This window comes from Pseudomonas sp. 5Vm1k, from assembly GCF_056161485.1.
Window position 1 is genome coordinate 1 of sequence record NZ_JBSPCZ010000010.1, and the last position, 56,680, is coordinate 56,680.

At 60.7% G+C, this 56,680-nt stretch carries 51 protein-coding genes and 1 pseudogene (1 of these 52 cut by a window edge); 31 read left to right on the forward strand and 21 right to left on the reverse strand.

Annotated features, from left to right (window positions below; all coding sequences use genetic code 11):
- Positions 1-83: 83 nt before the first annotated feature.
- Positions 84-1,025, reverse strand: a complete 942-nt coding sequence (locus ACWIKB_RS19760) for a class I SAM-dependent methyltransferase (RefSeq protein ID WP_475268947.1) — start codon at positions 1,023-1,025, stop codon at positions 84-86.
- 157 nt (positions 1,026-1,182) lie between these two features.
- Between ACWIKB_RS19760 and ACWIKB_RS19765 the strand changes: the two genes are divergently transcribed.
- The 7 genes from ACWIKB_RS19765 (at position 1,183) to ACWIKB_RS19795 (ending at position 7,890) form a co-directional block, all read left to right on the forward strand.
- Positions 1,183-1,800 carry a cytochrome b/b6 domain-containing protein gene (locus ACWIKB_RS19765; RefSeq protein WP_475268948.1) on the forward strand — a complete coding sequence of 206 codons (618 nt, stop codon included), beginning with the start codon at positions 1,183-1,185 and terminating at the stop codon, positions 1,798-1,800.
- Complete coding sequence (locus ACWIKB_RS19770) at positions 1,797-2,576, forward strand: molybdopterin-dependent oxidoreductase (protein WP_403016861.1); 780 nt, start codon at positions 1,797-1,799, stop codon at positions 2,574-2,576. The genes ACWIKB_RS19765 and ACWIKB_RS19770 overlap by 4 nt, the downstream gene beginning before the upstream one ends.
- Positions 2,577-2,630: 54 nt before the next feature.
- Entirely contained in the window at positions 2,631-2,927 is a 297-nt protein-coding gene (locus tag ACWIKB_RS19775; RefSeq protein ID WP_475268949.1) for a pentapeptide MXKDX repeat protein, read from the forward strand.
- A gap of 379 nt (positions 2,928-3,306) precedes the next feature.
- Positions 3,307-3,819 (forward strand): formaldehyde-activating enzyme, encoded by a 513-nt coding sequence (gene fae / locus ACWIKB_RS19780; protein WP_054615233.1) that lies wholly within the window; start codon positions 3,307-3,309, stop codon positions 3,817-3,819.
- A 10-nt stretch (positions 3,820-3,829) separates the two neighbouring features.
- Positions 3,830-4,864, forward strand: a complete 1,035-nt coding sequence (locus tag ACWIKB_RS19785) for an aldo/keto reductase (protein ID WP_475268950.1) — start codon at positions 3,830-3,832, stop codon at positions 4,862-4,864.
- Positions 4,861-6,294 (forward strand): NAD-dependent succinate-semialdehyde dehydrogenase, encoded by a 1,434-nt coding sequence (locus ACWIKB_RS19790; RefSeq protein WP_475268951.1) that lies wholly within the window; start codon positions 4,861-4,863, stop codon positions 6,292-6,294. Before ACWIKB_RS19785 ends, ACWIKB_RS19790 begins: the two co-directional genes overlap by 4 nt.
- Before the next feature lie 231 nt (positions 6,295-6,525).
- Positions 6,526-7,890: an MFS transporter gene (locus tag ACWIKB_RS19795; RefSeq protein ID WP_475268952.1), complete on the forward strand. Its 1,365-nt coding sequence runs from the start codon at positions 6,526-6,528 to the stop codon at positions 7,888-7,890.
- 207 nt (positions 7,891-8,097) lie between these two features.
- On the opposite strand, the gene ACWIKB_RS19800 is transcribed toward ACWIKB_RS19795, so the two are convergent.
- The 6 genes from ACWIKB_RS19800 to ACWIKB_RS19825 all read right to left on the reverse strand — a co-directional run bounded on the left by ACWIKB_RS19800 (position 8,098) and on the right by ACWIKB_RS19825 (position 15,613).
- Positions 8,098-8,973, reverse strand: coding sequence for a LysR substrate-binding domain-containing protein (locus tag ACWIKB_RS19800; protein ID WP_475268953.1), 876 nt, complete (start codon positions 8,971-8,973; stop codon positions 8,098-8,100).
- A 204-nt stretch (positions 8,974-9,177) separates the two neighbouring features.
- The gene (locus tag ACWIKB_RS19805) at positions 9,178-10,284 is read right to left on the reverse strand and encodes a hypothetical protein (RefSeq protein WP_475269168.1); all 1,107 of its coding nucleotides are present in this window, start codon (positions 10,282-10,284) and stop codon (positions 9,178-9,180) included.
- A 161-nt stretch (positions 10,285-10,445) separates the two neighbouring features.
- Positions 10,446-12,104 carry a dipeptide ABC transporter ATP-binding protein gene (locus tag ACWIKB_RS19810; protein WP_475268954.1) on the reverse strand — a complete coding sequence of 553 codons (1,659 nt, stop codon included), beginning with the start codon at positions 12,102-12,104 and terminating at the stop codon, positions 10,446-10,448.
- 2 nt (positions 12,105-12,106) lie between these two features.
- Entirely contained in the window at positions 12,107-12,943 is an 837-nt protein-coding gene (locus ACWIKB_RS19815; protein WP_475268955.1) for an ABC transporter permease, read from the reverse strand.
- Positions 12,940-13,893: an ABC transporter permease gene (locus ACWIKB_RS19820; protein ID WP_123511860.1), complete on the reverse strand. Its 954-nt coding sequence runs from the start codon at positions 13,891-13,893 to the stop codon at positions 12,940-12,942. Before ACWIKB_RS19820 ends, ACWIKB_RS19815 begins: the two co-directional genes overlap by 4 nt.
- A gap of 76 nt (positions 13,894-13,969) precedes the next feature.
- The gene (locus ACWIKB_RS19825) at positions 13,970-15,613 is read right to left on the reverse strand and encodes an ABC transporter substrate-binding protein (protein WP_475268956.1); all 1,644 of its coding nucleotides are present in this window, start codon (positions 15,611-15,613) and stop codon (positions 13,970-13,972) included.
- Positions 15,614-15,993: 380 nt separating this feature from the next.
- Between ACWIKB_RS19825 and ACWIKB_RS19830 the strand changes: the two genes are divergently transcribed.
- The 7 genes from ACWIKB_RS19830 to ACWIKB_RS19860 all read left to right on the forward strand — a co-directional run bounded on the left by ACWIKB_RS19830 (position 15,994) and on the right by ACWIKB_RS19860 (position 24,412).
- Entirely contained in the window at positions 15,994-16,926 is a 933-nt protein-coding gene (locus tag ACWIKB_RS19830) for a LysR substrate-binding domain-containing protein (RefSeq protein WP_475268957.1), read from the forward strand.
- 235 nt (positions 16,927-17,161) lie between these two features.
- Positions 17,162-18,586 (forward strand): aldehyde dehydrogenase, encoded by a 1,425-nt coding sequence (gene aldA, locus ACWIKB_RS19835; RefSeq protein WP_475269169.1) that lies wholly within the window; start codon positions 17,162-17,164, stop codon positions 18,584-18,586.
- A 192-nt stretch (positions 18,587-18,778) separates the two neighbouring features.
- Complete coding sequence (locus tag ACWIKB_RS19840) at positions 18,779-20,098, forward strand: MFS transporter (protein WP_475268958.1); 1,320 nt, start codon at positions 18,779-18,781, stop codon at positions 20,096-20,098.
- A 1-nt stretch (position 20,099) separates the two neighbouring features.
- The gene (locus ACWIKB_RS19845) at positions 20,100-21,317 is read left to right on the forward strand and encodes a mandelate racemase/muconate lactonizing enzyme family protein (RefSeq protein ID WP_054052747.1); all 1,218 of its coding nucleotides are present in this window, start codon (positions 20,100-20,102) and stop codon (positions 21,315-21,317) included.
- A gap of 134 nt (positions 21,318-21,451) precedes the next feature.
- Positions 21,452-23,059, forward strand: coding sequence for a GMC family oxidoreductase (locus ACWIKB_RS19850; RefSeq protein WP_475268959.1), 1,608 nt, complete (start codon positions 21,452-21,454; stop codon positions 23,057-23,059).
- 112 nt (positions 23,060-23,171) lie between these two features.
- Positions 23,172-23,579 (forward strand): response regulator, encoded by a 408-nt coding sequence (locus ACWIKB_RS19855; protein ID WP_475268960.1) that lies wholly within the window; start codon positions 23,172-23,174, stop codon positions 23,577-23,579.
- Positions 23,580-23,743: 164 nt separating this feature from the next.
- Entirely contained in the window at positions 23,744-24,412 is a 669-nt protein-coding gene (locus tag ACWIKB_RS19860; protein WP_475268961.1) for an HAD-IA family hydrolase, read from the forward strand.
- A gap of 122 nt (positions 24,413-24,534) precedes the next feature.
- Here the strand turns inward: ACWIKB_RS19860 and ACWIKB_RS19865 are convergent, their stop codons facing one another.
- On the reverse strand, positions 24,535-25,194 hold the full coding sequence (locus ACWIKB_RS19865) for a methyltransferase family protein (protein ID WP_475268962.1): 660 nt from the start codon (positions 25,192-25,194) through the stop codon (positions 24,535-24,537).
- A gap of 200 nt (positions 25,195-25,394) precedes the next feature.
- A complete protein-coding gene (locus tag ACWIKB_RS19870) occupies positions 25,395-26,333 on the reverse strand; it encodes a GlxA family transcriptional regulator (protein WP_475268963.1) in 939 nt (312 codons plus the stop codon).
- 124 nt (positions 26,334-26,457) lie between these two features.
- On the opposite strand from ACWIKB_RS19870, the gene ACWIKB_RS19875 reads away from it, so the two are divergent.
- Both ACWIKB_RS19875 and ACWIKB_RS19880 read left to right on the forward strand, forming a co-directional pair.
- Positions 26,458-27,249 (forward strand): SDR family NAD(P)-dependent oxidoreductase, encoded by a 792-nt coding sequence (locus ACWIKB_RS19875; RefSeq protein WP_475268964.1) that lies wholly within the window; start codon positions 26,458-26,460, stop codon positions 27,247-27,249.
- A 113-nt stretch (positions 27,250-27,362) separates the two neighbouring features.
- Complete coding sequence (locus ACWIKB_RS19880) at positions 27,363-28,277, forward strand: pyridoxal-phosphate dependent enzyme (protein WP_475268965.1); 915 nt, start codon at positions 27,363-27,365, stop codon at positions 28,275-28,277.
- Between the two features lie 11 nt (positions 28,278-28,288).
- Here ACWIKB_RS19880 and ACWIKB_RS19885 read toward each other — a convergent pair whose 3' ends face one another.
- From ACWIKB_RS19885 to ACWIKB_RS19905, 5 genes are all read right to left on the reverse strand, one after another.
- Positions 28,289-29,059 carry a hypothetical protein gene (locus ACWIKB_RS19885; protein ID WP_475268966.1) on the reverse strand — a complete coding sequence of 257 codons (771 nt, stop codon included), beginning with the start codon at positions 29,057-29,059 and terminating at the stop codon, positions 28,289-28,291.
- A 36-nt stretch (positions 29,060-29,095) separates the two neighbouring features.
- Positions 29,096-29,449, reverse strand: coding sequence for a DUF2493 domain-containing protein (locus tag ACWIKB_RS19890; protein ID WP_475268967.1), 354 nt, complete (start codon positions 29,447-29,449; stop codon positions 29,096-29,098).
- Positions 29,437-31,086, reverse strand: coding sequence for a Na/Pi cotransporter family protein (locus ACWIKB_RS19895; RefSeq protein WP_475268968.1), 1,650 nt, complete (start codon positions 31,084-31,086; stop codon positions 29,437-29,439). The genes ACWIKB_RS19890 and ACWIKB_RS19895 overlap by 13 nt, the downstream gene beginning before the upstream one ends.
- Positions 31,087-31,308: 222 nt before the next feature.
- A complete protein-coding gene (gene mgtA / locus ACWIKB_RS19900; RefSeq protein WP_475268969.1) occupies positions 31,309-34,029 on the reverse strand; it encodes a magnesium-translocating P-type ATPase in 2,721 nt (906 codons plus the stop codon).
- Between the two features lie 273 nt (positions 34,030-34,302).
- The gene (locus ACWIKB_RS19905) at positions 34,303-34,599 is read right to left on the reverse strand and encodes a hypothetical protein (RefSeq protein WP_475268970.1); all 297 of its coding nucleotides are present in this window, start codon (positions 34,597-34,599) and stop codon (positions 34,303-34,305) included.
- 555 nt (positions 34,600-35,154) lie between these two features.
- Between ACWIKB_RS19905 and ACWIKB_RS19910 the strand changes: the two genes are divergently transcribed.
- The 3 genes from ACWIKB_RS19910 (at position 35,155) to ACWIKB_RS19920 (ending at position 38,849) form a co-directional block, all read left to right on the forward strand.
- Entirely contained in the window at positions 35,155-36,093 is a 939-nt protein-coding gene (locus ACWIKB_RS19910) for a cyclase family protein (protein WP_475268971.1), read from the forward strand.
- Between the two features lie 168 nt (positions 36,094-36,261).
- Complete coding sequence (locus ACWIKB_RS19915; RefSeq protein WP_475268972.1) at positions 36,262-37,845, forward strand: aldehyde dehydrogenase (NADP(+)); 1,584 nt, start codon at positions 36,262-36,264, stop codon at positions 37,843-37,845.
- 74 nt (positions 37,846-37,919) lie between these two features.
- Positions 37,920-38,849: a LysR family transcriptional regulator gene (locus tag ACWIKB_RS19920; protein WP_475268973.1), complete on the forward strand. Its 930-nt coding sequence runs from the start codon at positions 37,920-37,922 to the stop codon at positions 38,847-38,849.
- On the opposite strand, the gene ACWIKB_RS19925 is transcribed toward ACWIKB_RS19920, so the two are convergent.
- The 3 genes from ACWIKB_RS19925 to ACWIKB_RS19935 all read right to left on the reverse strand — a co-directional run bounded on the left by ACWIKB_RS19925 (position 38,842) and on the right by ACWIKB_RS19935 (position 41,451).
- Positions 38,842-39,825, reverse strand: coding sequence for a cyclase family protein (locus ACWIKB_RS19925; protein ID WP_475268974.1), 984 nt, complete (start codon positions 39,823-39,825; stop codon positions 38,842-38,844). The two genes, ACWIKB_RS19920 and ACWIKB_RS19925, sit on opposite strands and share 8 nt — an antisense overlap.
- Before the next feature lie 131 nt (positions 39,826-39,956).
- Positions 39,957-40,271: an NIPSNAP family protein gene (locus ACWIKB_RS19930; protein ID WP_475268975.1), complete on the reverse strand. Its 315-nt coding sequence runs from the start codon at positions 40,269-40,271 to the stop codon at positions 39,957-39,959.
- A gap of 13 nt (positions 40,272-40,284) precedes the next feature.
- The gene (locus ACWIKB_RS19935) at positions 40,285-41,451 is read right to left on the reverse strand and encodes an iron-containing alcohol dehydrogenase (protein WP_475268976.1); all 1,167 of its coding nucleotides are present in this window, start codon (positions 41,449-41,451) and stop codon (positions 40,285-40,287) included.
- A 154-nt stretch (positions 41,452-41,605) separates the two neighbouring features.
- Between ACWIKB_RS19935 and ACWIKB_RS19940 the strand changes: the two genes are divergently transcribed.
- The 3 genes and pseudogenes from ACWIKB_RS19940 (at position 41,606) to ACWIKB_RS19950 (ending at position 45,092) form a co-directional block, all read left to right on the forward strand.
- Positions 41,606-42,388 carry an SDR family oxidoreductase gene (locus ACWIKB_RS19940; protein ID WP_475268977.1) on the forward strand — a complete coding sequence of 261 codons (783 nt, stop codon included), beginning with the start codon at positions 41,606-41,608 and terminating at the stop codon, positions 42,386-42,388.
- 271 nt (positions 42,389-42,659) lie between these two features.
- Positions 42,660-43,972, forward strand: a pseudogene (locus tag ACWIKB_RS19945) (MFS transporter).
- Between the two features lie 16 nt (positions 43,973-43,988).
- The gene (locus ACWIKB_RS19950) at positions 43,989-45,092 is read left to right on the forward strand and encodes an NAD(P)/FAD-dependent oxidoreductase (RefSeq protein WP_475268978.1); all 1,104 of its coding nucleotides are present in this window, start codon (positions 43,989-43,991) and stop codon (positions 45,090-45,092) included.
- 53 nt (positions 45,093-45,145) lie between these two features.
- Here ACWIKB_RS19950 and ACWIKB_RS19955 read toward each other — a convergent pair whose 3' ends face one another.
- Positions 45,146-46,108 (reverse strand): LysR substrate-binding domain-containing protein, encoded by a 963-nt coding sequence (locus ACWIKB_RS19955; protein ID WP_475268979.1) that lies wholly within the window; start codon positions 46,106-46,108, stop codon positions 45,146-45,148.
- A 117-nt stretch (positions 46,109-46,225) separates the two neighbouring features.
- Between ACWIKB_RS19955 and ACWIKB_RS19960 the strand changes: the two genes are divergently transcribed.
- From ACWIKB_RS19960 to ACWIKB_RS19970, 3 genes are read left to right on the forward strand one after another with little or no spacing between them, the layout of a single operon-like run.
- Positions 46,226-47,242 (forward strand): aldo/keto reductase, encoded by a 1,017-nt coding sequence (locus ACWIKB_RS19960; RefSeq protein ID WP_475268980.1) that lies wholly within the window; start codon positions 46,226-46,228, stop codon positions 47,240-47,242.
- 2 nt (positions 47,243-47,244) lie between these two features.
- Positions 47,245-48,042 carry an SDR family NAD(P)-dependent oxidoreductase gene (locus tag ACWIKB_RS19965; protein ID WP_475268981.1) on the forward strand — a complete coding sequence of 266 codons (798 nt, stop codon included), beginning with the start codon at positions 47,245-47,247 and terminating at the stop codon, positions 48,040-48,042.
- Between the two features lie 27 nt (positions 48,043-48,069).
- Positions 48,070-48,480, forward strand: a complete 411-nt coding sequence (locus tag ACWIKB_RS19970; protein ID WP_475268982.1) for an SRPBCC family protein — start codon at positions 48,070-48,072, stop codon at positions 48,478-48,480.
- 128 nt (positions 48,481-48,608) lie between these two features.
- Here ACWIKB_RS19970 and ACWIKB_RS19975 read toward each other — a convergent pair whose 3' ends face one another.
- Positions 48,609-50,003 carry a sensor histidine kinase gene (locus ACWIKB_RS19975; protein ID WP_475268983.1) on the reverse strand — a complete coding sequence of 465 codons (1,395 nt, stop codon included), beginning with the start codon at positions 50,001-50,003 and terminating at the stop codon, positions 48,609-48,611.
- Entirely contained in the window at positions 49,981-50,664 is a 684-nt protein-coding gene (locus ACWIKB_RS19980) for a response regulator transcription factor (protein WP_475268984.1), read from the reverse strand. The genes ACWIKB_RS19975 and ACWIKB_RS19980 overlap by 23 nt, the downstream gene beginning before the upstream one ends.
- 198 nt (positions 50,665-50,862) lie before the next feature.
- On the opposite strand from ACWIKB_RS19980, the gene ACWIKB_RS19985 reads away from it, so the two are divergent.
- From ACWIKB_RS19985 to hcnC, 6 genes are all read left to right on the forward strand, one after another.
- Positions 50,863-51,165, forward strand: a complete 303-nt coding sequence (locus tag ACWIKB_RS19985; RefSeq protein ID WP_475268985.1) for a YdcA family protein — start codon at positions 50,863-50,865, stop codon at positions 51,163-51,165.
- A gap of 199 nt (positions 51,166-51,364) precedes the next feature.
- The gene (locus ACWIKB_RS19990) at positions 51,365-52,306 is read left to right on the forward strand and encodes a hypothetical protein (RefSeq protein ID WP_475268986.1); all 942 of its coding nucleotides are present in this window, start codon (positions 51,365-51,367) and stop codon (positions 52,304-52,306) included.
- 301 nt (positions 52,307-52,607) lie between these two features.
- A complete protein-coding gene (locus tag ACWIKB_RS19995) occupies positions 52,608-53,147 on the forward strand; it encodes a hypothetical protein (RefSeq protein WP_475268987.1) in 540 nt (179 codons plus the stop codon).
- Positions 53,148-53,386: 239 nt separating this feature from the next.
- The gene (gene hcnA / locus ACWIKB_RS20000) at positions 53,387-53,701 is read left to right on the forward strand and encodes a cyanide-forming glycine dehydrogenase subunit HcnA (RefSeq protein ID WP_054054462.1); all 315 of its coding nucleotides are present in this window, start codon (positions 53,387-53,389) and stop codon (positions 53,699-53,701) included.
- Positions 53,698-55,107 carry a cyanide-forming glycine dehydrogenase subunit HcnB gene (hcnB, locus tag ACWIKB_RS20005; protein WP_475268988.1) on the forward strand — a complete coding sequence of 470 codons (1,410 nt, stop codon included), beginning with the start codon at positions 53,698-53,700 and terminating at the stop codon, positions 55,105-55,107. The genes hcnA and hcnB overlap by 4 nt, the downstream gene beginning before the upstream one ends.
- The gene (gene hcnC / locus ACWIKB_RS20010; RefSeq protein WP_475268989.1) at positions 55,100-56,359 is read left to right on the forward strand and encodes a cyanide-forming glycine dehydrogenase subunit HcnC; all 1,260 of its coding nucleotides are present in this window, start codon (positions 55,100-55,102) and stop codon (positions 56,357-56,359) included. The genes hcnB and hcnC overlap by 8 nt, the downstream gene beginning before the upstream one ends.
- A 187-nt stretch (positions 56,360-56,546) precedes the next feature.
- Here the strand turns inward: hcnC and ACWIKB_RS20015 are convergent, their stop codons facing one another.
- A protein-coding gene (locus ACWIKB_RS20015) for a monovalent cation:proton antiporter-2 (CPA2) family protein (protein WP_475268990.1) crosses the window boundary here: on the reverse strand, positions 56,547-56,680 show its final stretch. 1,678 nt of this gene lie beyond the right edge of the window; only the last 134 of its 1,812 coding nucleotides appear in the window; its start codon lies off the right edge, out of view; its stop codon occupies positions 56,547-56,549.

The following is a 56,680-nucleotide window of genomic DNA, read 5'->3' on the forward strand; positions in this document are numbered from 1 at the left end:
CGGGCTTGCTCGCGAAAGCGGTGGGTCAGTCAATAGAGATGTCGCCTGACACAACGCCTTCGCGAGCAAGCCCGCTCCCACACTCAATCCCCCTGCCGAAACACCAACGCCTTCAGTCCGCATTCCATATCCGCATCCGGAAACTCCGGCGGATTCTCCAGCCGCTCCACGAAGCGCAAACTCGGCGCCTCACGGGTAACACCATCAATCAGGAAGTCCGAACCAAACGCCGGGTCGTTCATGCAGGCCAGCACCGTGCCCTGTTCGGTGAGCAATTCCGGCAACCGACGCAGCACCCGCTGGTAATCCTTGGTCAGCAAAAAACTGCCTTTCTGAAACGACGGCGGATCGATGATCACCAGGTCATACGGCCCCTTGCCGATCACCTTGCCCCAGGACTTGAACAGGTCGTGGCCGAGGAATGTCACCTTGCTCAAGTCGTGGCCATTGAGCCGATGATTGTCGCGGCCACGGCTCAGGGCCGAGCTGGACATGTCCAGGTTGACCACATGCGCCGCGCCACCCTCGATGGCCGTCACGGAAAACCCGCAGGTATAGGCGAACAGGTTCAACACCCGCTTGCCGTCGGCATTGGCCCGCACCCAATCGCGGCCATAGCGCATATCGAGGAACAGCCCGGCATTCTGCTTGCGGCCCAGGTCCACCCGATACTTCAGGCCGCCCTCGGTGATGGTCATCTCATCGAGCGCATCCCCCAGCAGCCATTCGGTGGTGCTTTGCAGCAGGTAGCGGTGTTGCAGAAGCAGCGTGTGAGCGCCGGACTGTCGCCATTCGGGCGACTGGGTAACGCCCATCAGCAACTGCTTCAAGTCTTCCAGCTGCTGCGGTTCCGGTTCCTTGAACAACGACACCAGCACCACACCCTGCAACCAGTCCACGGTCAGTTGCTCCAGGCCCGGCCAGCAACGCCCGCGCCCGTGAAACAAACGACGGGTTTCGTCCGGAGCGGCGGCGAGGGCGGTCAGCAAGTGGGTGTTCAGCGTGGCGAGGGCGTCAGGGTTCATCAGGCAACGTCGGCAATGTGAGTGGGCGGCATTTTAACCACAAATGCGCCCCGGCCACTCCCGGATAGTTATCACGTTTAATTTAACTTTACGTGAGGATTTGGCGATCTTCCGGCTCCCATACTTGGCCCCAACGAACAACAACCGGGAGCCGGACATGTCGCAGCCAACTGCCTCACCCAAGGCCAGCCACCCACGCTGGCTGCGCCTGACCCACTGGCTCAACGCCCTGGCCGTCGTAGTCATGATCACCAGCGGCTGGCGCATCTATAACGCCTCGCCGCTCTACGACTTCAGCTTTCCGGCCTCGCTCACCCTCGGCGGCTGGCTCGGCGGCGCGTTGCAGTGGCACTTCGCGGCGATGTGGTTCCTCGCGGTCAACGGCCTCATCTACCTGATCATCAACATTGCCAGCGGTCGCCTGTTTCGACGGTTTTTCCCGGTATCGCCCAAAGGAATCCTGCATGACTTGTGGGCGGCATTGAGAGGGCGACTGGGGCATGCCGACCTCAGTCATTACAACCAGGTTCAGCGCTTTGCCTACCTGTTCGTGATGCTCGACATCACGCTGATGGTGATCTCCGGGCTGGTGCTGTGGAAGTCCGTGCAGTTCCCGCTGTTGCGTGAATTGCTGGGCGGATACGAAGGGGCGCGGCAGGTGCATTTCATTGCGATGTCGCTGCTGGTGGCGTTCATCGTGGTGCACCTGGTGATGGTGCTGCTGGTGCCAAAAACGTTGTGGTACATGATCGTTGGTCGCAAGGAGTCCGTATGAAAAAGCGCATCGAAGGACTCGACGAGTCGTCCATCCTGAGCGAAGCCAGGAAGGTATTGGCGCCACAAATCGAAGACCGCTCCCGGCGCTCGTTCCTGCTGCGCGGCCTGACCCTCGGCGGCGTGGCCATGTTGTCGGGTTGCAACATCACCGACAACGACAGCGTCGAAACCGCGTTGTCCTCGATGTCCCGCTTCAACGATCGGGTCCAGGGCTGGCTGTTCAATCCCAACGCCATGGCGCCGACCTATCCCGAGTCGATGATCACCCGGCCGTTCCCCTTCAATGCCTTTTACGGCATCGACGAGGCACCCACCGTCGAAGAAGAAAGCTATCGACTGGAAGTCACCGGCATGGTTGCCGACAAGCGCAGCTGGAAGCTCGAAGAATTGCGTGCGATGGCGCAAACCGACCAGATCACCCGACACATCTGCGTCGAAGGCTGGAGCGCTATCGGCCGCTGGGGCGGCGTGCGGTTCAGCGATTTTCTCAAACGGGTGGGCGCCGATACCGATGCCAAGTATGTCGGCTTCAAATGCGCCGACGACTACTACACCAGTATCGACATGGCCACCGCGCTGCATGCGCAAACCCTGCTGACGCTGACCTACGACGGCGCCGTGCTGCCCCGTGAATACGGCTTCCCGATGAAGCTGCGCATGCCGACCAAGCTCGGCTACAAGAATCCGAAACACATCCAGGCGATTTTCGTCACCAACACCTACCCGGGCGGCTACTGGGAAGACCAGGGCTACAACTGGTTCGGCGGTAGCTGACAAACACCCAGACACTTCACCGCAAGCACACTCAACTCTACAAGGAATACCACCATGAAAAAGCTCGCCACCGCCGCACTGTCCCTGTTCCTGGCCATGGGCGTCGCCAGCGTCTACGCCGCCGACACCATGAGCAACGACAGCATGAGCAAGGACTCGATGTCCAAGGACGCCATGTCCAAAGACGCAATGAAAAAAGACACGATGAAAAAGGACAACATGTCCAAGGACACCATGAAAAAAGACAACATGTCCAAGGACGCCATGAGCAAGGACACGATGAAGAAAGACAACATGTCCAAAGACAGCATGAGCAAAGATGCGATGAAAAAAGACGCCATGTCGCAATAACCCAACACAACCCCCAATCCCCTGTGGGAGCGGGCTTGCTCGCGAAAGCGTCAGTTCAGTCAACACAATGGTTGCCTGACACGACGCCTTCGCGAGCAAGCCCGCTCCCACAGTTTTTTGTGCAGGTCACATAGGGTATTACCTGAACTCATACCCCCATGACTTTTAATGGTTACAGCCCCGCCAACCCCCAGTGTTAAAAAATCGCAAACACAGCTCATCAACAACAAAAAGAGCGTTTGCAACCATGAGTAATCCTCACTGCCGCGTCCCCGCCAGTTCCATGCTGCGCTCTTCGAACCCCGACATTTGCCCCGCGATCTTCACGATCCGCGTGCGCTTCTGAACACCCCCAAAAATCCAAAAAGAGTATTGCCCCATGAAAGAACTCGACCTGTACATCGGTGAAGGTTTCGAAGGCCCAGGCGTGAATGCCGCGCACATCAACATCCTGATCGGGCCGCGCAACGGTCCGGCGGGGCAGGCGTTTGCCAATAGCCTGGCGTCGCCAAGCCAGGGCCATTGCCCGTTCATGGTGATCGCGCAGCCGAATATCCCGGTCAAGCCGATGACCCTTTATGTGAACAAAGCCGCGATCAGCAGCGACCTGCACGGCAATGCTACCTGGGGCGCATCCCAGGCCGGGATTGCCAAGGCTGTGTTGGAAGCGCTGCTGGACGGCACCTTGCCACCGGAAGCCGAGGACGAGTGGGCGATTGTGACGGCCAACTGGGTCAACCCGGCCTGCGATGACCTCGATGCGGTGTACCTGAATAACTACAACGCCTGCCGCACCGCGATCCGCGCCGCCCTGACCGGCAAGCCGGAAACCGCGCAACTGGCGGATGTGGTCGATCACATCAGCAACCCTTTCTACACGCCAAAAGCCTGAGGTCCGCGCCATGCAATACATTCGTTTGGGCAACTCCGGCCTGCAAGTCTCCCGCCTGTGCCTGGGCACCATGAACATGGGCACCCCGGACTGGAAACCGTGGATTTTCGATGAAAAGCAAAGCGAGCCGATCGTCGCTCACGCCCTTGATAACGGGGTGAATTTCATCGACCTGGCGGACTTCTATTCCGCTGGCGTCGGCGAGGAAGTAGTGGGGCGCATCGTCAAGCGCCTGGCCCGTCGCGAAGACTTGGTGATCACCACCAAGGTCGGCTACGGCACCCGCAACGGCATCAATGCCAGCGGCCATTCGCGCAAGCACATCATGGACAGCATCGACGCCTCGCTGAAGCGTCTGGATATGGATTACGTCGATGTGTTCATGCTGCATTACTTCGACGTTAACACCCCGGTTGAAGAGACCATGAGCGCGATGAACGACATCGTGCGTTCCGGCAAGGCCCGTTACATTGGCGTGTCGACCATGCTCGCCGGGCAACTGGCGAAGATCCTCATGGCCTGCGAGCGCAATGGTTGGGTCAAGCCGATCAACATGCAGCTGCAACTGAACTGCGCCTATCGCGAAGAAGAGCGCGAGATGATCCCGTTCTGTCGCGATCAAGGCCTCGGCGTCTCGGTATTCAGTCCGCTGGCTCGTGGGCTGTTGACCGGCGACGTGCAATCGACCCGCAACCAGACCGACTTTTTCACCCAGCAGATGTACAGCGACGAAGCCTCGTTCGAGATCGCCCACTCAGTACAACGCGTGGCCCGTGCCCGTGGCGTGTCGAACGCGCAGATCGCCCAAGCATGGGTCGCCAACCATCCGGGCGTCGATTGCATGTTGGTCGGCGCCGACACCACTGCGCAGTTCGACAGTGCCTTGGCAGCCTTGGAAACCAGGCTCGACGCCGAAGAGCTGCATGAACTGGAGCGCAACTACACCCCGTGCGACGTGATCAACGATTACACCGCCGGCAAACGCATCCTGCGCTCGGCCCGTCCGGCGCTGGAACGCTTCACTCTGACCGAGGCCGTGGCATGAGCGCGCTGATCCGTAACGGCAACTTCATCGATGGCCAATGGTCCAGCGGTGGTCTGACGTACCCGGTGTTGAACCCGGCCAATGGCGAAGTTATCGCCGAAGTGCAAAAGGCTGGTGCCGAAGAAACCAACCTCGCCATCGCCGCCGCCAACCGCGCCTTGCCAGCCTGGCGCAAACTGACCGCCAAGGAACGCAGCCAAAAGCTCAAGCGCTGGAGCGAGCTGATGCTGAGCAATCAGAAGGACTTGGCCACGTTGCTCAGCCGTGAGCAGGGCAAACCGTTGGCCGAAGCCATGGGCGAAGTGGTCTACGCCGCGAGTTTCCTGGAGTGGTTCGCCGAAGAAGCCAAGCGCGCTTACGGCGATGTGATTCCAAGCCACAAGGCTGATGCGCGAATCATCGTGGTCAAGGAAGCCATCGGTGTGGTCGCGGCGATCACGCCGTGGAACTTCCCGTTGGCGATGGTCACCCGCAAGGTCGGCCCAGCGCTGGCGGCGGGTTGCACGATGATTCTTAAACCGTCGGAAGAAACCCCGCTGTCCGCCTTCGCCCTGGCGGTACTGGCCGAGCAGGCAGGCATTCCAGCTGGCGTGTTCAACATTGTTTCGGGTGACGCAGTGGCGATTGGCGGGGCGCTGCAAGCCTCCAGTATCGTGCGCAAACTGTCGTTCACCGGCTCAACCCGCACCGGCAAACTGCTGATGCGCCAGGCCTCGGAAACCCTGAAAAAAGTCTCGCTGGAACTGGGCGGCAACGCGCCGTTCATTGTGTTCGACGACGCCGACCTGGACGCCGCCGTCAAAGGCGCCATGGCCTCGAAATTCCGCAACACCGGGCAGACTTGCGTCTGCGTGAACCGCTTCTTTATTCAGGACGGCGTGTACGAAGCCTTCACCGGCAAACTCGCCGAAGCGGTCGCGGCGATGCGTGTCGGCAGCGCCCTGGACGGTGAAACCGAACAAGGCCCACTGATCAACGCCGCCGCGTTGGCCAAGGTTGAGCTGCACGTCGGCGATGCCTTGGAGAAGGGCGCCACACTGTTGTGCGGCGGTCGTCGTCACGCACTGGGCGGCACGTTCTATGAGCCGACCATCTTCACCGAAGCCAACAGCGACATGCTGATCGCCCAGGACGAAACCTTCGGCCCGGTGGCCGCGTGCTTCCGCTTCAAGGACGAAGCCGAAGTGCTGCAACGGGCCAATGACACGCCATACGGGCTGTCGGCGTACTTCTACAGCCGCGACATCGGCCGCGTCTGGCGCATGGCCGAAGGCCTGGAAGCCGGCATGGTCGGGATCAACGAAGGGATCATCTCCACGGAAGTCGCGCCGTTTGGCGGCATCAAGGAATCGGGCCTCGGTCGCGAGGGCTCCAAATACGGTCTGGAAGACTACCTGGAAATCAAATACCTGTTGATGGGCGGGCTCTGACACCCCACCCCTGTAGGAGCGAGGCTTGTGTGGCGAGGGGGCTTGCCCCCGTTGGGTCGCGAAGCGGCCCCAAAACCTGCAATCGCCGTGTATCAGGTACACCGCGTGCAATGTTTACGACTGCTACGCAGCCGAACGGGGGCAAGCCCCCTCGCCACACAAGCCTCGCTCCTACAAGGGATAGCGCCATCGGTTTCATTTCTCCGTCAATAACAACAACTGGAGACGAACATGTCCGCTCAATCGATAAAAATCGACGACCTGCCCATCGGGCGCTTCCATATCAAAATCGCCGGTCTCACCTTCGGCGCACATTTCACCGACGGCTACATCCTCGGCCTGATCGGTATCGCCTTTACTCTGCTCAGTCCACAAATGCACCTCGATGCCTTCTGGCAGGGCCTGATCGGTGCCTCGGCGTTGATCGGCCTGTTTCTCGGCAGCCTGTTTTTTGGCTGGATCTCCGACAAGGTTGGCCGGCAGAAAATCTTCCTGGTCAGTTTTGTGTTGATCACCATTGCCTCGGTCATGCAGTTCTACGCCGAAACGGCCATGCAACTGTTCCTCTGCCGGGTGCTGATCGGCATTGGCCTGGGCGGTGACTTCAGCGTCGGCCACGCCATGCTGGCCGAGTTTTCGCCGAAGAAACACCGGGGCGTGTTACTCGGTTCGTTCAGTGTGATCTGGACCTTCGGCTACGTCGCCGCGACCTTCGTCGGCACGGCCATGCTCAACCTCGGCGACGACGCCTGGCGCTGGATGCTGGCCTCGTCGGCGATCCCGGCAGCGTTGATCCTGATCGCCCGCATTGGCACGCCCGAGTCGCCACGCTGGCTGGTCAATCAAGGCCGCATCGCTGAAGCCCGGGCCATCGTCAAAAAACACCTGGGCGATAACGTCGAACTCGACGAAACCCGCTCCACCGAAACCCGTTCCGGCTACGCGGTGCTGTTCAGCCGTGAATACCGCAAGCGCACGGCATTCAATTGCCTGTTCTTTGTGTGCATCGTGATGCCGTACTTTGCGATCTATACCTTCTTGCCGTCGATCCTGCAGAAGATGGGCTTGGCGGAGGGTTTTGGCACCGAGCTGATGCTGAACATGCTGCTGATCCTCGGCGCGTTGATCGGGATCTGGTGCACGGTGAAGTTTTCTCGCCGAGGCTTCTTGATCAACTCGTTCATCATTCTTGCCGTGGCGCTGTTCCTGTTGGCAGCGTTGCCGGGCAGTGCGGCGTTCCTGATGGTGCTGGTGTTCGGCGTGTTCACCCTGGTGTTGTCGGCGGTGAGCAACCTGGTCGGCGTGTTCCCGGCCGAGAGCTTCCCGACCGAAGTGCGGGCCAGCGGGATTGGCCTGGCCACAGCCGTGAGCCGCTTGGGCTCGGCGGTGAGTACCTTCCTGCTGCCGGTGAGTGTGGCGGGGATTGGCCTGAGCCCGACCATGGGCATTCTCGCGGCGATCCTGGCGTTGGGCGCGATGATTTCCTGGGCCTGGGCGCCGGAGACCAAATCCTTGACGCTGAGCCAGGCGTGCAAGGCGCAGAGTCCGGTGGAGAGTGGGGCGCCGGTGGCCGTGAAAGTCGCAGCACCGGTTTAATAGACAGGCAGTTGGATATTGGGTGTTCTTGAGATCCAACCCCTCACCCCAACCCTCTCCCCAAAGGGGAGAGGGGGAAAGGGAGCCGATCTTCATGCTTTTCAAAACCAGAGTTCGACTCAGGACTTTCAGGTCGATGTAGCTCCAAGAACACCTCGGTCGGCTCCCTCTCCCCTCTGTGGAGAGGGCTGGGGTGAGGGCTGGCCTTCAAGGATTGCTCACCAACCCCAACCACTCCGTAAACAACCGCACCTTCGACAACCCCAGCTTGTCATTCGCCACGTCCAGCCAATACCCATACGGCCCGACTACTTCCACTGGGGTGATCGGCAACAAACTGCCATTGGTCAGTTCCTTCTCGATCATCTGCCGGTCAATTACCGCCAATCCACCACCGGCCAATGCCGTGTGAATCACTTGGTCGAGGGTGCTGAATTCCAGCCCTTGCCCCGCATCGATATCGTCACGCCCCATCGCCGCCAGCCAGTTCTCCCACACCTTCAAGCGCTTGCCGTCGTGCAGGATGTGCAGCAATGGAAACTGCCGTAGGTCAGGCGGCTGACCATTGATAAACAACTCCGGGCTGGCCACTGCCATGTGCCGTTCCATCACCAGCAACTGGCTGCTGCAATGGCTGTCGGCTTCGAGGCCGAAGCGAATGTGGCAGTCGGTTTCCGCAAGGCTGTCGTGGCCGGTCTGGTGGGTCACGCTCAGGCTGATGTCCGGGTAGCGTTGGCAGAATGCACGCAAGTGCGCCGACAACCAGCGCGTGGCCCAGGTCGGTGGCGCGACGATGCGCAGGCGTTGGCGCAGGTTGGGCACGCGCACGGCTTGCAGGGCGCGTTCGATGTGGTCGAAGGCGTCGCTTAAATGCGGGGAGAGGGCGAGTCCGGTTTCGGTCAGCGCCAGGCCTTGCGGCGTGCGAATGAACAGGGCCACGCCGAGGTAGTCTTCGAGCTGCTTGATCTGACGGCTGACCGCGCCTTGGGTGACGTTCAGACCCAGCGCCGCCTGGCTGAAGCTGCGATGCCGTGCGACTTCTTCGAAGACCCGCAGCATGTTGAGCGAGGGCAGTTGACGCATGGACGGGTGACTCCATACCTGATGCCAATGTGGGGCAGGTTTATTGTTTTTTTGGGTGGTGGCCTATCTGACTATGTGTGGATGGGCTGATGCAAGTGGTGTTTGGGCGATTCGCGAGCAAGCCCGCTCCCACAGGTCATGCGCTAAACCTGTGGGAGCGAGCTTGCTCGCGAAGGCGCCCTCAATAACGCCAAAAAATCCGGATCAGAAGTAATACCCAATGTTCATGTACAACTGATTCTCCCAGTGATCGGTCCCACCCGCAGCCAGACTCTGGGTGTAGCTGCTACCGCCGATATACGGGTCATTCTTGCCATACAACCACTCCGTCGCGATCCACAGTTTGCTGAAGGAAAACGAGGTACCGAGGATCATCCGCTGCGAGGTCTTGAACTCATCGGCGGATTTGTCGAAGGCGCTGTAGTTGGCATACAGCTTCACCCCGCTTATCTGGTCGAACAGGTACTTGCCGCCAACGTCGTAGCTCAGGTCCGCCACGTACAGATTGCCGCGACTGGCGACGTTGTAGGTGCCGTCGTAACCGCCCAGGGTCACCACTTCATCGGTGCCGGCGTTGCGCGGCGACATCTGCTGCCGCGCCGCTTGCAGTTGCACGCCCCACGGGCCGTTCTTGCCCAGGTAGTGCACGGCCACGGCATTGCGCCGGCCGTCGTTGTCGGTGTCTTTGTTCTCCAGGGTCGAGGTCAGGCCGGAGATCCCGACTTCGGATTTCCACGGCCCCAGGTCCAGGGCCTTGGCCACCCGCAGCACCACGGTGTTGCGTTCCTGGTTGTCGCTGCCGTCGCCCACGTAGCTGTCGGCCCCGGATACCACGCTGGAATAGGTCACGCCTTTGCTGGTGCCTTTGCCTTGCCACGCCGGGCGCAGGTAGTAGCCGGCCTGGATGTTCCAGTCGCCGCTTTGCTGGATGTACTTGGCGCCGACCTGTTGCACATCTTCCAGGCCGATGACGTTGCCCAGGGTTTCGTAGAAGGTGCTGCCAAAATACGGCTGCAAGCCGAATGGCACTGTGTTCAGGCCCACTTGCACTTGCTGGTCGGGGTTGAACTTGTAGCCGGCCCAGGCGAACTTGGCGAACTGGATATCGCCATAGTTCTTGGTGTACTGGTAAGGGTAGGAGCGGCCGTAGAAACGGTACTGCGCCTCTCCGATCCAGGAGTCGGAGTTGTACTTGGCGCTGAGAAACACCGTGTCGAGGCCGAACTTCTGAATATCGCGATCCGGGTCGTAGTCCCAACGGGCCCGAATGGCACCGCCGAGGTCGAGGTTGTCGGTGACCTGCACCGCCATGGCCGGGGCCGCGAAGGCGCCGAGCAGCGGAATGAGAACGATGGAACGGACCGCAATTGGGGAGGTTGTGCGCACAGTTATACTCCTGATTTTTTAGTTATCGTTGGCAACAGCAACCCATGCCGCAGCGAACGCTGCGACCTGGGGAAAGGGTTATGGGGTCAGTTGGCCTGAGGTCGGATCAGCCTCAGCGGTGGTTCAGCGACGGGCACCACCGGTATCGCCGAAGCGCCGGGCGCCGCCGCCAGCAGGGTCTGGGTGTATGTGTTTTGCGGTCGCAAAAGCACCTGCTGCGCGGTGCCGTATTCCACCACTTCGCCCTGGCGCATCACCGCGATATAGTCGCTGATCTGCGCCGCCACCCGCAGGTCGTGGGTGATGAACAAAATGCTCAGGTTGAGGCGCTGTTGCAGTTCGGCGAGCAGCTCCAGGACTTGTTTTTGTACCGAGACGTCCAGTGCCGAGACGCTTTCATCGGCGATCAGCACTTCCGGGCGCATCGCCAAGGCCCGGGCGATGCCGATGCGCTGGCGCTGGCCACCGGAGAATTGCCGGGGCTTGCGCTTGAGGGCGTCACGCTTGAGCCCGACCTGTTCCAGCAAATCGCCGGCCTCGGTCCAGGCATCCTTGGCCGATAACCCGCGCAATTGCGCGGCGCGGGCGATGATGTCGCCAACCCGATGCCGTGGATTCAGCGAGCCGTAAGGGTCCTGGAAAATCATCTGGATGCGCCGCCTATTCGCCGCCAACGCCGAACCACGCAAGGCCAGGAAATCCGTATCACCGACCCAGACGTGACCGCTGTCGCTTTCCACCAGCCGAATCGCCGCTTTCACCAAGGTGCTCTTGCCCGAGCCGGACTCGCCGACAATCGCTAACGTTTTGCCCCGTGGCAACTGCAGCGAGACATCCTTGAGCGCCGGCACCAAGCGGCCGCCGACGTTGTAGGTCTTGGTCAGGTGTTCGATGCGCAACGCCAACTCACCGTCGGCGCACGGCGCGTGCAACTCGGGGTGCAGCGCCGGCACGGCGGCAATCAGCTTGCGGGTGTAGGGATGCTTCGGTGCGTTGAGCACTTGATCGCGCTCGCCGATTTCCACCAACACACCGCCCTCCATCACGGCGATGCGATCGGCGATTTCCGCCACCACGCCAAAGTCGTGGGTGATGAACAAAATGCCGTGTTGACCGCGATTGCGCAGGTCACGTACCAGTTTCAACACTTGGGCCTGAGTGGTCACGTCCAGCGCCGTGGTCGGTTCGTCGGCGATCAACAAATCCGGGTTCATCGCCAACGCCATGGCAATCACCACCCGTTGGCATTGGCCGCCGGAGAGCTGATGGGGAAAGCTGTTGGCGATCCGTGGCGGGTCGGGCAATTGGGTGGAGTCGAGCAGGGCGAGCATGCGTTCGCGACGCTCGGCGACGGGCATGCTCGGGGCATGAATATCGAAGATTTCCTCGACCTGCTGGCCGATGCGAATCGCCGGGTTCAGCGCCGCCATCGGCTCCTGGAAAATCATCGCGATGCGGTTGCCGCGCAAGCGGCGCAACGAATGTTCATCCATGCGGCAGATGTCGTCGCCGAGAAAGTCGATCACTCCTTCGCTGTGGCGCAAGCCCTTGGCGTAGTCGCCCATGATTGCCGCCGAGAGCACCGATTTTCCGGAGCCGGACTCGCCGATCACACAAAGGATTTCGCCTTTGCGCACGTCGAGGCTGATGCCTTTGACCGCGTGACTACGGTCCGCGCCGGCAGGCAGTTCGATGGAGAGGTTTTCAACCCTCAGCACCTGTTGCATGTTCTGTTGTTGGCTCATGCTCAACTCCTTGTGCCTTTCTGGGCGTGTTCGTCCAGACCGTCCGCCAACAGGCTCAGGCCCAGCATCAGGGTGGAGATGGCAATGCACGGGAAGATCACCAGGTGCGGGAAGGCGATGGCCATGCTGCGGCCTTCGTTGATCATGCCGCCCCAGTCCGGGGTGGGCGGCGGCAGGCCGAGGCCGAGGAAGCCGAGGGCGCCGATCATGATCGCGGTGTAGCCGATGCGCAGGCAGAAATCGACGATCAACGGTCCGCCACAGTTCGGCAGGATTTCCACCAGCATGATCCGCAGCGAGCCTTCGCCCTGGGTGATGGCGCTGAGCACGTAGTCCCGGGAGCGGATGTCGATGGTCAGCGCGCGCATGATCCGGAAGATCGCCGGGGCACTGGTGAAGGTCACCGCAATCAGAATGTTCAGGGCCGAGGCGCCGAGGGCGATGATGATCACGATGTACAACACCAGCACCGGGAACGACAGCACGGTGTCGGCGACATAGGACAGCAGCGAATCGACCCAGCCGTTGAAGTAACCGGCGCACAGGCCCATGGCGATGCCCACGGCGAACGCGGTCAGGGTCGCGAGGATCGACCAGAACAACACGGTGCGAGTGCCCCAAATCAGCCGCGAAAGAATGTCCCGGCCGATCATGTCAGTGCCCAGCAGAAAGCTCATGCCGTTGCCATCCGGGGTCATCGGCGTCAGCAGCGGGGTGAAGCTTTCCAGGGGATCGTGGGGCGCCAGCCATGGCGCAAACAGCGCCATCAACACCCAGCCGCCGACCAACAGCAAACCGAGTAACGCCAAGGGATGTTTGAACGCGTTGAGGAAGTTCATTGGCCACCTCCGCCAAGACTGCGCAAGGTGATGCGCGGGTTGAGCCAGGTGTAGGCCAGGTCCGAGAAGATTTTGGTCGCGCCGACCACGATGCCACTGATCATTGCGCAGGCTTCGATCAGGTACACGTCATGGTTCAGCGACGCGGTGTAGAGCAGTGAACCGAAGCCTTTGTAGGCGAAGAACACCTCAACCACGATCACGTTCGACAGCAACCACGGGATGTACAACATGATCACCGTGATCGGTGCGATCAGTACGTTGCGCAATGCATGGCGCAGCACGATACGCGACGTCGACGCGCCTTTGAGGCGGGCGGTGCGGATGTACGGCGCCTGCATCACCTCAACCATCGAGGCCCGGGTGATCCGCGCCAGATAGCCGATGCCGAACAGGCACAGCACCATCAGTGGCAGTGCCAGTTCCACGGCGTTGAAGCCGTCGCTCATGCTGCTCACGCCCGGCAGCCAGTTGAGCCAGAAGACGAAGATCGCCGAAACGAATACCGCACTGGCAAAGTCCGGAATCGAGGTAGTGACAATCGACAGGAATGACACCAGCCGATCCACCGCCGAGCCTTGGCGAATCCCGGCCAGAATGCCGAGGGTCAGCGCCACCGGCACCATCACCGCCAGGGCCAGCCCGGCGAGAATCAGGGTTTGCCACAGGTTGGGTAGCAGCAGGTCGATCACCGGCTCACGAAAGTGCACCGAGGTACCCCAGTCGCCGTGGACGAAGTCTTTCAACCAAACCAGATAGCGCCAGACGAAGGGTTGGTTGTAACCGTGCTCCACCAGCCACGCGGCACGCTGGTCGGCGGCGGAGTAGGGGCCGAGGACGTTGATCGCGACGTCTTCGATGTTCAGTTCCAGGGCCAGGAACACGATCACTGACACCGACAACAGGGTAGCCGCCAGCGCCAATAACTTGCGCAATAGAAATTCAGCCATGTTCGCACGCTCCGGCTAATCAAGGGATGGCGGCCCGCCGTACCGAAGTTGGCGAGCCGCGTGAGGGGCGCTTGAATCAGGCGCTCAACCAGACTTCATCCATTGGGTAGAAGTCCGACGGGTGAACCTGGAATCCCTGGACTTTCTTGCTGGCGGCGGTGAATTTGTCGCCCCAGAACGGCTGCACCATGACGCAGGCGTCCTGCAGGATTTGCTCGACGTTTTGCATGGCGGCTGCGCGCTGTTTCGGGTCGATGATGCCCATGGCTTTATCGAGTGCAGCGTCGAACGCCGGGTCGCTGTAGTGGCTTTCGTTCCAGGCCGCGCCGCTGCGATAGGCCAGTTCCAGCGACATCACACCCAGTGGGCGATGCGCCCAGTAGGTGAGGCTGAACGCGGCTTTGTCCCAGATCGGCCAGTACTGGGTGGCCGGGATCACTTTCAGGTTGATGCGGATGCCGGCCTCGGCGCAGTTCTGTTGCAGGATCTGCGCGCAATCCTGTTCGTAGCGGCCCTGGGTGTTGCCGACGATCAGGTCGATGTCGATGCCGTTCGGGTGACCAGCCTCGGCGAGAAGTTTCTTCGCGCCCGCCACGTCACGGGCACGTTTAGGCAGCGCAAAGTATTCCGGGTGGGAAGGGGCGACGTGATGGTCTTCACCCAACGTGCCCATGCCGCGATAAGCGATCTTGAGCATTTGCGCGTTGTCGGCGCAGAGCACCACCGCTTTGCGAATCCGCACATCGTCGAACGGTTTCTGGTCGCAGGCCATGCGCATGACGATGGTTTGCGCCGATTTACAGCTCAGCAATTGCGCGCCCGGCAAGCGTTTGGCCAGGTCCAGCTCGGCCACGGTCACCCGGTACAGCACGTCCACTTGCCCGGCCTGTAATGCCGCGAGATGGGTGGAGATGTCGGTGCCCATGTCGACGTAACGCAACTCGTCGAGGTTGGCCGGTTTGCGCCAGTAGTCGGCACGCTTGGCGAAGGTCGCCTGCTTGTTGACCGCGAACGACACCAGTTTGAACGGCCCGGTGCCCAGCGGGTTTTTCGCCCAGTCATCGCCTGCCTTGAAGCTGCGGTGGACGATGGCGCAGGTGAAGGCGTTGAGCATTTCCGGGATCGCCAGCATCGGTCGCTTGAGCACCAGGCGGAACTGGAAGTCGCTGACTTTTTCGAAGGCGCTGATGTCCTGGAACGCGGTGCGGTTGACCGACTTGGAGTCGGCGGCAATCCAGCGTTCGATGTTGTGCTGCACGTCCTCGACGTTGAAGGTGTCGCCGTTGCTCCACTTCACGTCCTGGCGCAGGTTGAAGGTCCAGGTCTTGAGGTCTTCGGACGGGCTCCAGCTCTCGGCGAGATACGGGTGGGTGATGTTGTCGGCGTCGACCCAGGTCAGGTATTCCAGGGAATTGCGCAGCAGGTTCGAGGCTTCGATCCAGGTGATCAGCATCGGATCCTGGATTTCCTGGATGGCGCAGGCAAACCGTAGCGTGCCGCCCTGACGCGGTGGCAATGCATCAGCGGCGCGGGCCGAATTACCCAGCAGGGCGGAACCGAGGAAGGTGCTGGCGCTGGCGGCGGTGATGCCCAGCAGCGCGGCGGTGCGCAGGAATTGCCGGCGGTTGATCTCGCCACTTTTGACTTGAATGCACAGGTCGTTGACTGCTGGATGCGGCAGGGCGCCGTCCAGAGTTGTTAGCTCGTCGAGATGGGGCATGGGGCAGCTCTCATGTTGTTTTTATTTGAGATGGCCGCAGTTTTGTCATCGGCGCAAAGATCGACAAACGATAAATTCAACCGGCAAACGTTCGATAAATGCATGTTACTGAGTGCAGGGATCGCGGGTGCTTGAACTAGACGGCCCGCCATCAGCCAATGAGGTCAATTGTGGGAGCGGGCTTGCTCGCGAAAGCGTCATGTCAGGCAGCATTTTTGTTAAATGACCCACCGCTTTCGCGAGCAAGCCCGCTCCCACACAAAGCAGATCTTCTTCTGACTCAAATAGTCCCGCACAACACAAAAATGCATGTTACTCAGGAAATTTCCCCCAAGCCGTGGGATGCTTGGCGCTCGTCAGCCCTTGCGCGAGTCCTTTTCATGAAACGCAAAATGCCCGCGCTCAATGCGCTCAAAGCCTTCGAAGTGGCCGGCAGCACCGGCAGCTTTACCCGGGCGGCGGAGTTGCTCAATGTCACCCAAAGTGCGGTCAGCCGGCAGGTGCGCCAGCTCGAAGAGCAACTGGGCGAGAACCTGCTGGAGCGTCGGCATCATCACCTGGAACTGACCAGCGCCGGCCGGGTGTTGCTGCGGGCGCTGCACCAGTCCTTCGACAAGATCGAGCTGACGGTGCGCAGCATCCAGCAGAAATCCCACGCCAATCGCCTGCACATCAACGCACCGCCGACCTTCACCAGCCGCTGGCTGATGCCACGCCTGGGACGCCTGCGCGAGAAGCACCCGGAACTGGAGTTGAGTATCACCACGCGTCTGCAGGACAGCCTGGCGGAAACCAGCACCCTGGACTGCGCGATCCGTTTTGGCGATGGCGAATGGGATGGGCTGGACAGCTCGTTGTTGATTCAGGAACGGCACATCGCGGTGTGCGCGCCATCCCTGTATGCGCGAGAGTGGAGCGAGGGCGGCATCGACCTTAATCGCCTGACGTTGCTGCATGTGCTGGCCCGGGAAGACCAGCGCTACCTGACCTGGAAACATTGGCTGGACGCGGCGAAAATCAGCGGCGTCGACACCCAGGGCGGTTATGAATTCGACCTGCTGGACCTGGCGATCCGCGCGGCCACCGATGGCCTGGGCATCACCATCGCCGACTGGCACATGGTCGCCCCGGAACTGGCCAGCGGGCAATTGACCCAAGTGCTGAACGTGCATGTGGAAGGGCATCAATCCTACTGGCTGGTGACCCGCCCGGAGCAGACCCTGATGCCGCAATTGCAGGTGTTCAGCCAGTGGTTGCAGGAGGAGATCTGGTTGGCGCAACGCCAGCTCGAACCGTCCACCGCCGCCACCTGAACACACCGCAGGCCCCCTGTGGGAGCGGGCTTGCTCGCGAATGCGGTGGGTCAGCCAATATCAAAGGCGACTGACACGACGCCTTCGCGAGCAAGCCCGCTCCCACAAGGGATCGCATCGTCAAGGGAGCAACATTCATTTTTCGAATGTTCCCCCGCTCAATAAATCGTTTGTTCAACCCGCCCAGGATGCCAAGACTGCGTGAACTGGATAAAAACAACGATGGGCGATGCACATGCGACTCGAGCGAAACTTTGTAAACGGTCACTTCATTGAGCCTGCCAGCGAAGCGCTGATTGCAGTCTACAACCCGGCGACCGAAGCCTTGGTCGGCCACGTCTCGGCGGCCACAGGCGCTGAAGCCACGGCCGCCGTCGACGCCGCAGCCGCTGCCCAGAAGCTCTGGGGCAAGCTCACCAGCATCGAACGCGCCGAACACTTGCGTTCATTCGCCGACGCCCTCGAAGCCTGCGCCGACAATATCGGTGTAGCCCTGGCCGCCGAATCCGGCAAAAGTGTCAGTGATGCGAGCAACGAAGCCCGTTACGCCGCACAGATCACCCGTTACCACGCCGAGTGGGCACGGCGGATCGAAGGCGAGATCATTCCCAGCGACACCCCTAACGAAAACCTGTTTCTGCACCGTGAGCCGATTGGCGTGGTCGCGTGCCTGATTCCGTTCAACTACCCGGTCTATACGCTGCTGCGCAAAATCGCCCCGGCGCTGATTGCCGGCAACACCGTAGTGGTGCGCCCGAGCAACAACACCCCGACCTCGGCGTTTGAAATTGCCAAGGCTGTGCAGCAATCCGGTTTGCCGGCCGGCGTAGTGAATATCCTGACCATGGACCACGCCACCGCCGCCGCCGTGTGCACCCACAAAGCCGTTGGCTTGATCACCCTGACCGGCAGCGTCAACGCCGGGCGCATTGTGCTCGATTACTGCAAGGCCAATATCGCCAAGCCGTCGCTGGAACTGGGCGGGAAGACCCCGGCGATCATCGAAGCCGACGCCGACCTTGAAGCCGCCGCCAGCGCCATCGTGGCTTCCAAGACCACCCACTGCGGCCAGTTGTGCACGGCGGTGGAGCGGGTCTACGTGCAGGAAAGCGTCTACGAACAATTCCTCGCGTTGCTCAAAGCCAAAATCAGCGCCGTGAAGTTCGGCGACCGCGCCACCGACGCCAGCCTGATGGGCCCATTGGTCAACGCCAGTTCGCAGCAGAACATCCACGCCATGGTCGAGCGCGCCGTCGCCGACGGTGCTGTACTGGAAACAGGTGGTTTTATCCCGCAAGGCAACGGTCATTTCTACCCGCCGACGCTGCTGAGCAACTGCCGTCAGGACATGGAAATCATCCAGGAAGAAATCTTCGGCCCGGTGCTGCCGGTGCTCAAGTACCGCGACATCGACGAAGCGCTGGCCATGGCTAACGATCACCAGTTCGGCCTGTCCTCGGTGCTGTACACCGAGAACTACCGCACCACCATGAAAGTCGCCAACGCCATCGAGGCTGGCGAGTTGTACATCAATCGGACCCCGGCCGACCCGTACCAGGGCTTCCACGCTGGCTGGAAACGCTCCGGGCTGGGCGGCGATGACGGCAAGCACGGCATGCTTGAGTTCACCCAGACCCGACTGGTCGTCATGAAGTATTGATCCACGTGCAGCACCTCTCTCGCTTATGTGGGAGCGGGCTTGCTCGCGAAAGCGGTGTGTCAGTAGATGCATCAATAGCCTGATCCACCGCTTTCGCGAGCAAGCCCGCTCCCACAAAGGCCTGAGTACACCTGAGATATATAAAAACAATTATCAGAGCGCCCAGACCACTGGGCGCCAGAGGTCTACTCGATGTCCAAGCCTGCAACCACTGTTGCCGCTGTTCAGGGTTCGAACGCGGGTTCAAAAAGCCACAGTGACAAGGGAAGTCGCTACATCCAATTGATGCTGTTGGTGCTGGCCGCCGGTGCGATCTACCCGATCCTTTACCTGCGCCAGGTTTACCAGACCACCATGCTCGAAGTGTTCCAGATCAACCACAGCGAGCTGGGTTATCTGTACTCGATGCTGGGGACGATTTTCCTGCTCAGCTACTTGCCGAGCGGTTGGCTGGCGGACCGCATCGCCCCGCGTTTCCTGATCTTTTTCTCGCTGGTGGCCACCGGAGTCCTGGGGCTTTGGTACTCCACCGCGCCGTCGATGACCGGTTTGATGATCATCTTCGGTTGCTGGGGCCTGACCACGGGCCTGACGTTCTGGGCCTCGGTGCTCAAGCGCGTGAAGATGATTGCCCATCACACTGAACAAGGTCGGTTTTTCGGCATCCTCGATGGTGGCCGCGGTTTGGTTGAAGCCTTGCTGGCAACCGTCGCCTTGGGGCTGTTCGCCTTCGCCACCGAAACCCGTGGCGAGTCCGCCGCTGAAGGTTTCAAGCACGTGGTCTACCTGTACGCCTTCACCTGTATTGCCATCGGTTGTGTGCTGGTGCTGATCAAGGACCCGAAGTCGATGCAAGACACCGCGGCGGTGGAGAAGGGCAAGTACAACCTGCTCAGCGACCTGGCGACGTTGGTGAAAATCCCTGAGTTGTGGCTGGTCACCGCCATCGTGTTCTGCGGTTACCACATCTTCTGGGCCACCTACAGTTTCTCCGATTACTTGCAGGGCGGCGGCATGACTGCGGTCATGGCCGGCACCATCACCACCATCAAGCTGTGGATGCGCCCGATTGGCGGCATGGGCGGCGGTTGGCTCGGTGACAAGTTCTCGAATATTTCGGTGCTGATCGTGGCGTTGCTGCTCGCGTCGTTGGCGATGGTCGGCCTGATCGTGTTCCCGGCGCTCAACAGCATGGGCCTGCTGATCGGCACGGTGATCTTCATCGGCCTGATGACCTACGCCATTCGCGGTCTGTACTGGGCGATCCTCGACACCTGCAACATCCCGCTGCGCATCACCGGCCTGGCCATTGGCATTGTCTCGGTGGTCGGTTACCTGCCGGACGCCTTTATTCCCTTGATCAACGGCTACCTCACTGAGCATTTCCCCGGTGCCTTTGGTTACAAGCTGTATTTCGGCTACATCGCTTTCGTCGGCCTGCTCGGGACCCTCGCGGCCCTGACCTTACGCGCGCGTATCAATCGTCAATCTTTGAATAAAACAGGTGCCTGAGATGAAAATCGTCGCCCTTGAAACCCACATTGTTGCCGTACCACCACCGCACATCGGCGGCATGTACTGGCTGTTCGTCAAGCTCAAGACCGATTGCGGCATCGAAGGCGTGGGTGAGATCTACGCCGCGACCTTCGGCCCCAAAGCCATGCTGCCGATCATCGAAGACGTGTTCGAACGCTACCTGCTCAACCACGACCCGCACCACATCGAGCGCTTTTTCCGCCAGGCCTATTCGAGTGGTTTCACCCAGCGTCCGGACCTGACCATGATGGGCGTGGTCAGCGGCCTGGAGATGGCGTGCTGGGACATCATCGGCAAAGCGGCGAACAAACCGGTCTACGAATTGCTCGGCGGCAAGGTCAACGAACGCCTGCGTTCCTACACCTACCTGTACCCGGTCAACAGCAAGGGCGAGTACGACTACGACGATCCGGACCTGGCCGCCGAATGCGCCATCGAGAACATGAACAAAGGCTTCACCGCCGTGAAGTTCGACCCGGCCGGACCGTACACCGCGTACTCCGGGCACCAGATTTCCCTGGAAGTGCTGGAGCGCTGCGAAACCTTCTGCCGCAAGATTCGCGAGGCGGTGGGCGACAAGTGCGACTTGCTGTTTGGCACCCACGGACAAATGGTGCCGTCATCGGCGATTCGCCTGGCCAAGCGCCTGGAGAAATACGACCCGCTGTGGTTCGAAGAACCGGTGCCACCGGGTCAGGAAGAGGCGATGGCGCAGGTTGCGGCCAAGACCACGATCCCGATTGCCACCGGCGAACGTCTGACCACCAAGTACGAATTCTTCAAACTGTTGCAGGCCGGCGGCGCGTCGATTTTGCAGATGAACGTCGCCCGTTGTGGCGGTCTGCTGGAAGCCAAGAAAATCGCGAGCATGGCCGAGGCCTATTACGCGCAGATTGCGCCGCACCTCTACAACGGGCCGATTGGCGCGGCGGCGAGTTTCCAGTTGGCGACCTGCACGCCGAACTTCCTGATCCAGGAAAGCATCATGACCTGGGGCGGTTTCCACGCCGAAGTGCTGACCAAGCCGCTGCAATGGGAGGACGGCTACATCATCCCGTCCACCGAGCCCGGTCTTGGTGTGGAGCTGAACATGGACGTGGTGCGCCGGCATTCGCCGTACACCGGCGAGCGTTTGCACCTGCAAATGGCGCCGACCCCGGCTGACGTCAAAGACACATCGCCAGCCAGGGGCTGACACCTGTGGGAGCGGGCTTGCTCGCGAAGAGGCCGGCACATTCAACATCTATGGTGCCTGGCACACCGCTTTCGCGAGCAAGCCCGCTCCCACAGGGGTTTTGCGCCTGACGGTTTATTTGGACAACGACTTACATGACATACGACTACATCATCGCTGGCGCAGGCGCCGCCGGCTGCATCCTCGCCAATCGCCTCACGGCTTCGGGCAAGTACACGGTGCTGCTGCTGGAAGCGGGCGGCAAAGACAGTTCCTTGTGGTTCAAGATCCCGGTCGGCTTCGCGAAAATGTATTACAACCCGACCTTCAACTGGATGTACTACAGCCAGCCGCAAAAGCAGCTGAACAATCGGGAAATCTATGCCCCGCGCGGCAAAGTGCAGGGTGGCTCGGGCTCAATCAACGCGATGGTCTACGTCCGTGGCCAGGCCCATGACTTCGACGACTGGGCGGCCAACGGCAACGACGGTTGGGGCTTCAAGGACGTGCTGCCGTACTTCCGCAAACTGGAAAACCACCCGCTGGGCGACAGCGAATACCACGGCGGCAGCGGCCCGATCAGCATCACCCCGATGAAGGGCCAGACCCACCCGATCTGTGATGTGTTCCTCAAGGGCTGCGACGAACTCGGCTACCCGCACAGTGACGACTTCAACGGCCCGAAATTCGAAGGCTCGGGCATCTACGACGTCAACACCAAGGACGGCCAGCGTTGCTCCAGCAGTTTCGCGCATTTGCACCCGGCGCTGAGTCGGCCAAACCTGACGGTGGAGCATTACGCCCTGGTGGATCGCGTGCTGTTCGATAACGAGCGGGCGACCGGCATTTCCGTGACCCAGCACGGCGTGGTCCGCACCTTCACGGCGCGCAAGGAAGTGATCCTCTGCGCCGGTGCCGTGGACACGCCGAAAATCCTGCAATTGTCCGGCGTCGCCGATCAAGCGCTGCTGGCCAAGCACCAGATCCCGCTGGTCAAACACCTGCCGGCGGTGGGGCAGAACCTGCAGGATCACCTGTGCGCCAGCTATTACTACAAGGCCAACATCCCGACCCTCAACGATCAGCTCAGTTCGTTGTTCGGTCAGTTCAAGCTCGGCCTCAAATACCTGCTGACCCGCAAAGGCGCGCTGGCGATGAGCGTCAACCAGGCGGGCGGCTTCTTTCGTGGCAATGAAGCGCAGACCAATCCAAACCTGCAGCTGTACTTCAACCCGCTGTCGTACCAGATCCCGAAAAACAACAAAGCCAGCCTCAAGCCCGAACCGTATTCAGGTTTCCTGCTGTGCTTCAACCCGTGCCGCCCCACCAGTCGCGGGCATATCGAGATTGCCTCGAAAAACCCTCGGGACGCGGCGCTGATCGACCCCAACTACCTGAGCACGCAAAAGGACATCGACGAGGTGATCCAGGGCAGTCGGCTGATGCGCAAAATCATGCAGGCGCCGGCGCTCAAGGGCATCACTGTCGCCGAGGTGTTGCCGGGGCCGGTGGTCGAAAGTGACGAGCAGATGTTGCAGTACTTTCGCGAGAACAGCGGTTCGATCTACCACCTGTGCGGTTCCTGCGCGATGGGCGCGGACGACCAACGGTCGGTGGTCGACAAGCGGTTGAAGGTTCACGGAATTGACGGATTGCGCATCGTCGATGCGTCGATTTTTCCCAACGTGACCAGCGGCAATACCCACGCCGCCGTGCTGATGGTGGCGGAGAAGGGCGCTGATCTGATTCTGCAGGACGCCTGATTTCGACTCGGGTTGTATCAAAAATGAATTTCCGCTGGCTGCGCCGCTCATACCTGATAGGTGGCGGATTTGAGCCATGAAATCGTTGATGCAATCAGGGAGTGGTCAGGTCATGAATCCAATAACAATGGCGGGCGAGTCGTTACCTGACGGCTTGATACTGGTGGTGGAGGACGACCCGCTGATTCTGGAGTTTCTCTGCGAAATCCTTCAGGAAGAAGGCTTTGTCGTTGAGCCGCACATCAGCGCCGATGCGGCCTCCCTGTACCTGGAAGAACACGCGGGCAAGGTCAGACTGTTGTTGACGGACATCACCATGCCCGGCAAACGCAATGGCGCAGACCTGGCCAATGAGTTCGGTGATCGCTGGCCGGAAAAGCCGATCATGATCATGTCCGGCTTCGAAACCCCGGAGAGCGCCGGGGTGAGGCATGCGGTTTCCTTCATCAAGAAGCCCTGGGCTTTGGGGCAGTTGCTTGATTGCGTCGAAGGGGCCCTGAAGTCACACCGTCCCCTGTAGGCGCTGTCGAAGGCTGCGATCTTTTGATCTTCGGCGTTTTCACAGCTGCCTGAAAGCAAGATCAAAAGATCGCAGCCTTCGGCAGCTCCTACGTCGATTGTGATCGTTTGTCGGTGGTACATTGCCCCACACCTGCCTGGCCCCTTGCGATAGGAAGCTGTCTTTTGCCTGCTCAACAATCTGTCTTCAATACCCCATACCGCGCCTTTCTGTTCGACATGGACGGTACCGTCCTTAACTCCATCGCCGCCGCCGAGCGAATCTGGACAGCATGGGCCTTGCGCCATGGCATCGATGTCGCGACCTTTCTGCCAACCATTCACGGCGCTCGCGCCATCGATACCATCAATCGCCAGGCCTTGCCGGGGGTGGATGCCGAGGCTGAAGCCGCGTTTATTACCGAGGCGGAAATCGAGGACGTGGAAGGGATTGTCGAGGTGGCTGGCGCGGCTGCGTTTCTGAAGATGCTTCCTGCCAGGCAGTGGGCGATTGTCACGTCGGCGCCGAGGGCCTTGGCGTTGCGCCGGATGGCGGCGGCGGGGATTCCCGAGCCCTCGGTGATGGTCACGGCCGAAGATGTCAAAGCGGGCAAGCCTGATCCGGCCGGTTATCGATTGGCGGCGCAGCGGTTGGGGGTTGAGGTGACGGAGTGTTTGATTTTTGAAGACGCCACCGTGGGGATTCAGGCGGCGGAAGCGGCGAAGGCTGATTTGCTGGTGATTACGTCGACGCATGATCATCCGATACAGACGCCGCATGCCACGATGGCTGATTACGATGCGGTCGAGGTCCGGGTAGATCCCGACCACCGGATCCGCCTGCATTCATCCTGACCAACCCCAATCCCCTGTGGGAGCGGGCTTGCTCGCGAAGGCGTCGTGTCAGTCGATATTGATATTGGCTGACCCACCGCATTCGCGAGCAAGCCCGCTCCCACAATGTTGATCGGGGTGTGTCAGTAGATGCCGGGGATAAGCCGCCACGTCCTGCCGCAATAATCCTCATATTCACGACCGAACTGCGCCCGCAGCAGCGCTTCTTCGGAGTGAATCCGGGCGATCAGCGGGATCAGAGTCAGTGCCGCCAGAATCAGGCCGACCACCGAGCGAAACGCCAGCGCCCAACCGATGCCAATGACCATCAGCCCCAGGTAACTGGGGTTGCGCAAGGTGCGGTAGATCCCGTCGGTGACCAGCGTGTGTCCCGGCTGAATCGCCACCAACCCGCTGAAACGCTTGCCCAGTACAAACACCGGCCACAAGCGCAATGCACCGCCGACAATAAACAGCAGCGCACCCAGCCAACGCACGCCCTCGCCACCAAAGGTCCAGAAGTCGATGCGGTCGGTGTAGGCCGGCAGGTAGCCGCTGAGCAACCCGATGATCCCGAACACCGGCAGCACCCAGCGATTGGCCCGGTCTTCCCGTTCGCCGGAACTCAGGTTGACCTCGGTAAACAACGAGGCTACCGCCATCGCCACGGTCGCCAATGCCACCACCACCAGCGAGCCATGGGAAAAGAACGCCGCAAACCCGCCCAACCCCCACACCGCGAGGCCGAGGTAGGCGAGGGTAGATACAACGGCGAAAAATGCCAGTTTGGGCGAGATGTTCATGGCGAGCTCCACAGGCTACATAAGACAAGTGTAGATAGTGTCTGGAGCGGGGGATTGTTGAGCGGCTCTTGTGGCGAGGGAGCTTGCTCCCGCTTGAGTGCGTAGCGCTCACAAGATTTTCAGGGCCGCTGCGCAACCCAGCGGGAGCAAGCTCCCTCGCCACAGGTTTGGTGTCGGGCTTCTGATCACCAGCAGCAGGGTCATGCGGATCTGGCATTGCGCCGAATCACTTGCGGCGGCTGCCCGAATGCCCTGAGGAATGCTTCGCGCATCCTTCGCCGATCACTGAAACCGCTTTCCTCGGCAATCTGATCCAGCGTCAACCGCCCCCGTTCCAGCAGCTGCCGCGCGGCTTCCAGGCGCAGGTTCTCGATGGCCTTGGCTGGCGATTGCCCGGTTTCGGCGCGAAACGCCCGGCTGAACTGCCGTGGACTGAGTCGCGCGACCTCTGCCAATTGCTCCACCGACAGCGCCGACGCCAAGTGCTCCCGGGCGTAGCCGAGCACGGTCTGGATGCGGTCGGATTTCGGCTCCAGTTCCAGCAACGCCGAATGCTGCGACTGACCGCCCGCACGGCGGTGGTACATCACCAGTTTCTGCGCCACGGCCCGGGCCAGTTCGGCGCCGTGGTCCTTTTCGACCATGGCCAGCGCCAGGTCGATACCGGCGGTCATGCCGGCAGAAGTCCAGATCGAGCCGTCGATCACGAATATCCGGTCTTCCTCGACCTTGATCGTCGGGAACCGTGCCTGCAGCTCCCGGGCATACGCCCAATGGGTGGTGGCGCGGCGTCCTTCAAGCAATCCGGCCTGGGCCAGGACAAACGCCCCGGAACAAATCGATGCCGTGCGTCGCGCGGTTTTCATGCTGTCGCGCAGATAGGTCAGCACCGCGTTGGGAGCGACCTCGATGATGGAATCACCACCCACTACGATCACCGTATCGAACACCCGCTCATCGAAGGCCTCGGTGCCCACGCTCAAACCGCCCGAGGCGCGCAATGTGCGGCCATCTTCGGACAACACGCTCACTTCATACAGCGCTTCGCCGGCACTGAAGTTGGCGTACTCGAACACCGGCATGGCCGCCAGCGCCATGGACTGGAAACCGTCGAACACCACAAACGCCACGGAAGTCATCAATGTGTCCTCAAAAGGTAATGTCCTGAAAACGTACTTTAAACGTCATTTGAGACGGGTGTGAAGCCCTTTATAACTGTTCACACCCGGCGAGCATCTCGCCTTACTGTGAAGGAAACTCGACATGGCACTTTCATCCAAAGGCACCGCGCTGATCACTGGCGCTTCTTCGGGCATTGGCGCGGTCTACGCCGACCGTCTCGCCCGGCAAGGCTACGACCTGATTCTGGTCGCCCGCAGCCAAAGTAAATTGAACACCCTGGCCAACCACTTGAGCAATGAAACCGGGCGCGCCGTAGAAGTGGTCGCCGCTGACCTGAAAGATAAGGCCGACCTGTTGCGGGTGGAAAACATCCTGCGCACCGACGCCAGCATCACCTTGCTGGTCAACAACGCCGGGGTCGGCGCGGTCATGCCGCTGCTCGGCAGTCCGGTGGATGAGATGGAGGAGATGATCACCCTCAACGTCACCGCGCTGATGCGGTTGGCCTACGCCGTGGTGCCGGGCTTCGTCGCCCGTGGCGCCGGGACGGTGATCAACATCTCTTCGATTGTCGCCATTGGCCCGGAAATCCTTAACGGCGTATACGGCGGGACCAAAGCCTTTGTACTTGGCTTGAGCCAGTCCATGCAGCATGAGCTGGCCGATAAGGGCATCCGCATCCAGGCCGTGCTGCCCGGCGCCACCGCCACCGACTTCTGGAACGAGGCTGGTAACCCGGTGGAAAACCTGCCGCAAGAGATCGTGATGTCGGCCCAGGACATGGTCGATGCTGCGCTCGCCGGGCTGGCGAACGGTGAAGTGGTGACCATTCCGAGCCTGCACCAGGGCGACAAGTGGGACGCTTACGAGGCTCAACGCTTGGCGCTGTCCGGGCTGTTCGGCCACTCCATGGCGGCATCGCGTTATCGCTGAAACCGCCGGTGCGGGGCGGGGGTGAACTAAGCTTGGATAAGGCCCATTCACCTTTTCATCCCAGGCTCGTTGAAGGATTTCGACGGGCCCGGGGGTGTTACCAGGAGCCCCCGATGCTGCACATCCGTACACCGCTGATTCTGCACCCGACCCTGTCCACGCCAACCCGGCGCATCTGGCTCAAGCTGGAAAACCTGCAACCCTGCGGCTCGTTCAAACTGCGTGGCATGGGGCTTTTGTGCAGTCAGGCCGCCGCGCAAGGCAAACGCAAAGTGGTGTGTCCGTCCGGTGGTAACGCCGGGTTTGCCACCGCCGTCGCTGCCGCCCGCCTGGGCCTGAAAGCCTGCATCGTCGTGCCCAACACCACCCCTGAAAGCACTCGTGCCCGGATCAGCAAAACCGGAGCCGAGGTGCTCGTACACGGCAAAATCTGGGACGAAGCCAATCAACGGGCCAAGGAACTTGCACGGGGCGCGCACACTGAATACGTGCCAGCCTTCGATCATCCGTTTCTGTGGGAAGGGCACAGCACGATGATCGATGAGATTCTCGAAGATTGCCCCGAAGTCGATGTCGTGGTGGCGTCGGTGGGCGGCGGCGGGTTGCTGGCAGGAATTCTCACCGGATTGATCCGCCACAACCGCATGGACTGCCGGATCGTCGCCTGTGAAACCGAAGGTGCAGCCTCGTTTGCCGCCGCAGTCGAAGCCGGGCATCCGGTGCGGCTGGCGCGGATCAGCACGGTGGCCACGTCCCTCGGTGCGATTCAAGTGGCGGCGTGGCCGGTCGAACACATTCGCGACTTTACCCACGAATGCGTGGTGCTCAGCGATGACGAGGCAATCATGGGCGTGGTCCGCTACGCCAGCGACTTGCGCCAGTTGGTCGAGCCGGCGTGCGGCGTTTCACTGGCGGTGGCGTACCTCGATCACCCGGCGATTGCCGAAGCTCATGACGTGGTGATCATCGTCTGTGGCGGGGTGAGTATCACGGCGCAATTGGTGGCCGGGTGGGCGCGGCACCATTAGCCGAATCGCCTTCAAAACCGCAACGTCGTCCCTGTGGTCAGCCACTGGTCACGTTCACCCGTCAGGCTTCGCCCCAGCACCAGATCCACATCAATCCGCTCGCCAATGTGCAGCCGTGGCCCGGCTTGCCACGCCTGTTCGCCACCTTGCTGGCCGTAGCGTTCGGCGATCAATGTCAGGGAGCGGGCGAGGTCGTATTCCACGCCCGTGCCCCAAGTCCAGCGATGGTTCTGTTCGCCATCGTCATAGGCGTGAGACCAACCGGTATTGAAATTAAGGCGCAGGGTCTCCAGCGGTTGGTAGGTCAGCGGCAGGTTCAGGTCGCCGCCATCGAAGGCATGCGCACGATTGACGGCAACATGGGCCGAGCCGGCCAGTGCCAATTCAAGCCCGAGTTCGTTCCAGGAAAATAACTGCGCCTTGAACTGCGGGCTCAGTTGCGTTTCCCCGCTGCCATCCTCACGGCTGTATTGCACGGCAGCACCGAGTTGCACGTTGGGCAGGCCTTTGAATGTGCAGTCTTGTGACACCACGCTATTGCTGGATGAAGTGTGCCGGCCGTTCTGATACCAGGCGTCGATGTTGCATTCGCTGGGAGCGTTGATGCCGGCGTCATCCACGGTGTACGAACCACCCGCGGCACGAGCGTTGGACAGGGTGGTCAACAGCGCAATCACGCCCAAGGTCAGGCTGACAAACAGCAGATTGCGGCGCAGCGTCCGGCCCTGAGAGGGCGGCAGGCTGCGCGTGAAAGACGTGAACACGCGCGTTGGTTTTTGCATGAGGATTTCCTCGAGGGTGTTGTTGGCAGTCGCGGCTTAGCCGCGATCCTCTACGGTTAAGGTTTGCAACCCCGCCACCCGGGCCTGGGCGACCAGTTCTTCGGTGTCTTCGCCGCCGGGCAGGGCGATGACGACGTCGGGGCGGCTGTCGCGCAGCATGAAGTGGTTGCGCAGGCGTTCGGCGAGTTTGCCGTGGCGTTGCCAGTTGGGTGGGTAGCGCACGATGTCGGCGCCGTGCTCCCGGGCCCATTCCTCGATATCGGCGCCCAGGTATTGATTGCCGCCATGGATTAGCACCTGCACCGGGTGCAGGCGCTGAAAGGCGTCGAGCACCCGGCGGCACTGGCGGTTGTCGGTGTAATGGCGACCGGCACAGATCAGGACGCGCATGGCGAGGTTTCCTTGATCTGATCATCACCCAGCGGCTCGCCGGCCCGTTCCAGCAATGGGTAGGCGAGGGCGGCGATGTGGTGATGCACTCGGCGGTAGTCGCGCAGCACGCGCTGGAAGATGTCGCCGGATTCGGCCCAGGTGCTTTTGTCCTCCTGTAGTTTGCGAAAGTGCGCGCGGCTGGCTTCGGCTTCCAGCCTTCTCACGGTTTCCTTGCGCTGGACCAGTTGATGCGCGGTGCCGATGTCTTCACGCAGGAACACGGTGATTGCCAGGCTCAGGCTTTCCAGCAGCGCCTCGTGCAGCGGCGCGATATTGCGCAGTTCGAACACCGAGAAGTGTTCACCACGACGCAAACGACGCATGGCCAGTTGCGTGAGGCTGCTGGAAAGGATGTCCGCCGCGTGTTCCAGATTGATCACAAACGTGAGGATTTCCTGGGCGCGATCAGCATCGCTGTCGCTGATCCCTTCCTGGCCGATGTCCGCCAGATACGCACGAATCGCCGCACTGAGAACATCCAGCGATTGATCGATGCGCCGTACCTCATCGGCACATACCGACGCCGAGGTATGAAACAGTTGCAGCGTTCGTTCAAGCATGGCTGAAAGCATGTCGGCGATGCGCAGGGCTTCGCGGGCGGCGTTGGACAGGCCGATATTCGCCACCTCCAACCCGGCTTCGTCGAGGTAGCGCGGCATGCCCGGATCGACATCTCGCGGCGGCTCCGGCAGCAGACGAGTCAGCAGTTTGGCCAGCGGTGCGGTGAAGCCGATAAACACCAGCGCCAGCAGCAGGTTGAACCCCGTGTGCAGGTAAACCACCAGCGCGGCGGGGTTGAAGTTCAGCGATGCCAGCAAACCGGCCAACGGCAATACCACCACCGCGCCCAGCGTGCGCACCAGCAGATTACCCAGTGGCAGGCGTCGGCCGACGTTGGAGCCGGCATTGATCACCGACGGCAATGCACCGCCAATATTCACCCCAAGCACCAGGGCGACGATGGTGGTCGCCGAGAGCATCCCGGTTGCCGCCAGGGACACAATCAACAGCACCACAGCCACGCTGGAATGGCAGAGCCAGGTGAGGATTAGCGCCACCAGCAGCGCAATCAGCAAGTCGCCCTCCAGGCTCTGCATGATCAGTTGGAACACCGCTGCGCCTTCGACTTCGGCCAGCGTCGAGCCGAGCATGTGCAGGGCCATCAGCATCAGCCCGAGGCCGATCAGCGCACAGCCGATGCTTTCGAAGCGCGAGTCATCCCGTAGCCGGAAAACAATCAGCCCGGTCAGTAACACCATCGGCGTAAGGATCGAAATGTCAGCGCTGAGCAACTGCACGACCAGCGTCGAACCAATGTTGGCGCCGAGCATCACCGCCAGTGCCGGGGCCAGGCCCAGGGTGCCGGCGGCGGTGAAGGAGGTGGCCATCAGGCTGACGGCGGTGCTGCTTTGCAAGATGCCGGTGATGCCGATGCCCGCGAGCAATGCCAGCCAGCGATTGTTCAGGTGCTGGCCCATCCAGCGGCGCAGTGGCGTGCCGAAGCCGCGCAACAGCGCCGAAGAAATCATGTGCGTGCCCCACAACAACAGCGCAATGGCGCCGGCGAGGTTGATCAGTAGAGTCGTTCCCGACATGAGAACTCTCCTTTATTTCGTATGCATTGATTGACGGCCCAAGAGCCATATAGCGGTATCTGATGAACACCTGACCCTGTAGGAGCTGCCGAAGGCTGCGATCTTTTGATCTTGATGTGTGGCGAGGCTGGCATTGCTAAAGATCAAAAGATCGCAGCCTTCGGCAGCTCCTACAGGGGCGGGTTGCCAGGCCCGGCCCCGTAGGGTTTGCGGTTCAGGCGATCAGAACCACTGCTTGAAGCGGCGGATGTAGATCGTTTTCATGGTCTGCGCCACCACGCAGTAGCTGAGCAACGTGCCCACCAGCCAAGGGAAGTATTCCCATGGCAACGGCACCAGGCCGACCAGCGTTCCCAGCGGCGAGAACGGGATGTAGATGCCCAGGCAGATCACCACGCCGGTCGCCAGGATCACCGGCAACGCCGCGGTGCTCTGGAAAAACGGAATCTTCTGGGTGCGCAACATGTGCACCACCAGCGTCTGGGACAGCAGCCCTTCGATGAACCAGCCGGACTGGAACAGGCTCTGCATTTCCACGCTGTTGGCGGCAAACACGTACCACATCAGGGCAAACGTGGTGATGTCGAAGATCGACGAGGTCGGCCCGATCCACAGCATGAAACGGCCGATGTTCTTCGCATCCCACTTGCGCGGTTTGCTCAGGAACTCCTTGTCCATCTTGTCCCACGGCAACGCCAGCTGAGAGATGTCGTACATCAGGTTTTGCAGCAGCAGGTGGATCGACAGCATCGGCAAGAACGGGATGAACGCACTGGCCACCAGCACCGAGAACACGTTGCCGAAGTTGGAACTGGCGGTCATGTTCAGGTACTTCATGATATTGCCGAAGGTTTCCCGACCCTTGAGCACGCCTTCTTCGAGCACCATCAGGCTCTTTTCCAGGAGGATGATGTCCGCCGATTCCTTGGCAATGTCAGTGCCGCTGTCCACCGAAATCCCGACGTCGGCATCGCGCAGCGCTGGGGCGTCGTTGATGCCGTCGCCGAGGAAACCCACGGTGTGACCGTTGGCTTGCAGGGCCTTGAGCACTCGGGATTTTTGCAGCGGCGTCAACTTGGCAAACACCGTGCGTTCTTCGACCCGCAGCTTGAGCGTGGTGTCGTCCATGTGCTCGATGTCCTGGCCGAGCAGCGGAGTGCCCGGATCGAGCCCGACTTCGCGGCAGATCTTGCAGGTGACCACGGCGTTGTCGCCGGTCAGCACCTTGACCGTTACGCCCATGTCCCGCAGCGCGGCAATCGCCGGGCCGGCGGTTTCCTTTGGTGGATCGAGGAAGGTCAGGAAGCCGCGAATCACCAGGTCGCGCTCATCGGCGGTGTGGTACTGGTTTTTGCTCTGGGCTTTGGGGATGTCGCGGGTGGCCACCAGCAGCACCCGGAAGCCGTCCTCGTTGTACTCGTTTGCCAGGGCCAGCAAGTCTTTGCGCCGCTGAGCATCGAGCGCGATCACCTGGCCGTTTTCGTTGATGTGGCTGGCGATAGAAAGCATTTCCTCGACCGCGCCTTTGCACACCATCAGGTGATCGTCGCGGCTGTCCTTAACGATGATCGACAGGCGCCGCCGCACGAAGTCGAACGGCAATTCATCGACCTTGCTGTAGGCGAACGGCACACGAAACTTCGGGTTAGCGTTGGCAAATTGCACCACCGCCTGATCCATCAGGTTTTTCAAACCGCTCTGGTGATGGCTGTTAAGCCACGCCAGTTCGAGGATCGAATCATCGCGCCGGCCATGGCCGTCGACGTGGTGCTCAAGGATGATTTTGTCCTGGGTCAGGGTGCCGGTCTTGTCGGTGCACAGCACGTCCATCGAACCGAAGTTCTGGATCGCGTTGAGGCGCTTGACCACCACTTTGCGCTTGGCCATGGCCATCGCGCCTTTGGCCAGGTTAGCGCTGACAATCATCGGCAGCATTTCCGGGGTCAGACCGACGGCCACGGCGAGGGCGAACAGGAATGCATCGCCCCAGTCACCTTTGGAGAAACCGTTGAGCAGGAACACGATCGGTACCATCACCAGCATGAAGCGGATCAGCAACCAACTGACGCTGTTCACCCCACGGTCGAACGCGGTTTGTACCCGGGAGCCGACGATGGCTTTGGCCAGGGAGCCGAAGTACGTCCGCGCACCGGTGGCGACCACCACGGCTTTGGCGGTGCCGCTGACCACGTTGGTGCCCATGAAGCAGATGTTCGGCAGGTCCAACAGGTTCGATTGATCAGGCGCGCTGCTGGTGGCCGATTTCTGCGCCACGTTGCCAAGGGTGTCGTACTTCTCGACCGGCAATGCTTCGCCCGTCAGCACGGCCTGGCTGATAAACAGGTCACGGGATTCGATCAGGCGGATGTCCGCCGGGATCATGTCGCCAGCGCTCAGTTGCACGATGTCGCCGGCCACCAGGTCGCGCATCGGCACTTCCCGCAGCCGCGATTGGCCGTCCTTGTGCTCGCGGCGCAGCACGGTGGCGGTGGTGCGCACCATGGCTTTCAGCGCTTCGGCGGATTTGGCCGAGCGATATTCCTGCCAGAACCGCAGCAGGCTGCTCAGGCTGACCATGGTCATGATAATGATGACTTTGGTCAGGTCGGCGTCATCCGCTTCGCCGTTGCTGATCGGCAGCCAGTAATCAGTGAAAAAACTGATGCCGGCCAGGGTCAGCAACACATAGATAAAGGGATTGTTCAGGGCTTTGAGCAGTTGGATGAGGGCGTGAGGCGGCTTGTCGTGGGCCACTTCGTTGTGACCGTTGCGCGCCAGACGGCCCTGGGCTTCGAGTTCGGTCAGGCCATCGGTGGTGGCGTTGAGGTTGGTCAGCGTCACGGCCAGGCCGTTTTGCGCTTCCCGGGCGGCGCGCATCGACAGTTTGGCGTTGTCGTTGCTGGCGCCTTGGGTGGTTTTCTTTGCGGTTTTTACAAGGGTCATTGCTGTGCTCCTGCCGCAGGCTCGCGGCACGACACACAGGCACCTCAGCTAATTAAAGACGAGCGCACGTATGTCGAGCCGCCAATAAGCGATCGATTCTGATAGTTGCGTGTTCAGGGTTTAATGTTCGCTGGCCATCAACTGAATAGTTGTGGGCAGCGAACCGTCTACTGGCTTCGTCCATAACTAACTCACTATTTAACAGGCAATAAGAAGTTGCCGAATTCCTCTATAAGGAAAACGTCAGGGAAGGACTTTTAAAGTGCCTTCAGTTCAATTGAAAGTGCGCGCCCCGAGGGTCAGGCCGAGCATCAGGCTCGCCTGCTGGAACAGGCGGGCGATGCGCCGACTCGGTGGTTCCTGGCTGTCGTCGACGCTCCAGCGTTGCTGAAGCTGACCCGTCATCGGGCAGACGCGCCAGTTGGCACGCAGGTGCGCCTTGGCAGGGGAAGAATGGCTGGAAAACGGCGCGCGGGCCGCCGCCGTGACGAGACGCTCACGGCAGAGCTTGACCCGCATGGTCGATGCAAAGGCGCGTACGCCGGGCATTACAGTGGATTTGAAGTTCATAACATACCTCTGGACCGGACTGACGCCGGCGAGGCAAGTTACGGTGGAGCATCAAGCTCTAGCGCAGCTCACCCGACCGCAAAGTCGAGTCCCGTCATGTTCTGGGTTGTGTGCCAGATCCTGCGAATTCGCAGTTACCCGACAGCGACTAGATACTGTGTCCATTGGATTCTTTTGTGAGTTGAAAAAAGGCCTGAGAAACCGGCCCGCGCAATTTACTCAGGGCGGTGGGTGAAGTCAACCTTCAATACCTGATTAAAGCGCAATTGATTGGGATAACTTAGGGTCTGTTTATTGAAGTTAGAGTTGGTTCAGGTAAATGACAGTTAATTGTGAGTTTGATGAGTTCCCCTGTAGGAGCGAGGCTTGCCCGCGAAGGCGGTGTGTCAATAACAATGATGTTGACTGACACGACGCTTTCGCGGGCAAGCCTCGCTCCTACGGGACTCGCATTACTCGTGACTTCCCAGAACAATTGTATTGCCCGCACCTGTCTGTTTCCGCACGGAAGGGCTGCGTACCTTGGGTTCACTGCAATCCCACAAGGACGCCTCCATGCTCAATCGTTTGATACTGCCCTTCACCTTGCTCTTCACCTTCAGTGCCGCTCAAGCCGCGGATGCCGAAAAGTGGTACCCCTCGAAATACGGCGCCAACGATGAAATCGGTGCGCTCAATCTGCTCAATGCCGACTCGGTGCTCAACGCCGCTAAACTGATCAAGACCGGCAAGACCTACCCGCTGGCCGTGCCCATCGACAAAACCCTCCCGGCGTTCCGTCATCGCAGTTTCAACCTGACCAACGTCCAGCCGGGCGAAGCGGGCGGCACCACCATGGGCCCGAACAAATTCACCTTCAACGATGAACTGGTGGTGGGCTGGACCGGCGTCGGCACCCAGCTCAATGGCATCGGCCATATCGGCATCGATTACGTCTACTACAACGGCAATCGCGCCGCCGATTTCGTCACTGTCGAAGGCGTGAAGAAACTCGGCATCGAGAAGGTCCCACCGATCGTCACCCGTGGCGTGGTGCTGGACATGACTGCTGTATACGGCACCCCAATCGTGCCGGAGAAAACGGAATTCAGCGTCGCCGACATCCAGAAAGCCCTCGACCTGCAGGGCATCACCATTCAGAAAGGCGACGTGGTGTTGTTCAACACCGGTTGGCTGGAGCTGCTGGGCAAGGACAACGCGAAGTTCCTCGCGGTAGAACCGGGCATCGGCATGGCCGCCGCCAAATGGCTGGTGGACAAGCAAATCGTTGCCTTCGGCGGCGACACTTGGGCTTCGGAAATCTACCCGGCCAAAGACGGCCAGGAATTCCCGGTCAACCAGTACATGCTGGCCAAGAACGGCATCTACAACCTGGAACTGATCGACAGTCGCGCGCTGGTGAAAGACAAGGCGTGGGAGTTCATGTTTGTCCTTGGTCAGCCGCTGTACAAGGGCTCGACGCAGGTCAACATCAACCCGGTAGCGATTCACTGACAGCGACAGCTCAACGTCGACGGGCCAGGGGATGACGAATGCTCATCCCCTGGCCCGTTGTTGTCCTTTGTTTGCTCATGACCCCAACCCCTAGAGTGAAGTGTGCGCCTTGGGCGTATCTCTTCAATTCGAGTGATCGTCTGCCGAGTGCCGGCGAGGGAGTTTTTGATGTCCGATATTTTGGGCCAGCAGTTTATCGACGGGCAGCGCAGTGCCTTGGGTCGCGAGACCCTGCACAGTTTCGACGCCAACACCGGGCAACCGCTGCCCTACGTTTTTTATCAGGCCAATGAGCAGGAAGTCACGCTAGCGGTGGCTGCGGCCACGCGCGCCTTTGCACCGTTTCGTCAGTTATCGCCACAGCGCCGCGCGCAATTCCTTGAAGCGATTGCCGAGGAGATCGACGGGCTGGGGGATGATTTCATAACGCGGGTCTGCCAGGAAACCGCGTTGCCAGAGGGACGGATTCGCGGTGAACGCAATCGCACCACCGGCCAGTTGCGCTTGTTTGCGCAAGTGCTGCGTCGAGGTGATTTTCTCGGTGCGCGCATCGATCAGGCATTGCCCGAGCGCACGCCTCTGCCACGGCTGGATATTCGTCAGTACCGCATCGGCGTCGGTCCAGTGGCCGTGTTCGGTGCGAGTAATTTCCCCTTGGCGTTTTCCACCGCTGGCGGCGATACCGCTTCGGCGCTGGCCGCCGGATGCCCGGTGGTGTTCAAGGCGCACAGTGGGCACATGGCAACCGCCGACTGCGTGGCCAGCGCGATTGTACGTGCAGCGCAACGCACATCGATGCCAACGGGCGTGTTCAACATGATCTATGGGGCGGGCGTCGGCCAGGCGCTGGTCAAGGCTGATGGAATCAAGGCTGTGGGGTTCACCGGCTCACTCAAGGGTGGCCGCGCCTTGTCCGATCTGGCCGCCGCCCGGGTACAACCGATCCCGGTGTTCGCCGAGATGTCGAGCATCAACCCGGTGGTCCTGCTGCCTGAAGCGCTCAAGAGCCGTGGCGCAAAAATCGCTGAGGAGCTGACGGCTTCGGTCAACCTCGGGTGCGGCCAATTTTGCACCAGCCCCGGCCTGATCATCGGCCTGCGCTCGCCGCAATTCAGCGAATTCCTCGACCTGTTCGCCCAACGCATGGGCCAGCAACCGGCTCAGACCATGCTCAATACCGGCGCCCTGAACAGCTATCGCGCAGGTCTTCAGCACATTGCCGCTCACGACGGCGTCAATCGCCTGGCCGGTCAACCGCAGGGTGAGTCCCAGGCACAACCGCAGTTGTTCAAGGCCGATGCCCAGTTGTTGCTCGACGCTGATCCGTTGTTGCAGGAGGAAATCTTCGGCCCGGCGACGGTCGTGGTGGAGGTCGCCGATCAGCAACAGTTGCGCGCGGTGCTCGACAGTTTGCACGGTCAACTGACCGCCACGCTGATTGCCGAACCGGCTGACCTGGATCGCTTCGGCGACTTGCTGCCATTGCTTGAGGACAAGGTCGGGCGCTTGCTACTCAATGGCTATCCAACCGGTGTCGAAGTCAGCGATGCGATTGTGCATGGCGGCCCTTATCCCGCGACCTCGGATGCGCGCGGTACGTCGGTTGGCAGCCTGGCCATCGATCGCTTTCTGCGCCCGGTCTGCTACCAGAACTATCCTGATGAGTACCTGCCCGAGGCGCTGCAAAACGCTAATCCACTGGGCCTCAATCGACTGGTCAATGGCCAGTGGAGCGGGGCGCCCCTGAGCTGACCACGTACCCCCACGCCGGTATGTGTCGGCGTGGGCCTTGACGGATTTGTCCATTGAATCGAGCACCCACCGATATGGTTCCTTCCCTTGGCAGCATCGCTTCGCGCTTGCGACTCAAACAATTGCGGCTGCTGATCGCCCTTGATGATCGTGGCTCGTTGCACAAGGCTGCCGAGCAGATTTCGATCTCCCAGTCCGGCGCCACCAAAGCCCTGCATGAAGTCGAGTCGCTGCTCGGCATGCCGCTGTTCGAGCGCCAGCCCAAAGGTTTGGTGGCCAATGAAATGGGTCGCTGCATGATTCGGTATGCGCGGTTGATCTACAGCGACGTCGAGCACCTGCGCGAGGAAATGCTCAGTATCATGCAGGGCCAGGGCGGGCGGTTGTCGGTGGGGGTGATCATGGGCGCGGTGCCGTTGCTGACCCGGGCCTTGAGCGCGTTGCGCCTCAAGCAGCCAGAGTTGTCGGTGGAACTGGTGGAAAACACCAGCGCCACGTTGCTCGGGTTGCTGGATCAGGGACGGCTGGATTTGGCGATTTGTCGCACCAGCGTTGGCCAGCGTTCGGACGCTTACGACTGCATTGAGCTAAGCGAAGAACCCTTGGCGGTGGTCGCCAGTAAGGAGCACCCGCTGGCCCGTGCCGAGTCGTTGCAACTGGCACAACTGAGCGATTACCGCTGGGTCGTTTATCCCAAGGACATGCCGATGCGCCAGGCCCTGGAGCGCGAACTCAACGAAGCAGGGTTGGAGATACCGCGCTATCCGCTGGAAACGTCCTCGACTTTCGCCACCATTCTGTTGGTGCAGCAGGACCCGACGCTGTTGGCGGTGATCCCGGTAGAAGTCGCCGAATTCTGCGAGCAATACGATTTGCTGGTGAAGCTGCCGGTGTCGTTGCGCGCGTTGATCGAGCCCTACGGTGTGATCAGCCGGGCCGGCGCCGATCTGTCTCCGGCGGCGACCCTGCTGATCAATGAACTGCAGAACGACCTGACTACTTGATCACAATCGGATTGACCGGCGCCCCGGTGCCACCCACGATCTTCAGCGGCGCGGCGGTGTAGAGGAATTTCCACTGGCCGTCGGCGGCGCAATCGCTGGCCAGCTCATCGAGCAGCGCCACTTCGGTGAAGGTGATGCCGAGGTTGCGCATCAAGGCGTTGTGCAATGGGATCAGCACGCCAGTGGTGGGGTCGACCGCCACTTCGTTGGCCATGGTATCGGTGACCAGATTGGGGATTTCCATCTGGTGAAACCATTCCACCAATTCGCGGCTGAAGGTCAGGCCCGGCTCGGCGAAGTCCTTGTAGAACTCTTCCGGTTCACGCTCGTAGAAGGAACCGATCCACCCGGTGCGGATGATCAGGATGTCGCGTTTCTCGATCTCGATGCCTTGGGCTTTGGCGGCTTCGAGAAGGTCGAGGTGAGTGAAGGTTTCACCCTTGTCCAATACCGCTTTGCCGCGATGACGGGCGATGTCGATCAGCACCGCGCGCCCTACAATTCCGCGCTCGGCAATTGGCAGGATGCTGGCCTTGTCCATGCTGCCGATGGTGCTCATCGCGTCATAGCCGTTCCACAGTTTGTTGTCGTGCCACACATGGCCCAAGGCGTCGTACTGGGTCGAGCCTTGCAGGTGCATGAAGATCACATCGTCGGCGTATTCGACGTGGCCATCGAAGTGGGTTTTACCAGCCAGGAAATGCCCCTTGTCCAGCACGTTGACCCGCATCGACGGGCGTCGGCCGGGCCACAGCGGTTCGCCTTTGGGATGGCCGATCTGCACTTGCAGGGTGAAGGTTTTGCCCTGGCGCACCGAGGCGATGCCCCGCAGGATCTCGGCGCTTTGCAGGTAATTCAAGGCGCCGACTTCATCGTCCGGGCCCCATTTTCCCCAGTTGGTGGGCAGGCCTTCGAGGAGTTTTTTGATGTCGGGAGAACGGTCGGCGGCGGTGTTATTGGTGTTGTGGTCGCACATGAGGTTGTCCTTGGATTTGTGGGAGCGGGCTTGCTCGCGAAAGCGGTGTGTCAGGCACATCTATGGCGACTGATACTCCGCCTTCGCGAGCAAGCCCGCTCCCACAGGGGGAAATTGTGGTTGGTCAGGGATTATTTGATCGGTGAAAAATCCGCGGCGATCAGCAGTTTCGATTCCATTTTTTCCAGCATCGGGAACGCAATCGGCACAAACCCTTCCAGCCAGTCCGCGTCCTGATACAGCGCCGCACGCTTGTTGATCCGCTCATCCAGGCTCGCGTAGGCCCAGATATGGATCACCTGATTCAACTCGCCGATTTCCGTGTACCACCAGCCCACCAGCGTGGCGTAGCGGGAGATCACCGGCAGGCCGTTTTCTTCGAAGTGCTTGAGGTAGGTTTGCATTTTTCCGATCTGGATCGTGTAGGTGCGCATTTCGTAAAACATGGGATTCGTCTCTTTAGGAATGAGTGCCGTGGTAGGCGTTGCTGATGATCCGTTCGATGTCGGCGGCGGTGGTCAGGCGTGGGTTGACCAACACGTTGCCGCTGCGCATCGAGTCGCTGACCATCTGCGGCATGTAGTCGAGGTCCACGCCCAGGTCCTTGATGTTGGCGGGAATGCCGATGGCCTGGTTCAGTGCCATCACGTGCTCGACAACCTTGCGCCCGGCGCGGGCCGGGCTCAGGCCGTCGACGTCTTCACCCATGGCGATGGCGATCTCGCGGAACAGCTCCGGGCAGGCCGCCAGGTTGTATTCAATGACGTAGGGCAGCAGCGTCGCGTTGGCGATGCCGTGGGGGATGTTGAACACGCCGCCGAAGGTGTGGGAGATCGCATGCACGTTGCCGAGTTTTGACTGGGCAAACGCGACGCCGGCGAGGAACGAACCGAGCAGCATCTGTTCCCGGGCATGCAGGTCGGAACCGGTGAAGAATGCCTTGGGCAGGTGCGTGCAAATCATTTTGATCGCTTGCAGGGCCAGGGCCTGGCTCACCGGGTTGGCCTGCTTCGACACATAGGATTCGATGGCGTGGGTCAGGGCGTCCATGCCGGTGGCGGCAGTGATCGACGGCGGTAACTTGAGGGTCAATTCCGCGTCGAGAATCGCCAGTTTTGGAAACAGCGCCGGGCTGATGATCACGGTCTTGAACAAGGTCTTGGTGTTGGTGAACACCGTGGACGCGGTGCATTCACTGCCGGTGCCGGAGGTGGTCGGGATGGCGAAAACCGGCAGCGGCGGGTGCAGCAGTTTGTCGTAGCCTTCGTAGTCAAGGATGTTACCGGGGTTGGTGGCCATGGCCGCCACACCCTTGGCGGTGTCGATGCTGCTGCCGCCACCGACACCGATAACCGAATCGCACTCGTGGTTTTTCAGGAAGGCCACGGCGCGTTCCAGCACGTCGGTGGTGGGATTGGGCTCGACGCCGGCGAACACTTCATAGTCGATGGCACTTTCGGCCAACGAGGCGAAAAAGCTTTCCATCACCCCGGATGCGATCAGCCCTTGATCAGTGACCACCAGCAGTTTTTTTCGAACATGCGGCTTAAGCAATGCACCGGCCTGACGCACCAGGCCGTTGCCGCTCTTCAAGGTCGTGGGGAAATAAAACTGGAACGGGTTCATGGGTGTCTCCGGTTTCTTATTGGTCGGGAGACAGTAATAAGCGGGGCGGGCGGCTGATAATGAAAAGGTCTGATCCGCTGATCACTCTTTGTCATCCCCTGACGCGTCGGGGTGCAGTGGTAACGTAGGGTTTTCAACTGTCAGGAGCATCGTCATGGATTTAGCCATATCAGGCCGCTGGGCCATCGTCTGCGCGGCCAGCAAAGGTTTGGGCCTGGCCTGTGCGCGAGCCTTGGCGAAGGAGGGCGTCAACCTGGTGATCAATGCCCGGGGCGATGACACTTTGCAGGTCGCCGCTACAGAGTTGCGCAGCCTGGGCGTCGAAGTACGCACGGTGGCCGGGGATATCAGCGAACCAAAGGTGCGCGAACAGGTGCTGGTGGCGTGTCCGCAGGTCGACATCCTGGTCAACAACGCTGGCGGCCCGCCACCCGGTGACTTCCGTGACTGGCAGCGCGAAGACTGGTTGAAGGCGCTGGACGCCAACATGCTCACGCCCATCGAACTGATCAAGGCGTGCGTCGATGGCATGGCCGAACGCGGGTTCGGGCGCATCGTCAACATCACCTCTGGCGCGGTGAAGGCTCCGATTGATGTGCTGGGTTTGTCCAATGGTGCCCGCAGCGGCCTCACCGGTTTTATCGCCGGGCTCGCACGTCAGGCGCGGCTGGCGGGCAACAACGTGACGATCAATAACTTGCTGCCTGGCCCATTCGAAACCGAGCGCTTGCACAAAACCCTCAGCGCTGCGGCCGATGCCAACGGCACCAGTGTCGAGAGCATCAGCGAGCAGCGGCGCAAGCATGTGCCGGCCCAGCGCTTCGGCCAGCCCGATGAGTTCGGTGCTTATTGCGCGTTCATCTGCAGCGCCCAGGCCGGTTTTCTCACCGGGCAAAACCTGTTGCTGGACGGCGGCAGCTACCCCGGCACGTTCTGATCTTTTCGGGGGATGACGTTTGGTGATCCCCCAATCAGATCCCCTCATTATTCACCCGTCGGGCGCGTGATTAGAGTGGGGTTGCTTGCCGAATGCCTGCCGGTAATGAAGATCCCTTGTGGGAGCGGGCTTGCTCGCGAAGGCGGTGGTTCAGTCAATATTGACATCGCCTGACACTCCGCCTTCGCGAGCAAGCCCGCTCCCACAGGTTTTGCATTTTCACAGACAGGCATTGGGCCGCTTGCATCCACAACAATAAAGAGCGCCCCTCATGAACAATCCGAGTGCCGAAACACTGTCCCTGTCCGCCGCTGAACGTCCCACCAGCGTGCGCTGGCGAATCTTCCTGATCATGTTGCTGCTGACCGCGATCAACTACATCGACCGCGCCTCGCTGTCGGTGGCCTTGCCGCTGATTTCCAGCGAATTTCAAATCCCGCCGGCGCTGGAAGGCTTGATGCTCAGTGCGTTTTTCTGGTCCTACGCGCTGATGCAGATTCCCGGCGGGATGCTGCTGGATCGCTTCCAGACCCGCCGCGTCATCGTGATTGCGACCGTCGCCTGGGGCGCGTTCCAGGCGTTGGCCGCCGGTGCGCACAACTGGATCCTGCTGCTCATCACACGCATGGGCCTAGGTATCGCCGAATCGCCGATCATGCCCGCCGGCGCCAAACTCAACGGCGCCTGGCTGACCCCTAACGAACGCGGGCGCGGCGCGGTGCTGGTGGACGGCGGCGCGCCATTGGGCAGTGCGTTTGGCGCGATCATCATCGCCGGCCTAATCGGCTGGTTCGACTCGTGGCGCATTGCGTTTGTGATCGCCGGGATTGGCACCATGCTCGCCGGTGTGCTGGCCTGGAAATACATCCGCAACCACCCCAGCGAACACCCCGGCGTCAACGCTGCGGAACTGGCGCACATCACCGAAGGCAATCGCAAGACCAGCCAACCTGGCGCGGTCACCAGCATTGCCCTGAAAGAGCTGCTCAAGGACCGCTCGGTGCTGGCGATGTTCGCCGGTTACTGCTGCATCCTCAGCGTGTTCTACGGTTTGCTGACCTGGATGCCGAGCTACCTGCACCAGACTCACGGCCTGAACATTTCCAGCATGGGCGGCGCGACTTTCCTGATCTTCATGTGTGGCTTCGTCGGTGAACTGGTCGGCGGTTACCTCGGCGATAAATGGAAATCCAGCGGCGCCTCGCCCAACCTGGTGATGCGCAGCATGTTCAGCGGTTCAGCGGTTCGGCGCTGGTGGCGGCGCTGTGCATGCTGGCGGTGGCCTATGCGAACGAGGCGAGCAAGGCGATTGGCCTGCTCTGCGTGGCGATGTTTTTCATTCGCTGGTGCGGCATGTACTGGTGCATTCCGTCGATCCTCGGTGGCACCTCGAAAACCGGTGTGCTGGCCGGCACCATGAACTTCTGCGGCAACATGGCCGGAGTGATCGTGCCGATCCTGATCGGCTTGATCGTGCAGTTCACCGGGTCGTACTTCCTGGTACTGATCTTCTTTGTGGTCATGGCCCTGCTGCTGGCGATTTTCTCCAGCCTGATCGATTATCGGGAACGGGGTCTGGCTTGAAATGAGCGGAGGGCAGGTGAGCGTCGATATCGAATGTGTGGTGGTCGGGGCTGGGGTGGTCGGTCTGGCGGTGGCTCGGGCCTTGGCCTTGAGCGGGCGCGAGGTGATTGTGGTCGAGGCCGGCGAGGGGGTTGGCGTGGGCATCAGCTCGCGCAATTCCGAGGTGATCCATGCGGGGATTTATTACCCGAGTGGCAGCCTCAAGGCGCAACTGTGTGTCGAGGGCAAACAACGTTTGTATGCCTTTTGCGATGAGCGCGGGGTTGATTATCAGCGGCTGGGCAAGTTGATTGTTGCGACCGATGAGGATCAGCGAGCGGCGTTGCAACGGTTGCACGCGCAGGGTTTGCGCAACGGTGTCGATGACTTGCAATGGCTTGATGCCGAGCAGGCGCGGGAGTTGGAACCTGAATTGTCCTGCGTCGCTGCGCTCTGGTCGCCGTCCACCGGCATTGTTGATTCCCATGGGTTGATGCTGGCGCTGCAAGCGGACGCTGAAGCCTCGGGGGCGTCGGTTGCGTTTCACACGCCATTGCTGGCAGCGCGTTGTATCGAGCAAGGTTTCGAGCTGCAAATGGGCGGCGCGCAACCGATGACTTTGAGCTGCCGCGAACTGGTCAATTGCGCCGGGTTGTCCGCGCCTGAGGTTGCGAGCCGGATCAGCGGCTTGCCACTCCAGCACGTTCCAAAAGCGCGATTGTGCAAGGGCAGTTACTTTAGTTTCAGCGGTCGGGCGCCGTTTCGGCACCTGGTGTATCCGGCACCGGAAAGTGCCGGTTTGGGTGTGCACATGACGCTGGATCTGGGTGGCCAGGCGCGGTTCGGGCCGGATGTGGAATGGGTCGAGCACATTGACTACCGCGTCGATCCGCATCGGGCCGATGGTTTTTATCAGGCGATCCGCCGCTACTGGCCGGGGTTGCCGGTTGGCAGTTTGCAACCGGCTTACAGCGGCATTCGGCCGAAGATCACTGGCCCGGCGGAACCGGCCGCTGACTTCATCATCAGCGGTCCGGCGGAGCATGGTGTGCCGGGGCTGGTGAGCCTGTTTGGTATTGAGTCGCCGGGGTTGACCAGTTGCCTGGCGTTGGCGGAGCGGGTAGTTGCCGAGATCCGTTAAACACCACAAATCCACTGTGGGAGCGGGCTTGCTCGCGAATGAGGTGTGTCAGTTCATGCAGATGTTGCCTGACTCGACGTCTTCGCGAGCAAGCCCGCTCCCACAGGAGATTGTGGTTGCTGTAATGAACCCGGTTCAGTCAGGACTTTCCTGAACGTCTCCACCAACGGCCGTAAATTGATCCGGTGCCACGCCGCCCACAGCGGTCGGGTGAAGCAAATCCAAGGCACTTCCCGCAGCACCACGCCTGGCGGTGCATTGCGGCTCAGGCCTTTTTGAATCATGGCAATGCCCAGTCCCGAGGACACCAGGGCCAATGCAGTGAAGGGGCCGGTGGCCTCCATGCGGATGTCCGGAGTGAAGCCGGCGCGTATGCAGGCGCTGACGAAGTTTTCGCGGCCGGTGAGATTATGGTGGTGTTGCACGCCAATCCATTCCTGATCGGCCAGATCTTCCGGTGTCAGTACCGCCTGCTGAACCAGCGGATGATCTTCAGGCAAGGCCAGCAGCATCGGGTCGTCCAGCACCTGAAAACCCAACAGATCCGGGTCGTCGGCGACGGGCGGCTCGCTCACCAGGGCGATATCCAGACTACGCTGGCGCAGGCCTTCCAATTGTTCGGCAGAGCTCAGGTTGTACAGCGCCACGTGCACGTTCGGTCGGTCCACCCGCAACACACGCAGGGCATTCGGCAACACGCCAGCGTGCATCGCATTTTCGATATAGCCGATGCACAAGCCGCCTTCTTCACCGCGGCCGAGGCGCTTGCCCAGGGATTCCAGGCGATTGGCGTGGGTCAGCAAGGCGCGGGTTTCGGCGAGGAAGGTCTGGCCGTCGCGGGTCAGGCGGATGCGTTGCTGGCTGCGTTCGAACAGGGTCAGGCCCAGGCGTTCTTCGAGCTGGGCGATCTGCCGGCTCAGGGGCGACTGGGAAATGTGCAGGCGTTCGGCGGCGCGACCGACGTGTTCTTCCTCGGCGACGGCGACGAAGTAGCGCAATTGGCGGATGTCGATCATGTCAGACCTCTGGGGACTCAAGTGCTGCGCATTATGTCTTGGACGGTCCGACCACGGCAATCTACGATCGGCTCAACGGTCACCAAAGCTGACCTCGACACTCAAGAGGAACTACCCATGAGCTTGAAAGACAAACTGCCCGGCGCGCTGGGTTTCGGCACCGCCCCATTGGGCAACATGTTCCGCGCCATCCCGGAAGAAGAGGCGATGGCCACCGTGCACGCCGCCTGGGATGCCGGCGTGCGTTACTTCGACACTGCGCCGTTCTACGGTTCGGGCCTGTCGGAAATTCGCCTCGGCACCGCGCTGGCACAGTACAACCGCGACGACTACGTGCTCAGCAGCAAAGTCGGCCGAGTGATCCTTGATGAAATCGAAGACACCGCCGCCCGTGATCTGGGCGAGAAGGCCGGCGTGTTCGAACACGGTCGCCCGAACAAAATCGTCAACGACTACAGCGCCGACGCGACGATGCGTTCGATCGAGGACAGCCTCAAGCGTCTGCAAACCGATCGCCTGGACATCGTCTGGGTCCACGATATCGCCCAGGACTTCTACGGCGATCAATGGCTGGAATACTTCAACCAGGCCCGCACCGGTGCGTTCAAAGTACTGACGCGTTTGCGCGAAGAAGGCGTGATCAAGGGCTGGGGCTTGGGCGTGAATAAGGTCGAGCCGTGCGAACTGACCCTGGACCTCACCGAAGCCCAGCCGGACGGTTTCCTGTTGGCCGGTCGCTACACGCTGCTCGATCATGACCGCGCCTTACAGCGCTTGATGGAGTCGGCGCTGGCGCAGAACGTTGAAATCGTGGTTGGTGGCCCTTACAGCTCGGGCATCCTGGCTGGCGGTACGCATTTCGAATATCAAAAGGCGAGCCCGGCGATCATCAATAAAGTCGAGCAGATCAAGCGAATTGCGGCGGCCCACGGCGTCAGCATCAAAGCGGCGGCGTTGCAGTTCTCCCTGGCCAACCCGGCGGTGGCGGCGGTGATTCCGGGTTCGAGCCGTCCTGACCGCATCGCTGAAGATGTGGCCGCGTTGTCGGAGGTCATTCCTGCGGCGTTCTGGCAGGCATTGCGTGAGGCGAAGCTGGTTTCCGAGCGCGCACCACTGCCAATCATTGGAGGTTGAGCATGAAAATCGATCTGACTGGAAAACTCGCCATCGTCAGCGGCAGCACCGCCGGCATTGGCCTGGGCATCAGCAAGGCGCTGGCCGAGTGCGGCGCCACGGTGGTGGTGATCGGCCGCGACTCGGCCAAGGTTGAGCAAGCGCTGGCGAGTATTCGCGGCAGCGTGCCGGGTGCGCAATTGCGTGGCCTGACCGCCGACCTCGGCACCGCTGAAGGCGCCGAGCAATTGTTCGCCGCCGAACCTCGGGCGGACATCCTGGTGAACAACCTCGGGATCTTCGACGACGTGGATTTCTTCGATGCGCCGGACAGCGAGTGGACGCGCTTCTATGAGGTCAACGTGATCTCCGGTGTGCGCCTGTCCCGGCATTACACACCCGAGATGGTCAACAACGGTTGGGGCCGGGTGATTTTTCTGTCCTCGGAATCCGGGGTGGCGATCCCGGCCGACATGATCAACTATGGCGTGACCAAAAGCGCCAACCTGGCGGTGTCCCATGGTTTGGCCAAACGGCTGGCTGGCACCGGCGTGACGGTCAACGCAATCCTGCCCGGCCCGACCTTCACCGACGGCCTGGAACAGATGCTCAAGGACGCCACCGCCGAGTCTGGCCGCAGCGCCCGGGAAGAGGCCGACGCCTTCGTGCGCAAGGCGCGTCCGAGCTCGATCATCCAGCGCGTGGCTGACGTGGAAGAAGTTGCCAACTTGGTGGCCTATATCGCCTCGCCACTGTCCTCGGCCACCACCGGCGCGGCATTGCGCGTGGATGGCGGCGTCGTCGACAGCATGGCAATCTGAACTGAATTCATAGAGAGAAACTTATTTATGGCAACTGCATCAGCAACTATCGACATCCCGGCTTCGGCCGACCAGGTCTGGCAATTGATCGGCGGCTTCGACTCGCTGCCGGACTGGCTGCCGTTTATTGTGAAAAGCGAGTTGAGCGAAGGCGGGCGCGTGCGCAGCCTGCAAACGGCGGATGGCGCGGTGGTGATCGAGCGTCTGCAAGCGTTCGACAATACGGGGAAAACCTACAGCTACTCGATCGAGCAGGCACCGTTCCCGGCCACCGATTACCTGGCGACCTTGCGCGTTGAAGCACAAGGGCAGGGCGCTCGGGTAACGTGGTCCGGTCGGTTCACCGCCAAAGGCGTGACCGATGAAGAAGTGGAAGCGCTGTTCGCCGGCATCTACCAAGGCGGCCTCGAAGCCCTGCGGGCCAACTACCCGGCCTAAGCCCCACCGCAAAACCCCTGTGGGAGCGGGCTTGCTCGCGAAGGCATTATGTCAGTCGACATCTTTATCGCCTGACACGCCGTCTTCGCGAGCAAGCCCGCTCCCACAGGGGATTTTCGTTGTGTCTGTCAGGTTTGCGGGATCAAGTTTTGCCGGCAATCCAGCGCCAACCGTGCGCCGCCGTTGTCGCTGGTGCCGACATCGAGGGTGAAGCCGTGCAGGCTGACAATCGCCGCGACGATCGACAACCCCAAGCCAAACCCACTTTGTTGATTGCCACCTTCAGCCCGATAAAAGCGCTGGAACACAGCTTCTCGCTCTGACGGCGGAATACCCGGCCCGGAGTCGAGTACTTCAATCCGCGTATGCCCGCCCTGATTGAGCCCGCGCAAGATCACTTCGCCACCGGGTGGGGTGAATTTGATCGAGTTGCTCAGCAGGTTGGCAATGGCCTCGAACAACAACGCCCGATCACCATTTAATGAAGGCAAAACCGCCGGCAGTTGCAGGTGGAAAACCAGTTCGCCTTCCTCCGCCAATGGCAGATAAAAGTCATGCAGTTCCCGCAACAACGGCACGGGATCAAGTTGCACAAAACCGGAACGCCGCTGACGATCCTCCAGCTCGGAAATCCGCAACAATCCACGAAACCGCGCCATCAAGGTGTCCGCCTCGGCCAGCACCGAATCCAGTTGCTGTGACAGGGGCGAACCGTCGTCGGCCTGTTGCTGAATCCGGTACAGCTGCGCCCGCAGGCGGGTCAGTGGGGTGCGCAGGTCGTGGGCGATGTTGTCGCACACGCCTTTGACTTCGTTCATCAAGCGTTCGATGCGTTCGAGCATGGCGTTGACGATGGCGGCGAGCATGTCCAGTTCGTCGCGGCGGTTGGACAAGGGCAAGCGGTGGGTCAGGTCGCCGGCGACGATGGCTTCGGCGCTGGCCTGGATCGCGCGGATACGTCGCAGCGGACGGCGGCGCAACAAATGCCAGCCGGCGATACCCGGCAGGATGGTCAGGGACACGCCCCAGAACAGCGCGTGAAGGATGATCTGGGTCACGGCAAACAACGAACCGTTGTCGCGCACCAGTACCAGCCAGCGACCGTCCAGCGTCGGGGTGGCCACGGCGTCGCAGCTGTCGGCGGGCAGGGTCGGGTCGTCGGACTCGGCGCAGTTGGCGAGCATGTGAATCCTGGCGTCCAGCGGCAGGTCTGCCGGGATCTCGCGCAGGGCACCGCTGAGGTAACGATGCTCGGCGTCGAACAGGCCATAGGCGTCGATGCCGCGGATGTCGAAGGTCATGCTGGCGGCGAGGGCGTCCACCAGTTGTTCGCCCCGAAAGCGCGAGAACAGGTGTTGGCGTTGCATCAACGAGTGCTTGGCCAGGTTGTCCAGGTAGCCGGACACCTCGTAATACATGACCCCCATCAGGATCCCGCTCCAGGCCACGAACAGTGAACTGTAGAGCGCCAGCAAGCGGCTGCTGGAAGAGCGCCAGCCTTTAGAGGGGTTCAGCAATGACATACCCCGAGCCTCGCACAGTCCGGATCAATGGGACGTTGCCGGGTGGGTCGATCTTTTTGCGCAAGCGGCCGATGTGCACGTCGATCAGGTTGGTGCCGGGGTCGAAGTGATAACCCCAGACCTCTTCGAAAATCATCATGCGCGACAGGATTTGCCCAGTGTTGCGCATCAGGAATTCCAGCAATTTGTATTCGGTGGGCAACAGCGTCAGCAGTTCACCGTCGCGGCTGGCTTCGTGGCTGATCAGGTTCAGCTCCAGATCCGCGACGCGTAATGTGGTGGCCAGGGCGCTGACGGTGTTCTGTCGACGCAGCAACACTTCCACCCGCGCCGCCATTTCATCGGTGGCGAATGGTTTGGTCAGATAATCATCGCCGCCGGCACGCAAGCCGCGCACGCGCTCATCGACATCGGAGAGGGCGCTGATCATCAGGATCGGCGTGGCCACGCCCATGGTCCGCAGCGTGGTAACGATCGCCAGACCATCCAGCTCCGGCAGCATGCGGTCGAGGGTGATCAGGTCGTAGTCACCGCTCACTGCCCGTGCCAGGCCTTCGCGGCCATTGTCGACCCAATCCACGTCCAGACCATGGCTGCTCAATTCAGCCACGATCTCCCGGGCGGTCACGGCGTCGTCTTCGATGGTCAAGATGCGGGTCATAGGGCGGGCCTGCTATTCAGTTCGTTACAGAATGAGGGCATTTTGCCAAGAAATGCGCGCGGCTTATTAAATTAACTTTCATCTTGGTTGAGGAACCTTGCGTGTGCGGCGTTTATTTGCGTGGAAGGTTGATATCATCGGGCCATGATTTTAGAGGGCAGCACTGTGCATACGTTGATTCGTCGTGGCTGGATGCCGATGTTTGTGCTGTTGCTGAGCGTGATTAGCTCCGCCACCTGGGCCGGTAACACCCCGTGTTCAGGGAAGAAGGGCGGCATTGATCGCTGCGACGGCGAGCTGTTTTTGTGTAACGACGGCTCCATCAGCGCGTCGAAGAAGAGTTGTTCGGCGATGTATGGCGGCCAAAGCCAGGTTCGACCGCAGTCGCTTTTACAGAGCAGCGATGGTTGCGCATGCGGCACCAGTTCGTTCTGTACCGGCCCTCGAGGCGGTGTGTATTGCCTGACGCCAAGCGGTAATAAAAGCTACAAGCGAAAGTAGTCACACGAGGACACTGAGCTCAATGCATAAAACCCGCTGAAATTAAGCAGCTCTTGCAAAATGCATGGTCCCAGGATTTTTAGCATTTTTAACCTGTTGATATAGAACGATTTATTCAAAGTTGGCGACTGGCACGGTGTCTGCAATTCCTCTTCTGACGCGTTGTAACACCATCTTTCATGCCTGGAGCTGAACAATAATGAATAGATCCTCAGAGGGTTTTTATCCTGCCGCAGAAGAGTCAAGCACGCTCTCGGGCGTGTCCTGGGGCGCGATCTTCGCCGGGGCTGCTGCCGCAGCGGCGTTGTCGTTGATTCTGGTGTTGCTCGGCTTCGGCCTGGGCTTTTCCGCTGTCTCACCGTGGGCCAACGAGGGCGTCAGCGCCAAGGGCCTGGGCATTTCAACGATCATCTGGCTGGCCGTCACGCAAATCGTGGCATCGGGGCTTGGCGGTTACATCGCCGGCCGCTTGCGGGTGAAGTGGGCGAACATGCATGGTGATGAAGTCTATTTCCGTGACACGGCCCATGGCTTCCTGGCCTGGTGCGTGGCGACTCTGGTGACCGCGACCCTGGTGGTCGGTTCGGTCAGCAGCATTGTCAGCGGTGGTGTGCATGCCGGTGCGAGTGTCGCCGGTGGTGCTGCGAGTGTCATGACGCAAGCCGCAGGTACAGCCGTCGGTAATACCAACAGTGACCAGTACGGTTACTTCGTCGACAGCCTGTTCCGCGATGATCGTCCGGCCGCCGTCAGCGATGACGCCGCCCGTGGCACCGTGACCCGCATCTTTGTTCGCAGCCTCAGCAGCAACGGTCAACTGGCTGCCGAAGACCGGACCTACCTCGCCCAACTGGTTGCACAGCGCACCAACCTGACTCAAGCCGATGCCGAGCGTCGGGTCGATGAAGTCTACGCCCGCACCCAGAAAGCCATTGCCGACGCCAAGGTCGCCGCTCAACAAGCCGCTGACACCGCCGCCAAAGTCGCTGCCTGGACTGCGTTGTGGATGTTTGTTGCGCTGCTGGCCGGTGCGTTTTTCGCCAGCCTTGCTGCAACCTTCGGCGGTCGTCGTCGGGATGCCGTGGTGTATCTGGAATCGGATGCCTACGTAACCACCACCTCGCTGCCACCTGTTCGCTAACCCGGGAGAATCATCATGCGCTCACTACTTCTGTTCTTTCTTGGCGTGCCAATCCCGATCATTATTTTGATCGCCCTGTTCATGCACTGATCCCTCTGAGGCTCATGCCTCTGCCGCTTCTGCCTCTGGTAGAAGCGGCGTTTTGCTTTCTGGGGCACTATGTAACGCGATTTATCTGTTTTGTGGGAGCGGGCATGCTCGCGAATGCGGTAGGACATTCAGCATTGATGTTGACTGGCACACCGCATTCGCGAGCAAGCCCGCTCCCACATTTATCTGTGGTGTATCAAGGAGAATTAGGTTGAACAAGAAGGAAATCAAACAGCAAATCATGGGCATGCTCGACGCTGGGCGCTCCAGGACCGAGACGTTCAAGGCGTTCTCCGGCGGGGCGGTCAAGGATCGGGTGCTGGCTTACTGGATCGGCGCGCACCCGGACCCGGCGCTCAACCGGCAGCATCGGCGCAAACTCACGATACTGATTGTGCTCACGGTGGCCCAGGCAGTGCTCGGCGCGGTTGCAGGATTCTTCCTGGGATCGATGATCGGACCGAAGGCTGCGGTGTTTATCACTTTGCTCGCCGGGCTCATCCCATTGTGGTTCGCCTATGGCTTCTACAAGAACCTGGCGCAGTTCTACACCGTCTATATCGTCCTTTCCCTCAGTCAGTCTTCGCGCTTGTTCAAAGATTTCGCCGAAGACCCGCTGAGCACGCTGATCGGCGCCGGCATCACCTTCGGCATGGTGTATTTCGTGTTGTACCTGAAGATGAAGCTGTTCCCGGACCTGGCTTTTTTCGGTCCGAAAAAAATCAAGGGGCAGTACGTGTTTTCCAACTGAGGCTCGGGTTAGAGCGGGGGCGTTTTCACCGGCGTGGATCAATATTTCAAACTGAAATATCGCTTAACGTAAAACATCCAAGCCCTCGCTGCGGTATCGACTAAGTGCTTTGGCGCGCAATCCGTGCGCCGTCGAAGTGCCCGTGCAGACCTCCTCGTTGTTGTGTATCAGTTGGCCCGCAAGGTTAGTGCAGCATGGAGCTGACGAACCCACCTGAACTTTCACGGAAGAACATCGCAATGCAACGCTTAGACAGAACCTTCGATATCCAGCCACTGGCCAGGGCGGATATGACTTTGCACATCAACGGCCAACCGGTCAGCGCCGCCATCGGCGAAACCGTGCTCACAGTCATCCAGTCTCTTGGCCTGCGCCAGGTAGCCCGCAACGATCACGACCAAATCAGCGGTGCCTATTGCGGCATGGGCGTGTGCCAATGCTGCCTGGTGAAAATCAACGGCCGCCACAAGCGTCGCGCTTGCCAGACTATCGCGCGTGACGGCATGACCGTCGAAACCCAGGTCAATCGCATCGCCGAGCAGGAGGCCTTATGAACCTGCATCCTGTGATCGTCGGCGGCGGGCCGGCGGGCATGGCCGCGGCCATTGAACTGGCGCGGCACGGCGTGCGTTGCACCTTGCTGGAAGAAGCCTCGCGGCTTGGCGGTGTGGTTTATCGCGGGCCGCTGCGCGATGGCGTTCAGCTCGATTATCTGGGGCCGCGCTATTCCGAAATCCTGACCCGATTGCACGGTGAATTTCAGGAGCAGTCGGGCCTGATCGACGTGCGGCTCAATCATCGCGTGGTCGGTGCCGAAGGCACTCGTGCGCTGGTGGTGCTGGATGGTGACGAGCGCCTGCACGAAATCGCCTATCCCCAATTGCTGCTGGCAGCGGGTTGTCATGAGCGCAGCGTGCCATTTCCCGGCTGGACCTTACCCGGGGTGATTTTGCTCGGCGGCCTGCAACTGCAAATCAAAAGTGGTGTGGTCAAACCCCAGGGCCCCGTGGTCATTACCGGCACCGGTCCGTTGCTGCCGCTGGTGGCGTGTCAGTTACACGCATCAGGGGTGACGGTCGCCGGGGTTTACGAGGCGTGCGCATTCGGCAAGATCGCCCGGGAAAGCCTGGCGCTGCTGAACAAGCCGCAACTGTTTCTCGATGGCTTGAGCATGTTGGCGTTCCTGAAGTTGCACGGCATCCCCATGCATTACGGCTGGGGCGTGGTCGAGGCCCAAGGCGATGGTGAGTTGAAATCGGTCACCGTGGCGCCTTATTCCCGTACCTGGGAGCCAGACCTGAGCCGCGCCGAAACGATTGCCGCGCAGACGTTGGCGGTCGGCTACGGCTTTATCCCGCGTACTCAACTCAGCCAGCAAATGGGCCTGAACCACGGCTTCAGCGATGACGGCTACCTGCGGGCCAGTGCCGATATCTGGCAGCAAAGCAACGAGCCCCATGTGCATCTGGCTGGTGACATGGGCGGGATTCGCGGTGGCGAAGCAGCGATGCTGGCGGGGCGGATCGCGGCGCTATCGATTCTGTTGCAACGGGGCGTGCTGGACACGGAGCTGGCATTGGTCAGGCGTGATCGTTATCTCTCCAAACTCAAAGCCATCGTGCGCTTTCGTGCTGCGGTTGACCGCTACACCGAACGCGGCGCCGGGCAGACTGCATTGCCCGCCGCCGACACGGTGATCTGCCGTTGCGAACACGCAACCCGCGCCGACATCGACCGGGCGCTGGTGCAGGGCGTGCAGGACATGGCCAGCCTGAAAATGCGCACCCGCGTCAGCATGGGCGACTGTCAGGGACGGATGTGTGTCGGCTATTGCAGCGACAGGCTGCGCGAGGCCACCGGTCGCCAGGATGTAGGCTGGTTGCGACCGCGTTTTCCTATCGACCCGATCCCGTTTTCAGCTTTTCATAATGCCGCCACGGAGGCCGCCAACCATGAGTAAGTTCTATGACGTGGTCATCGCCGGCGGCGGTGTGATTGGGGCGTCCTGCGCCTATCAATTGTCCAAGCGCAAAAACCTCAAGGTTGCGCTGATCGACTTCAAGCGCCCGGGCAACGCGACCCGGGCCTCGGCCGGCGGCTTGTGGGCCATCGGCGAATCGGTAGGGTTGGGCTGCGGAGTAATTTTCTTTCGGATGATGTCGGCCAATCGCAAACGTGAAGCTCATGGTTCGGCGGTGGTGGTGGATTCCAGCACACCGCACATCCTGCCGCAGTCGTTCTTCGATTTCGCCTTGCAGTCCAACGCGATGTACCCGGCGTTGCACAAGGAGTTGCAGGACAAGCACGGGATGGATTTCAAGTTCGAGAAGACCGGGCTGAAGTTCGTGATCTACGACGATGAGGACCGGCTCTATGCCGAGCATATCGTCGCCTGCATTCCGCACCTGGCGGATCAGGTGCGCTGGCTCGATCAGGCGGCACTGCGCGAAGCCGAGCCCGCCGTCAGCCATGAGGCGAGGGGGGCGCTGGAGTTTCTTTGCGATCACCAGGTCAGCCCGTTCCGTCTGGCCGATGCTTATACCGAAGGCGCGCGGCAGAACGGCGTGGACATGTACTTCAACACTACCGTCACCGGGGTACTGCACCACGGTTCACGAGTGACCGGCGTACAAACCGCCGAAGCCGGGGTGTTTCATTGCGACACCCTGATCAATGCGGCCGGTGCCTGGGCGGCGGACCTGAGTGAACAGGCCACCGGCATTCGTATACCGGTGAACCCGGTGAAAGGCCAGATCCTGCTGACTGAGCGCATGCCGAAGATCCTGCGCGGTTGCCTGACCACCAGCGATTGCTACGTGGCGCAGAAGGACAACGGCGAAATCCTGATCGGTAGCACCACCGAGGACAAAGGCTTCGACGTCACCACCACCTACCCGGAAATCGCCGGGCTGGTGCAAGGCGCCGTGCGCTGCATTCCGCAACTGGCGGACGTCAACCTCAAGCGCACCTGGGCCGGGCTGCGTCCGGGGTCGCCGGATGAGCTACCGATTCTCGGGCCGATGAAGGGAGTGGAAGGGTATCTGAATGCCTGCGGGCATTTCCGCACCGGCATCCTGACCTCGGCGATTACCGGGGTGTTGCTGGATAAACTGGTGAACCACGAACCGCTGCCGCTGGATATCACGCCGTTCCTGGCGGACCGGTTTGAGGTGAAGGGTGCGGTGCAGGAGAAGGCGCTGGAAATGGCCTGACCCCTTGTGGGAGCGGGCTTGCTCGCGAAGGCGGTGGGTCAGTCAGTATTGATTCAACTGACACGGCCTCTTCGCGAGCAAGCCCGCTCCCACATTTGTTCTCGGGTGTATCCACAATTTGTGGTCAACCAGAGTCCCTGTGGGAGCGAACCTGCTCGCGAAAGCGGCCTAATTGCCGCGCAAGGCCTCAAACCTTACCCGACTCCTGCTCTTCCAACTGATCCGACTCAAACAACTTGGCCAGTTCCGCCCGCGCTTCCTGCGCCGTCTGCAAGACCTTCGCCGCATCGTCATACACCGCATGCTGCGCTTCCAGCACCT

Bases quoted from the DNA above. Each gene is read 5' to 3' on its own strand.
- ACWIKB_RS19910 (WP_475268971.1), top strand. From the start codon at position 35,155: ATGCTCAATCGTTTGATACTGCCCTTCACCTTGCTCTTCACCTTCAGT.
- ACWIKB_RS19960 (WP_475268980.1), top strand. From the start codon at position 46,226: ATGAGCTTGAAAGACAAACTGCCCGGCGCGCTGGGTTTCGGCACCGCC.
- mgtA (WP_475268969.1), bottom strand. From the start codon at position 34,029: ATGACCCTTGTAAAAACCGCAAAGAAAACCACCCAAGGCGCCAGCAAC.
- ACWIKB_RS19800 (WP_475268953.1), bottom strand. From the start codon at position 8,973: ATGCGTCAACTGCCCTCGCTCAACATGCTGCGGGTCTTCGAAGAAGTC.
- ACWIKB_RS19915 (WP_475268972.1), top strand. From the start codon at position 36,262: ATGTCCGATATTTTGGGCCAGCAGTTTATCGACGGGCAGCGCAGTGCC.
- ACWIKB_RS19805 (WP_475269168.1), bottom strand. From the start codon at position 10,284: ATGGCGGTGCAGGTCACCGACAACCTCGACCTCGGCGGTGCCATTCGG.
- ACWIKB_RS19905 (WP_475268970.1), bottom strand. From the start codon at position 34,599: ATGAACTTCAAATCCACTGTAATGCCCGGCGTACGCGCCTTTGCATCG.
- ACWIKB_RS19815 (WP_475268955.1), bottom strand. From the start codon at position 12,943: ATGAACTTCCTCAACGCGTTCAAACATCCCTTGGCGTTACTCGGTTTG.
- ACWIKB_RS19920 (WP_475268973.1), top strand. From the start codon at position 37,920: ATGGTTCCTTCCCTTGGCAGCATCGCTTCGCGCTTGCGACTCAAACAA.
- aldA (WP_475269169.1), top strand. From the start codon at position 17,162: ATGCGACTCGAGCGAAACTTTGTAAACGGTCACTTCATTGAGCCTGCC.
- ACWIKB_RS19865 (WP_475268962.1), bottom strand. From the start codon at position 25,194: ATGAACATCTCGCCCAAACTGGCATTTTTCGCCGTTGTATCTACCCTC.
- ACWIKB_RS19840 (WP_475268958.1), top strand. From the start codon at position 18,779: ATGTCCAAGCCTGCAACCACTGTTGCCGCTGTTCAGGGTTCGAACGCG.
- fae (WP_054615233.1), top strand. From the start codon at position 3,307: ATGAAAGAACTCGACCTGTACATCGGTGAAGGTTTCGAAGGCCCAGGC.
- ACWIKB_RS19935 (WP_475268976.1), bottom strand. From the start codon at position 41,451: ATGAACCCGTTCCAGTTTTATTTCCCCACGACCTTGAAGAGCGGCAAC.
- hcnA (WP_054054462.1), top strand. From the start codon at position 53,387: ATGCAACGCTTAGACAGAACCTTCGATATCCAGCCACTGGCCAGGGCG.
- ACWIKB_RS19795 (WP_475268952.1), top strand. From the start codon at position 6,526: ATGTCCGCTCAATCGATAAAAATCGACGACCTGCCCATCGGGCGCTTC.
- ACWIKB_RS19925 (WP_475268974.1), bottom strand. From the start codon at position 39,825: ATGTGCGACCACAACACCAATAACACCGCCGCCGACCGTTCTCCCGAC.
- ACWIKB_RS19850 (WP_475268959.1), top strand. From the start codon at position 21,452: ATGACATACGACTACATCATCGCTGGCGCAGGCGCCGCCGGCTGCATC.
- ACWIKB_RS19845 (WP_054052747.1), top strand. From the start codon at position 20,100: ATGAAAATCGTCGCCCTTGAAACCCACATTGTTGCCGTACCACCACCG.
- ACWIKB_RS19765 (WP_475268948.1), top strand. From the start codon at position 1,183: ATGTCGCAGCCAACTGCCTCACCCAAGGCCAGCCACCCACGCTGGCTG.
- ACWIKB_RS19890 (WP_475268967.1), bottom strand. From the start codon at position 29,449: ATGCGCGTCCTGATCTGTGCCGGTCGCCATTACACCGACAACCGCCAG.
- hcnC (WP_475268989.1), top strand. From the start codon at position 55,100: ATGAGTAAGTTCTATGACGTGGTCATCGCCGGCGGCGGTGTGATTGGG.
- ACWIKB_RS19760 (WP_475268947.1), bottom strand. From the start codon at position 1,025: ATGAACCCTGACGCCCTCGCCACGCTGAACACCCACTTGCTGACCGCC.
- ACWIKB_RS19855 (WP_475268960.1), top strand. From the start codon at position 23,172: ATGAATCCAATAACAATGGCGGGCGAGTCGTTACCTGACGGCTTGATA.
- ACWIKB_RS19990 (WP_475268986.1), top strand. From the start codon at position 51,365: ATGAATAGATCCTCAGAGGGTTTTTATCCTGCCGCAGAAGAGTCAAGC.
- ACWIKB_RS19980 (WP_475268984.1), bottom strand. From the start codon at position 50,664: ATGACCCGCATCTTGACCATCGAAGACGACGCCGTGACCGCCCGGGAG.
- ACWIKB_RS19895 (WP_475268968.1), bottom strand. From the start codon at position 31,086: ATGTCGGGAACGACTCTACTGATCAACCTCGCCGGCGCCATTGCGCTG.
- ACWIKB_RS19870 (WP_475268963.1), bottom strand. From the start codon at position 26,333: ATGACTTCCGTGGCGTTTGTGGTGTTCGACGGTTTCCAGTCCATGGCG.
- ACWIKB_RS19810 (WP_475268954.1), bottom strand. From the start codon at position 12,104: ATGAGCCAACAACAGAACATGCAACAGGTGCTGAGGGTTGAAAACCTC.
- ACWIKB_RS19940 (WP_475268977.1), top strand. From the start codon at position 41,606: ATGGATTTAGCCATATCAGGCCGCTGGGCCATCGTCTGCGCGGCCAGC.
- ACWIKB_RS19825 (WP_475268956.1), bottom strand. From the start codon at position 15,613: ATGCCCCATCTCGACGAGCTAACAACTCTGGACGGCGCCCTGCCGCAT.
- ACWIKB_RS19820 (WP_123511860.1), bottom strand. From the start codon at position 13,893: ATGGCTGAATTTCTATTGCGCAAGTTATTGGCGCTGGCGGCTACCCTG.
- ACWIKB_RS19875 (WP_475268964.1), top strand. From the start codon at position 26,458: ATGGCACTTTCATCCAAAGGCACCGCGCTGATCACTGGCGCTTCTTCG.
- ACWIKB_RS19930 (WP_475268975.1), bottom strand. From the start codon at position 40,271: ATGTTTTACGAAATGCGCACCTACACGATCCAGATCGGAAAAATGCAA.
- ACWIKB_RS19775 (WP_475268949.1), top strand. From the start codon at position 2,631: ATGAAAAAGCTCGCCACCGCCGCACTGTCCCTGTTCCTGGCCATGGGC.
- ACWIKB_RS19830 (WP_475268957.1), top strand. From the start codon at position 15,994: ATGAAACGCAAAATGCCCGCGCTCAATGCGCTCAAAGCCTTCGAAGTG.
- ACWIKB_RS19985 (WP_475268985.1), top strand. From the start codon at position 50,863: ATGTTTGTGCTGTTGCTGAGCGTGATTAGCTCCGCCACCTGGGCCGGT.
- ACWIKB_RS19790 (WP_475268951.1), top strand. From the start codon at position 4,861: ATGAGCGCGCTGATCCGTAACGGCAACTTCATCGATGGCCAATGGTCC.
- ACWIKB_RS19770 (WP_403016861.1), top strand. From the start codon at position 1,797: ATGAAAAAGCGCATCGAAGGACTCGACGAGTCGTCCATCCTGAGCGAA.
- ACWIKB_RS19785 (WP_475268950.1), top strand. From the start codon at position 3,830: ATGCAATACATTCGTTTGGGCAACTCCGGCCTGCAAGTCTCCCGCCTG.
- ACWIKB_RS19970 (WP_475268982.1), top strand. From the start codon at position 48,070: ATGGCAACTGCATCAGCAACTATCGACATCCCGGCTTCGGCCGACCAG.
- ACWIKB_RS19975 (WP_475268983.1), bottom strand. From the start codon at position 50,003: ATGTCATTGCTGAACCCCTCTAAAGGCTGGCGCTCTTCCAGCAGCCGC.
- hcnB (WP_475268988.1), top strand. From the start codon at position 53,698: ATGAACCTGCATCCTGTGATCGTCGGCGGCGGGCCGGCGGGCATGGCC.
- ACWIKB_RS19885 (WP_475268966.1), bottom strand. From the start codon at position 29,059: ATGCAAAAACCAACGCGCGTGTTCACGTCTTTCACGCGCAGCCTGCCG.
- ACWIKB_RS19965 (WP_475268981.1), top strand. From the start codon at position 47,245: ATGAAAATCGATCTGACTGGAAAACTCGCCATCGTCAGCGGCAGCACC.
- ACWIKB_RS19955 (WP_475268979.1), bottom strand. From the start codon at position 46,108: ATGATCGACATCCGCCAATTGCGCTACTTCGTCGCCGTCGCCGAGGAA.
- ACWIKB_RS19880 (WP_475268965.1), top strand. From the start codon at position 27,363: ATGCTGCACATCCGTACACCGCTGATTCTGCACCCGACCCTGTCCACG.